Source organism: Pantoea vagans (assembly GCF_004792415.1).
Taxonomy (GTDB): Bacteria; Pseudomonadota; Gammaproteobacteria; order Enterobacterales; family Enterobacteriaceae; genus Pantoea; species Pantoea vagans.
Window position 1 is genome coordinate 2,464,628 of sequence record NZ_CP038853.1, and the last position, 57,671, is coordinate 2,522,298.

The following is a 57,671-nucleotide window of genomic DNA, read 5'->3' on the forward strand; positions in this document are numbered from 1 at the left end:
TTCGATACTCCCCTCCCTGCCCTTCACATCCACTGTACCGCGCACACTGGCGCCGCCATCATCTTTGAGCCATAGATAAGCGGGTATTGGCATAACAAACTCCTTTTTTATTAAGTACGCCATCATGCTACATCGGCATAAAAACCGGGAATAGATAAAGAATTCAATATCAGACTCTTCTAAAGGAACTGCTGAAAATGAATAGGAATTTGCAAGGCTTCCAGCATGTTAAAACTGAGTAATATTAAGTTCAGAACTCGCAAAAATAGTGACTTGCACCTTAACCATAAGGTGACAACGCTGCATATTATTGAAGGACATAAATAAGGCTGTCGCTATTAAATCGTGATGAGGTCAAATGAGAGTATTAATAACAGTTCATTTAATAATGAGCACTGACACGTTACGGAAGGGTATTAACACGGTGTGTTGTTTAACAGCTGAGGGGAACAACGTCAATGAATGTTAACTGACTTAACATGTACGATCAGCAGACACAAAAAAGCCCGCATAGCGTTTAACGCTATGCGGGCTTAAGCGAATTACATATTTTCGATGATCGCGTCACCAAACTCTGAACATTTCAGCAGTTTAGCGCCATCCATCAGGCGTTCGAAATCGTAAGTCACAGTTTTGTTAGCGATAGCGCCTTCAACACCTTTAACAATCAGGTCAGCCGCTTCGAACCACTCCAGATGACGCAGCATCATTTCTGCTGACAGAATCACTGAACCTGGGTTCACTTTATCCTGACCGGCATACTTAGGCGCAGTACCGTGGGTTGCTTCGAACAGTGCACATTCGTCACCGATGTTAGCGCCTGGTGCGATACCGATACCGCCAACCTGCGCCGCCAGGGCGTCAGAGATATAGTCACCGTTCAGGTTCATACAGGCGATAACGTCATATTCTGCCGGACGCAGCAGGATCTGTTGCAGGAACGCATCAGCAATCACATCTTTAACGATGATCTCTTTGCCTGTGTTCGGGTTTTTGAACTTCATCCACGGGCCGCCGTCGATCAGTTCGCCGCCGAACTCGTCTTTCACTAACTGGTATCCCCAGTCTTTGAAAGAGCCTTCGGTGAACTTCATGATGTTGCCTTTGTGAACCAGGGTCAGTGAATCACGATCGTTGGTGATGGTGTATTCCACTGCCGCGCGCACCAGACGTTTGGTACCCGCTTCTGAACACGGCTTAACGCCGATACCGCACTGCTCAGGGAAGCGAATTTTCTTCACGCCCATCTCTTCGCGCAGGAACTTGATCACTTTGTCCGCTTCGGCAGAGCCCGCTTTCCACTCGATACCCGCATAGATATCTTCGGAGTTTTCACGGAAGATCACCATGTCGGTCTCTTCAGGGCGTTTAACCGGGCTTGGCGTGCCTTTATAGTAACGTACCGGACGCAGGCAGACGTAGAGGTCAAGCTCCTGACGCAGTGCTACGTTCAGTGAACGAATACCGCCGCCGACCGGGGTGGTCAGTGGGCCTTTGATAGCCACGCGATACTCTTTGATTAAGTCGAGCGTTTCCTGTGGCAGCCAGACGTCCTGACCGTAGAGTTCAACTGACTTCTCACCGGTGTAAATCTCCATCCAGGAGATCTTACGCTCGCCGTTGTAGGCTTTCTTCACCGCCGCGTCGACGACTTTCAGCATCACCGGGGAAACATCAACACCGATACCGTCACCCTCAATGTAAGGAATGACCGGATTGTTTGGCACTGTAAGCTTGCCCTGATTCAGGGTGATTTTCTGACCTTCCGCCGGAACTACTACTTTGCTTTCCATTAACCTCTCCTGGGCGTTTGTTAATGATTTGTAAGATGCGCGTCAATACTACTTGAATATTTCCGTCACGCCAATCACCGCAATTTCACGTTATAATGCGCCGAATGTTTCTGACTGCAAAGCCCATGCGAAAAACAACTCAACGAATTCACCAGGATAAACGATTCAGCCGCCCGACGCGTGATGCGCGACGTGCCCCTGCCCGCCCTGCTGCTCCACGACGTGTCATTCTGTTTAACAAACCGTTCGACGTTTTGCCGCAATTCACCGATGAAGCGGGCCGCCGCACCCTGAAAGATTTTGTCAGCGTCGCAGACGTTTATGCCGCGGGCCGCCTTGACCGTGACAGCGAAGGCCTGATGGTACTGACCAACGACGGTGCTCTGCAGGCCGCGCTGACGCAGCCCGGCAAACGTACCGGCAAGGTCTATTATGTGCAGGTGGAAGGCGAGCCACAGGAGGCGGATCTTCAGCCTCTGCGGGATGGGGTTAATCTGAAAGATGGTATGACGCTGCCCGCTGGCGTGGAAAAAGTGGCAGAGCCTCAGTGGCTTTGGCCGCGTCAGCCGCCAATCCGCGAGCGCAAAAATATCCCGACGCAGTGGCTTAAAGTCACACTGTATGAAGGCCGCAATCGTCAGGTGCGCCGCATGACAGCCCATATTGGCTTTCCCACCTTACGATTAATTCGCTACGCCATGGGGAGCTATTCGCTCGACGATCTGGCTCCGGGTACATGGCGTGAAATCAGCGAGAGCCTCACCTGAAAACCGATTTTTTATAACCTCAGGTTAACAATTGCGGAGAAGTGATGTTTAAACCTCATGTTACTGTCGCCTGTCTGGTTCAGGCCGAAGGTGAATTGCTGGTGGTGGAAGAAACGATTAACGGTCGTGCCACCTGGAACCAGCCTGCCGGACATCTCGAAGCGGATGAAACGCTGCTGGAAGCTGCCGAACGCGAACTCTATGAAGAGACCGGCATTGCGGCGTCGATGCACTATTTCATCGGGATAAACCAGTGGATCGCGCCCGATAGTACGCCTTTTGTGCGTTTTCTGTTTGGTGTGGATCTGGCGGAAAAAGCGCCAACCCAGCCGCAGGACAGCGACATCGATTGCTGCTGGTGGCTGCCGCCAGCGCAGATTCTCACTGCATCTAACCTGCGTTCGCCACTGGTCGCGGAAAGTGTACGCCTCTGGCAACAGGGCACGCGCTATCCGCTACATCTGGTCAGCCCGTTCCAGTGGCCGTTTCACGAGGGTGCGCGCCTGCCTTCTGCATGATAGAATGCGCCGCCTGTTTTTTTATCGTAATGCGAGCGTGTCATGTCTGACAACAGCCAGAAAAAAGTGATCGTCGGTATGTCCGGCGGCGTCGATTCTTCCGTTTCCGCCTGGTTACTGCAGCAGCAGGGCTACCAGGTTGAAGGCCTGTTCATGAAGAACTGGGAGGAGGACGATGGCGAGGAGTATTGTACCGCCGCGGACGATCTGGCGGATGCGCAGGCTGTGTGCGACAAGCTCGGTATGAAGCTGCATAAAGTTAACTTTGCCGCAGAATACTGGGATAACGTCTTTGAGCATTTCCTCGAAGAGTACAAAGCGGGCCGCACGCCGAACCCCGATATCCTCTGCAATAAAGAGATCAAATTCAAAGCGTTCCTGGAGTTCGCAGCGGAAGACCTGGGCGCAGATTTCATCGCCACGGGTCACTACGTGCGCCGCAAGGACGTCGATGGTCAGAGCCAGCTGTTACGCGGACTGGATGGTAACAAAGACCAGAGCTACTTCCTCTATACCCTGAGCCACGAGCAGATTGCTCAGAGCCTGTTCCCGGTCGGCGAGCTGGAAAAACCGGAAGTGCGCCGCATTGCGGAACAGCTGGACCTGATCACCGCGAAGAAAAAAGACTCGACCGGCATCTGCTTTATCGGCGAGCGCAAATTCCGCGACTTCCTTGCGCGCTATCTCCCGGCTCAGCCTGGCGAAATAGAAACCACGGAAGGCCAGATCGTCGGTGAACATCAGGGGCTGATGTACCATACTCTGGGACAGCGTAAAGGTCTCGGTATCGGCGGCCTGAAAGAGAGCAAAGATGATCCCTGGTATGTGGTTGACAAAGATGTGGCGCGTAACCGTCTGATCGTCGCCCAGGGCGGCGATCATCCGCGTCTGATGTCCATTGGCCTGATTGCGCAGCAGCTGCACTGGGTTAATCGTCAGCCGATTACTGCCCCACTACGCTGCACTGTGAAAACCCGCTATCGTCAGACCGACATTCCCTGTGAGATTATTCCGCAGGGCGACGATCGGATTGAGGTGCGCTTTGACGAGCCGGTGGCTGCGGTCACGCCAGGTCAGTCTGCGGTCTTTTACCTTGGCGATGTCTGCCTCGGTGGCGGTATTATCGAACAGCGCCTGCCGTTAGTGGCGGAGTAATCGGGCTTAGCCCGCGTTGATGACGCGTAAACAGGAGTAACCGTGGCGAAAAATTATCAGGAAATCACGCTGGCGCTGGCGGGCATCTGTCAGTCCGCCCATCTGGTGCAGCAGCTGGCTCAGCAGGGTCACTGCCAGCCCGACGCGCTGACCGTGTCGCTGCGCAGCGTACTGGACCTGAATCCTGGCTCCACGCTGGCGGTGTTCGGTAACAATGAAGCCAACCTGCGCCTCGGACTTGAAACCCTGATGGCAGTGCTGAACAGCAGCAGTCGTCAGGGTGCAGGCGCTGAACTGACGCGTTACACCCTGAGCATGATGGTGCTGGAGCGCAAGCTCAGCACCAGTAAATCCGCCATGGCGACGCTGGCACAGCGCATTACGCAGCTGGATCGCCAGCTGGCACATTATGAACTGGAGTCAGACACCATCCTCAGCGCGATGGCTGGCATCTATGTGGATGTGATCAGCCCGCTTGGCCCGCGTATCCAGGTTACCGGTTCGCCTGCGGTGCTGCAGAATACGCAGTTGCAGAGTAAAGTGCGTGCCACTCTGTTAGCCGGTATCCGCGCTGCCGTATTGTGGCAGCAGGTCGGCGGTGGCCGACTGCAACTGATGTTCTCGCGCCAGCGTTTGCTGCGTGAAGCGAAAACCCTCTTATCCCGGCTGCCACTGACTTACTAAGTCGGTGCGGCAAAACACTGCTAAATGATTCAGGAGTTGCACTGATGGAATTATCCTCTCTGACCGCCGTCTCACCTGTCGATGGTCGTTACGGCGATAAAGTCAGCCCGCTGCGTGCGATTTTCAGCGAGTTCGGTCTGCTGAAATTCCGCGTTGAGGTTGAAGTTCGCTGGTTACAAAAACTGGCCGCGACCGCAGAGATCAAGGAAGTTCCTGCATTTGATGCCGACGCAAACGCTTTCCTTGATGCAATTGTCGCCGGTTTTTCAGAAAACGATGCCGCCCGCATCAAAACGATTGAGCGCACCACCAACCACGATGTGAAAGCGGTTGAGTATTTCCTGAAAGAGAAAGTGGCCGATCTCCCTGCCCTGCATGCCGTCTCTGAATTTATCCACTTCGCCTGCACCTCTGAAGATATCAACAATCTGTCGCACGCTCTGATGCTGGAAACGGCCCGCCGTAACGTGATCCTGCCTTACTGGGACCAGCTGATCAGCGCCGTGAAAGGTCTTGCCAGCGAATACCGCGACATTCCGCTGCTCTCCCGCACCCACGGCCAGCCGGCGACGCCGTCGACCATGGGTAAAGAGATGGCCAACGTCGCCTACCGTCTGGAGCGTCAGTTACGTCAGCTGAAGCAGATTGAAGTGCTGGGTAAAATCAATGGTGCAGTCGGTAACTACAATGCCCACATTGCCGCCTATCCCGAAGTGGACTGGCATGAACTCAGCGAAAACTTCGTTACTTCGCTGGGGATCACCTGGAACCCCTATACCACGCAGATTGAACCGCACGACTATATCGCCGAGATGTTCGACTGCATTGCCCGCTTTAACACCATCCTGATCGATTTCGATCGTGATATCTGGGGTTATGTGGCGCTGAACCATTTCAAACAGAAAACCATCGCGGGCGAGATCGGCTCCTCAACCATGCCGCACAAAGTGAACCCGATCGACTTCGAAAACTCCGAAGGCAATCTGGGCCTGGCGAACGCCGTGATGCAGCATCTGGCCAGCAAACTGCCGGTCTCACGCTGGCAGCGTGACCTGACCGACTCCACCGTGCTGCGTAACCTCGGCGTGGGCGTGGGTTATGCGCTGATCGCCTATCAGGCGACGCTGAAAGGTATCTCCAAGCTGGAAGTGAACCGCGATCGTCTGCTGGACGAGCTGGATCATAACTGGGAAGTGCTGGCAGAGCCGATCCAGACGGTGATGCGTCGTTACGGCATTGAGAAGCCGTATGAGAAGCTGAAAGAGCTGACGCGCGGCAAACGCGTGGATGCTGCCGGCATGCAGGCCTTTATCGACAGCCTGGCGCTGCCCGAAGAGGAAAAAGTGCGTCTGAAGCAGATGACGCCTGCAAACTACATTGGTCGCGCTATCCAGATGGTTGACGATCTGAAATAATGCCCGCCGCAGACCGGCCCAGTCCGGTCTGCGTTAACATCTTGTTTAATACATTTCGCGTATACTTTCTGCAGGTTGACTCAAACAGAGTGTAAGGAATTTCTATGCGTGTTCTGGTTGTTGAAGACAATGCCCTGCTGCGCCATCATCTCGCCGTCCAGTTACGTGACATGGGCCATCAGGTCGATGCCGCCGAAGACGCCAAAGAAGCCGACTATTTTCTCCGCGAACATCTGCCCGATATCGCGCTGGTGGATCTCGGCCTGCCGGATGAAGATGGCATGTCGCTGATTCGCCGCTGGCGCAGTGATGCCGTGCGTCAGCCGATTCTGGTGCTGACCGCCCGTGAGGGCTGGCAGGCGAAAGTCGAAGCGCTGGAAGCGGGTGCGGATGATTACGTCACCAAGCCGTTTCATATTGAAGAGGTCGCGGCACGCCTGCAGGCGCTGATGCGCCGCAACAGCGGTCATGCGTCGCAAATCATCGATATGGCCCCGTTTCAGGTCGATCTCTCACGCCGTGAGCTGACGGTAAATGAAGAGCCGGTGAAGCTCACCGCCTTTGAGTACACCATTGTCGAGACGCTTATCCGTAACGCCGGCAAAGTGGTCAGTAAAGACTCGCTGATGCTGCAGCTCTATCCTGACGCTGAACTGCGCGAAAGCCACACCATCGACGTTCTGATGGGGCGTCTGCGCAAAAAGATTCTGGCGTTGCACCCGACTGACGTTATCGCCACCGTACGTGGCCAGGGTTACCGCTTTGATCTCTGACCATGTCCTGGTTTAATCGTTACCGCCCTATTTCGCTGCGCGCCCGCTTTCTGCTGGCCTCCGCAGCGATAGTCCTGTTCCTCTCACTCTCTTACGGCATGGTCGCAGTCATTGGCTATGTGGTGAGTTTCGATAAAAATACCTACCGGGTGATGCGCGGCGAGAGCAATCTGTTCTTTACGCTGGCGCAGTGGCATGACAACAAGCTCACCATCGCGCAGCCGGAACGCATGACGCTGAACTTTCCGACGCTGGTCTTCATCTACGATGAGCACGGCAAGCTTCTGTGGCAGCAACGCGACGTGCCGGATATTCGCAAAAAGATCCGCCGCGAATGGCTGCTGAAGCCCGACTTCTACGAGATCGATACCAGCAATCGCACCAGCATGGTCGCGATGGGCAATAATCTCAATGCCAAGCAACGGCTTAATGACTGGGACACCGACAGTAACGACACCTTTACCCACTCGGTGGCCGTTAACCGTTACGATGCCACGACGAACCTGCCCGCGCTCACCATCGTGGTGGTCGACTCTATTCCGCAGGAGTTGCAGCACTCTGATGTGGTCTGGTCGTGGTTCAGCTATGTGCTGGCGGCTAACCTGATACTGATTATTCCGCTGCTGTGGCTGGCGGCGCACTGGAGTCTGCGGCCAATTGGTGCGCTGACACAGCAGGTGCGCGAACTGGAGACCAGTCAGCGTGAGAATCTGGCGGATAATCCGCCGCAGGAGTTGCGCAGTCTGGTGCGCAACCTCAATCTGCTGCTGACCAATGAACGGCAGCGCTACACCCGCTATCGCACCACCCTTTCGGATCTGACCCACAGCCTGAAAACGCCGCTGGCCGTGTTGCAGAGCACCCTGCGATCGCTGCGCAATGGCAAAGAGCTGACGGTGGAACAGGCGGAGCCGGTGATGCTGGAGCAGATCAGTCGTATTTCACAGCAGGTGGGATACTACCTGCATCGCGCCAGTATGCAGGCCGATCACAATCCGCTGCAGCGCGATCTCCATTCCGTTTCCGGTCTGCTCGACAGTCTCTGCTCGGCACTGAATAAAGTTTATCAGCGCAAAGGCGTGGCGATAACGCTGGATATCTCACCGGAGCTGACCTTTGTGGGCGACCAGAATGACTTTATGGAAGTGCTGGGTAACGTACTCGATAACGCCTGCAAGTACTGCCTGGAATTTATCGAAGTCAGTGCTTATCAGAGCGAAAAGGCGCTGCATCTCTATATCGACGACGATGGCCCGGGTATTCCTGAGAGCAAGCGCGATTTAGTATTTGTGCGGGGGCAGCGCGCCGATACGCTGCGTCCGGGCCAGGGATTAGGTCTGGCGGTGGTGCGCGATATTCTGGAACAGTATGAGGGTAACGTCATCGCCACCAGCAGTGCGCTTGGCGGAGCACGTATGGAAGTGGTTTTTCAGCGCCAGGAAGTCGAACATCGTCGTGAGTAGAAAACCGTCCGGGCTGTTATACTAGCTGGCATTTACAGCCCTAAGCGGAACCCTTGTATGGACTATCAGCTCGATATTAACTGGCCCGATTTTATTCAGCGCTACTGGCAGAAACGCCCGGTCGTGCTGAAGCGTGGTTTTAAAAACTTCGTTGATCCCCTTTCACCGGATGAACTGGCCGGACTGGCAATGGAAAACGAGGTGGACAGCCGCCTGGTCAGCCATCAGGACGGCAAATGGCAGGTCAGCCACGGCCCGTTTGAGAGCTATGATCACCTGGGAGAGAACAACTGGTCGCTGCTGGTCCAGGCGGTCAATCACTGGCATGAACCCTCTGCCGCGCTGATGCGCCCTTTCCGCTTCCTGCCTGACTGGCGTGTCGATGACCTGATGGTGTCGTTTGCCGTGCCTGGCGGCGGCGTCGGTCCCCATTTTGATCAGTATGATGTCTTCATTATTCAGGGTACGGGCCGCCGTCGCTGGCGCGTCGGTGAAAAAGTGGCGCTGAAGCAGCACTGCCCGCATCCGGACCTGCTGCAGGTTGAACCCTTCGATGCCATCATCGATGAAGAGCTGGAGCCGGGCGATATTCTCTACATTCCGCCAGGATTCCCGCATGAAGGCTACTCGCTGGAAAACGCCCTGAACTACTCCGTTGGTTTCCGCGCCCCCAGCGGTCGTGAGTTAATCAGCGGCTTCGCCGACTACGCCCTGGCCAATGAGCTGGGCAGCCTGCGCTTCAGCGATCCGGATGTACCTGCACGCGATTGCCCGTCACAGATCCTGCCGCAGGAGATTGAAGGCGTGCGCCAGCTGATGCTGGATGTGGTCAATCAGCCGGAGCAGTTTGAGCAGTGGTTCGGCGAATTCATTTCGCAGTCACGCCACGAACTCGACGTCGCGCCGCCGGAACCACCTTATCAGCCTGATGAAATTTATGATGCGCTGCAACAGGGCGATGCCCTGAGCCGGCTGGGTGGCCTGCGTGTCCTGACGATTGGTGATGCTGTTTATATCAATGGTGAGCGGGTTGAGTGTTCACGCCCCGATGTGATGGCGGTTCTGGCGAATCACTATCGCATCACGCTCGACGACTTGGGTGATGCGCTGGATGATCCGGCCGTGCTGGCGCAGATCGCCGGTCTGGTAAATGCTGGTTACTGGTACTTCGGCGAGGAATAACCCGCAGCGCGGAACCGTGCGCTGCGGCTGAAACAGGCTCTCTGGCTTTTACTGGCAGAGAGCCTTTTTTCATTTAATCCTTCTTCTGTGCTGCCAGTTCAGAAAGACGCACAATCACTTCCACTGATTTCGCCATGATATTCAGCGACGCGAACTCATGCTTGCCATGATAGTTATAGCCCCCGGTAAAAATGTTCGGGCAAGGCAACCCTTTCCACGACAGTGACGACCCATCGGTGCCGCCACGAATCGGTTTCACTACAGGTTCAATGCCGCAGTCACGCATCGCCTGCAAAGCCAGATCAATGATATGCGGGAACGGCTCGACTTTTTCACGCATGTTGCGATAGCTGTTGGTGATCTCAACCGTGACCGAACAATCCGGGTGCAGGGTTTTGTTGATCTCCGCGGCAATCTGCAGCAGCGTCTGTTTACGCTGTTCAAAACTCTCTGTTTCGAAGTCACGAATGATATAGAGCATCTCGGCGTGCTCGACGCTGCCTTTGATCTGGTGCAGATGGTAGAAGCCCTGATAGCCGTCGGTGTACTGCGGTTTTTCTTTGACCGGGACCGCGGCATGAAACTGGTTAGCCAGCTCCAGCGCATTGACCATCACGCCTTTGGCGGAGCCTGGATGCACGTTGTTACCGACGATTTTGACCGTAGCCGAGGCGGCATTGAAGTTCTCATACTCAAACTCGCCCAGGTCGCTGCCATCAATGGTGTAGGCCCAGTCGGCGGCAAACGCCTCCACATCAAAGTGAGAGGTGCCGCGACCGATCTCTTCATCGGGCGTGAAGGCGACGCGGATCGCACCGTGTGGCGTATCGCTGCCAGCCAGCTGCGCCATTGCCGTCATGATCTCGGCGATACCCGCTTTATCATCCGCGCCCAGCAGGGTTTTGCCATCGGTGGTAATCAGCGTATGCCCAATCAGCTTGTGCAGCACCGGGAACATCACCGGTGACAGAACCTCGTTGCCATTACCCAGCGCAATGTCGCCACCGCGATAATCTTCGATGATCTGCGGATTCACATGTTTCGCTGTGAAATCAGGCGACGTATCCATGTGGGAGATGAAACCGATAACTGGCGTCGGCCAGTCAACATTGGCGGGCAGCGTGCCCATGACGCAACAGTGATCGCTCAGGGTGACATCAACAAAACCCAGGGCCAGCAGCTCCTCCTGCAGCTGACGCGCCAGCGTCCACTGCCCTTCACTGCTGGGCACCTGGCGCGCCTGCGGCTTAGCCTGTGTCTCAACTGCCACATAACTTAAAAAGCGCTCAAGTAACTGTTCCATATCCCATCCTTTAAAAGTGCCGTCCGGTATTATTCACAGACCCGCCGGTCACAACGTTGCGTAAAATCATTCGCAGACAGGTTAGCGCTGTCAGTGACCTTTGTGAAAGTAATAAGCCCGAAAAAAACGCCTGATTACGTGATTGTTGCGGCAAACCTCGCAATGTTGTTAACAGCCGGTCAAATTGCCGCGGCCAGGCGGGCAAAACATGGCAATGCCTTATTTTTCAGGTATCATCCGCCCCTCTTTGCTGGCTGGCTGCGCTGAGCGGCTATGCTCTAACCTGTTCGACCTTAGACAGACTGAGACTAAAATGACGCAAACACGCGCACAGCAGGCGCTGGTTACGCTTTCTGGCATCAGTAAAGCTTTTGATGGTAAGACCATCATTGATGATTTTAACCTGACCATCCATCACGGTGAGTTCATCACTCTGCTCGGCCCGTCGGGCTGTGGCAAAACCACTATTCTGCGCCTGATTGCCGGGCTGGAAGCGGCAGATCGCGGCCGTATTTCGCTCGATGACCAGGACATTACTGATACGCCGGCCGAACACCGTCACGTCAATACCGTGTTTCAGAGCTATGCGCTATTCCCGCATATGACGGTATTTGAAAACGTCGCCTTTGGCCTGCGGATGCAGAAAACCCCGGCGGCGGAGATAACGACCAGAGTCAATGACGCGCTGGCAATGGTGCAGCTGGAAAGCTTTGCCGATCGCCGCCCGCATCAGCTCTCTGGCGGCCAGCAACAGCGTGTGGCGATTGCCCGCGCGGTAGTCAATCGTCCTGAAGTGCTGCTGCTGGACGAATCCCTCTCGGCGCTGGACTATAAGCTGCGCCGCCAGATGCAGAACGAGCTGAAAGCCCTGCAGCGTAAGCTCGGCATTACTTTTGTCTTTGTCACCCACGATCAGGAAGAGGCGCTGACCATGTCCGATCGCATCGTGGTCATGCGCGACGGCAAGGTCGTGCAGGACGGTACGCCACGCGAAATCTACGAAGAGCCCGAAAACCTGTTTGTTGCCCGCTTTATCGGCGAAATTAATGTCTTTGATGCTGAAGTGCTCGCCAGCGACCGCGCGCCAGACGTGCGTGCCCGGGTCGAGGGACGCGAGTGCGAGATCCACTGTACGTTTCCGGTCAGCGTGGGTGACCGGCTTCATGTGCTGCTGCGTCCGGAAGATCTGCGGGTGCAGGAGATCCACGGTGACAGCGCATCAGATGGCCTGATTGGCTATGTGCGCGAACGTAACTACAAAGGCATGACGCTGGAGTCTGCAGTAGAGCTGGAGAACGGTAAGCTGGTTACAGTCAGCGAGTTCTTCAATGAGGATGACCCGGATGTTGATCACTCGCTTAATCAGAAGATGGCCGTGAGCTGGGTGCCAGGATGGGAGGTGGTACTGCCCTATGAAGCGGATGCGTAATGGTTTTCAGAAGGGGGTTATCGCCCTGATTGTCGGCTGGCTGGCGCTGTTCGTCTTTGTGCCCAACCTGATGATTTTTGTCACCAGTTTTCTGACGCGCGATGATGCACATTTCGTCAGCGCGGTGTTGACCTTCAGTAATTACACCCGGCTGCTCGACCCGCTCTATGCGCAGGTGCTGCTGCACTCGCTGAACATGGCGCTGATTGCCACAATCGGCTGTCTGCTGCTCGGCTATCCCTTTGCATGGTGTCTGACAAAACTCACACCGCGCCTGCGTCCGATGATGCTGTTTCTGTTGATTGTGCCTTTCTGGACCAACTCGCTGATCCGTATTTACGGCCTGAAAATTTTCCTCAGCACCCGTGGCTGGCTGAATGATTTCCTGCTGTCACTGGGGCTGATCGACAAGCCGTTTCGCATCATGTATACCCCGGAAGCGGTGATCCTCGGGCTGATCTACATTCTGCTGCCGTTTATGGTGCTGCCGCTCTACTCCAGCCTGGAGAAGCTGGATAAACCGCTGCTGGAAGCGGCGCGCGACCTCGGTGCCGGTAAGCTGCAGACCTTTTTCCGTATCATTCTGCCGCTGACCATGCCGGGCATTATTGCCGGCTGTCTGCTGGTGTTGATCCCGGCGATGGGGCTGTTCTACGTCGCCGACCTGATGGGCGGCGCAAAGAATCTGCTGATTGGCAACGTCATCAAAAGTCAGTTCCTCAACTTCCGCGACTGGCCATTTGGCGCGGCCACCAGCATTGTGATGACGCTGTTGATGGGATTGCTGTTGCTGATTTACTGGCGCGCGGCGCGACTGCTGAATAACCGGGTGGATTTAGGATGATGGCACGCCTGTTACGCGGCAGTTTTATGGCGATTATTTACGCCTGGTTCTATATACCGATTGTTATTCTGATCGTGAATTCGTTTAACGCCTCCCGCTTTGGCATTAACTGGCAGGGTTTCACGACCCACTGGTACAGCCTGCTGCTGAACAATGACAGTCTGATTCAGGCGGCGCAGCACTCGCTAATCATGGGCGTGCTCTCAGCCAGCTGTGCCACACTGATCGGCGCACTTACCGCTGTCGCTCTCTTTCGCTATCGTTTTCGCGGCAAGCCCTTTGTCAGTGGCATGCTGTTCGTGGTGATGATGTCGCCGGACATTGTGATGGCTATCTCTCTGCTGGTGCTGTTTATGCTGCTGGGCATTTCGCTGGGCTTCTGGTCACTGCTTTTTTCCCACATTACATTTTGCCTGCCGTTTGTGGTGATTACCGTCTACTCACGCCTGAAAGGCTTTGATGTGCGCATGCTGGAGGCAGCCAAAGATCTGGGGGCCAGCGAAACCACCATTCTGCGCAAAATCATTCTGCCGCTGGCGATGCCAGCCGTCGCCGCCGGATGGTTACTGAGCTTTACCCTGTCGATGGATGATGTAGTGGTCTCTTCCTTTGTCACCGGTCCGACGTTTGAGATTTTACCGCTGAAGATCTACTCGATGGTAAAAGTTGGCGTCTCACCGGAAGTGAATGCGCTGGCCACTATTTTAATGCTGCTGTCATTGCTGCTGGTCGCGGCCAGTCAGTGGCTGCTGCGTGACAGAAATAAATAAGAGGATTGAGGATGAAAAAGAGATCTCACTGGCTGGCGGCAGGTGCATTGTTGCTGGGTATGAACGTGGCGCAGGCAGACAACAGTAATACCCTCTATTTCTACAACTGGACCGAATATGTGCCGCCGGGGCTGCTGGAGCAGTTCACGAAAGAGACCGGCATTAAAGTGATCTATTCGACCTATGAATCCAATGAGAGCATGTACGCCAAGCTGAAAACCTGGAAAGATGGCGCTTACGATCTGGTCGTGCCGTCAACCTACTTCGTGGCAAAAATGCGTAACGAAGGGATGCTGCAGAAGATCGACAAAAGCCAGCTCAGCAACTTCAGCAATCTCGATCCCGACCTGCTGAATAAACCCTTCGATCCTGACAATAACTATTCGATTCCCTATATCTGGGGCGCGACGGCAATCGGTGTCAATACCGATGAGATCGACGTGAAAAGCGTGACCCGCTGGGCCGATCTGTGGAAGCCGGAATATAAGCAAAGCCTGCTGCTGACCGACGACGCGCGCGAAGTGTTCCAGATGGCGCTGCGCAAGCTGGGATACTCCGGCAATACCCGCGATCCAGAGCAGATCAAAGCTGCTTATTCTGAGCTGAAAAAGCTGATGCCCAATGTGCTGGCCTTCAACTCTGATAATCCCGGTAATCCCTATATGGAAGGCGAAGTGAATCTGGGCATGCTCTGGAATGGCTCAGCGTATGTCGCACGTCAGGCGGGCACGCCGTTAGCGATCGTCTGGCCTGAAGAGGGCGGCATTTTCTGGATGGATAACCTCGCGATCCCGGCTAATGCGAAGAACAAGGCAGGCGCGCTGAAACTGATTAACTTCCTGCTGCGTCCTGACGTCGCGGCGAAAGTGGCGGAAACTATCGGCTATCCTACACCGAACCTCGCGGCAAAGGCGTTGCTGCCACCCGCCGTGGCGAACGATCCGTCACTCTACCCACCTGCTGACGTAATTAAGCACGGTGAATGGCAGGATGATGTGGGCGACGCCAGCCTTCAGTACGAAACCCTGTTCCAGCAGCTTAAAGCGGGCCGCTAAAATTGATAAAAGGGGCGGCATTAGCCGCCCCGCTTACTTATAGAATCCACGCAACAGCTTGTGGACAAACTCCGGCACCACTTCACTCGCCAGGCCGTAATGCCGTTCGGCAAACTCGTTACCCACCTGGCTCGGCTCCAGGTTCAGCTCAACGGTGTGCGCGCCCTGCAGTTTGGCCTCATGCACAAAGCCCGCGGCCGGATAAACATGGCCTGACGTACCGATCGCGATAAAGTAATCGGCCTGTTCCAGCGCCTGGTAAATCTGCTCCATACCCAGCGGCATCTCGCCAAACCAGACCACGTGCGGCCGCAGCACTGAGGGGAACTGGCAGCAGGTGCAGCGATCGTCCGGCGTGATATCGCCGGTCCACTCAATCACCTGACCGCTGGTGACACAGCGCACTTTTAACAGTTCACCGTGCATATGCAGCACCCGACTGTTACCTGCGCGCTCATGCAGGTTGTCGATGTTTTGCGTGACCAGCAGGAAATTATCGCCTAACACCTGCTCCAGCTCCGCCAGCGCCAGATGGGCGGCATTAGGCTGGATGTCGGCTTCCTGCAGCTGCTGACGACGCGCATTGTAGAAACGCTGCACCAGCGCGGGATCGCGCTGAAAGCCTTCGGGCGTGGCAACATCTTCAACGTGGTGCTCTTCCCACAGGCCATCAGCCGCGCGGAAGGTCCGGATGCCGGACTCCGCGGAAATGCCTGCGCCGGTCAGCACCACAACATGCGGCTGGGGATGGGCGGCCAGTTCGGCCTGACGATCGCGCTCAAAAATGCGCTGGCGAAAGCGCTGATGCACTTTTCTCCGGGTTTTCTTCAGGCGGGCAAGTCGTATGCGGCGACGTGGTGTACGCATAAAATCTCCTGGCGTAGCAGCTGCGGCGAGCCGCTCTAAACAGATTCCGGGTTAACATCACCCGATAGTAACGGTTGCTGAGGGCATGACCCAACAGCAAAGGTCTTAAACAGATGCGGCGCGAAATCACTCGCGCCGCATTTTTATCACTGACCGCTTAATACCCGAGCCGGGTCAATGCGGCTGGCGCGTCTGGCCGGATACCAGCTCGCCAGCAGGCTCAGCAGAATGGCGGTAATCAGTACTGAGAACACATCAATCCAGTGCAGTTCCGAGGGCAGGAAATCTATAAAGTAGATATCTCCTGCCAGCAGATGATGACCGGTGATTGACTCCAGCCCGCGCACCAGTGAGGTCAGATTCAGCGCCACCAGCACGCCAGCCACTACACCGCTGACGCTGCCCAGCAGGCCCGCCAGCAAACCGTACCAGATAAAGATGGCGCGGATCAGCCGGTCTTTCGCGCCGAGGGTACGCAGCACCGCGATATCGCTGCTCTTGTCCTTCACCGCCATCACCAGCGTGGAGACGATGTTAAAGCAGGCGACACCAATCACCAGCACCATCGCCAGATACATGATGGCGCGGATCATCTGAATGTCGCGGTACATATAGCCGTAGGTGCCAATCCAGCTCTTAATGTAGACGTAAGAACGGGTTGCTTCACCGGCATCGCGCACCAGTTTCACGGCCTGGAACGGGTCGGTCATCTTCAGCGCAATACCAGAGACGCTGTCACCCATATCCAGATAGTGCTGCGCATCGGCCAGCGGCACCAGCGCCAGACTGTGATCAAGCATGCCGCTGAGTTGCAGGATACCGCTGACCTGCAGCCGGATGCGTTTTGGCTGCAGCAGTTTGTTATCACCATCGTTGTTGGGGATCATGATGGTGATCCAGTCACCCTGCTTCACCTTCAGCGATTCAGCAATGCCGCCGCCCAGAATGATCTGTTGCTTACCGGCGGCAAAAGAGGACCAGGCGTTACCGGCGACAAACTGTGGCAGTGCGCTGAGGCGCGGCTCCTGGGCAGGATCAACGCCCTTCACCTGCAGCGCTTCCAGCCGGGCACCGCTCTCAATCAGGCCGGTGAAGTTGACATAGGGGGCTGCCGCCGCAATGCCGGGCACCTTTTCAATCGGCGCAATCATCGACTGCCAGTGCTGGAACGGCTGATTAACTGCCTCGATTTCACCGTGCGGCACCACCGCCAGAATGCGGTTATTCAGCTCACGCTCGAAACCGTTCATAGCACTGAGGCCGATAATCAGCACCGCCACGCCCAGCGCAATCCCGATGGTGGAGATCACCGAAATCAGCGAGACCATGCCGCCACGACGGCGTCCACGGCTGAAGCGCAGGCCCAGCAACAGGGATAACGACGAACCCATTACAGCACTCCTGCCAGAGTGAGCTGATCGCTTAACTGACCATCACGCATCTCCATCTGACGCGTCATGCGTTTTGCCAGCATCAGATCGTGCGTCACCACCAGAAAGGCGGTTCCCTGACGGACGTTCAGCTCGCCCAGCAGTTCAAAAATGGCGTCGGCGTTGCGCGCATCCAGGTTGCCGGTGGGCTCATCTGCCATCACCAGCCGTGGACGGTTGACCAGCGCACGGGCGATCGCCACGCGCTGACGCTCGCCGCCGGACAGTTCAGACGGCCGGTGCGCGGCACGATGGTCCAGCCCGACTGCGGCCAGCATCTCGCGGGCGCGTTCCTGCGCTTCCGCTTTCGCGATTTTGCCAATCAGCAGCGGCATCGCCACGTTCTCCAGCGCGCTGAAGTCCGGCAGCAGATGGTGGAACTGATAAATAAAGCCCAGCTCGCGGTTACGCAACTCGGCTTTGGCCGACGAGGACATGGCGTTCAGCGACTGACCATCAAACACCACATCGCCCGACGTCGGCGCATCCAGACCGCCCAGCAGATGCAGCAGCGTACTTTTACCGGAACCGGAGCTGCCGACAATTGCCGTCAGTTCACCGGGCTGGAGGCTGAAAGCCACATTGCGCAGCACATCGGTCTGCACGCTGCCTTCCTGATAGCGTTTGCACAGGTCGCGGCACTGCAACAAAGGAGTGTTACTCATAACGTAAAGCCTCAGCAGGTTGAACGGCGGCAGCGCGCCACGAAGGATAGAGCGTAGACAACAGCGCCACAATCATCGCGCTGAGGGCGATGGTGACCACCTGCCACACATTGATATCAACCGGCAACGCGGCGCCATCGAGGAACAGGCCAATCACCGGCATTAAATTATTAAGCTGGCTGGCGAGCAGCACACCGAGCAGCGTACCGAGCAGCGTGCCGATAATCCCGGCGCTGGCACCCTGCACCATAAACACCGCCACGATTTGCCGGCGCGTCAGGCCCTGGGTTTGCAGGATCGCCACTTCGCCCTGCTTCTCCATGATCAGCAGGCCTAATGAGGTGATGATGTTAAAGGCGGCCACAGCGATAATCAGGCTCAGCAGCAGGCCCATCATGTTCTTCTCCATGCGCACCGCCTGGAAGAGATCGCCTTTGCGCTCACGCCAGTCTTTCCAGACCAGACCCTGGGGCAGTGTCTGCTGGCTGAGGCTGTCAACCGACAACGGTTTATCCAGCCACAGCCGCCAGCCGGTAATGTTCCCGGCCGGATAGCGCATCACGCGCGACGCATCCTGAAGATTGACCAGAATCTGATAACCATCGACTTCGCTGTTGGCGGCATAAGTGCCTGCCACCGTAAACAGACGCTGGCTCGGCACACGTCCCATCGGCGTAAACTGGCTGACCGACGGCACCATCAGACGCAGTTGATCGCCGCGTTTTACGCCAAGCTGTGACGCCAGCTGTTCACCGAGGATCACATTATACTGCCCGGCCTGCAGCACGCTCTGCTGGGTGTTGACCAGGAACGGCGTCAGCGGATCCTTTTCATACGGCTCAATGCCCAGCATCACACCAACCGAGACGCTGTGCGGGCTTTGCAGCACCACACTGGCGGTGGTCAGCGGCGCGATGCGGCTGACACCCTGCAGATTCAGCGAGTCAGCGGGTTGCTGTTGGGGATTGAGACTGCCTTTGTCGCTGGTGATCAGCGCCTGAGGCATCAGGCCAAGAATATTGCCTTCGAGTTCACGCTCAAAACCATTCATCACCGATAACACGGTGACCATCGCCAGCACGCCGAGCGTAATGCCAATCGTTGAGAGCCAGGAGACAAAGCGACCGAAGCGATCCGATGCTCGTCCGCGCATGTAACGCAGACCGATAAATAGCGCGACAGGTTGATACATGGAATCCAGTAAGCCGTTGCCTGAAAATAGGTAGTGGGATGATAAAGGAGCGGCTCGCTTTATGAAACCTCTAACCCTCTGAGTCGGCAGCAAAGTTGCGTCAGGATACGTCACATTCACGACCAAAGCCGCAGAATAGACGATAAAGCCATCGCTTATTGGCTGATTATCCAGCGGCCTGGCGCGTAGACTACAATCTGTAACAGGATAAGAGGATATTTATCGCACAGCGATAGAGGTAGCGACCATGTTGAAATTTCCCAAAGGCAGCATCGTTAAACATCAATCCGGGGAAATCAGAGGCGAAATCATCAACGTCTTTGAGCAGGGAAGCGCACCAGCCGGCTACTACGTAAAGTGGGACGACGGCAACCTCAGCTATCATCCTGAGCAGGAGTTATCCTGGGCAAATATCGACCGCCCACGCATGTATTACACACAGCAATCCATAAAATAGAATGCCCGTTTAACCCCGTCGCTGCAGAGCGACGGCGGTTTTTTCTGATCCCGCTCCAGACTCGTCTATCCTCTCTCTATCCGCTGTATTACCGCCGACGCCCGGTAATGGCTGACCGATCCCCGTGTTCAGCGCGGCGCGGCAGGAAAATTGTGCCGCAAAGGTGATCCCCCTGACATAATATGGAATGATTACGTCCTGGAAAAATGGAGCAACCCCGAGATCCCATGCCCGAACAGACTCGTTATACCCTGCCCGTTAAATCCGGCGACCACTGCCAGCTCGGCCAGCTCATCGGCGCTGCGCATGCGGTAGAGTGTGCCAGCATTACCGAACGTCATGCTGGCCCGGTATTGATGATTACTCCTGATACCCAAACCGCCCTGCGTCTGCTGGATGAAATCCGTCAATTTACCGATCTGCCGGTGGTGCACCTCGCCGACTGGGAGACGCTGCCGTATGACAGCTTCTCGCCGCATCAGGATATTATCTCCGCGCGCCTCTCGACCCTCTATCAGCTGCCGGTGATGCAGAGCGGTATGCTGATCATGCCGGTCAACACCCTGATGCAGCGCGTCTGTCCGCACAGTTTCCTGCACGGTCATGCGCTGGTGATGAAGCAGGGACAAAAGCTGTCACGCGACCGGCTGCGCGATCAGCTTGAGCAGGCGGGTTATCGTCATGTTGATCAGGTCATGGAGCACGGCGAATACGCCACGCGCGGCGCCCTGCTCGACCTGTTCCCGATGGGCAGCGATCAGCCCTATCGCATCGACTTTTTCGATGATGAGATCGACAGCCTGCGCCTGTTCGACGTCGATAATCAGCGCACGCTGGAAGCGGTGGCAGAAATTAACCTGCTGCCTGCGCATGAATTTCCCAGCGACAAAGCCGCCATTGAGCTGTTCCGCAGCCGCTGGCGCGAAATTTTTGATGTGCGCCGCGAGTCGGAGCATATCTATCAGCAGGTCAGCAAGGGCACGCTGCCCGCGGGCATCGAATACTGGCAGCCGCTGTTCTTTGAGCAGCCGTTACCCAGCCTGTTCAGCTATCTGCCTGACAACACCCTGATTGTGAACTGCGGCGACCTCGAAGGCAGCGCCACCCGCTTCTGGCAGGATGCTGAGGCGCGCTATGAGAACCGCCGGGTGGATCCGATGCGTCCGCTGCTGGAGCCGGTCACCCTGTGGCTGCGTCCCGATGCGTTAATGGGTGAACTGAAAGCCTGGCCGCGCATCCAGATGACCAATGAGGTGCTGCCTGCCAAAGCTGCCAACACCAATCTCGGTTATACCCTGCTGCCAGACCTCACCGTTCAGGCGCAGGCGAAAGCGCCGCTCGATCATCTGCGGCAGTTTATTGAGACCTTCAGCGGCGCCGTGGTCTTCTCGGTAGAGAGTGAAGGCCGCCGCGAGAGCCTGCAGGAGCTGCTGGCACGGATTAAACTGCGTCCTCAGCCGGTGCACCGTTTTGATGAAACCGTCGACGATCGTTTCACGCTGATGATCGGGGCCAGCGAGCGCGGTTTTATCGATACCCAGGGCAACCGGGCGCTGATTTGCGAAAGCGATCTGCTGGGCGAACGCGTCAGCCGTCGCCGTCAGGATACCCGTCGCACCATTAACCCGGACATTCTGATCCGTAACCTGGCGGAGCTGCATCCCGGCCAGCCGGTGGTGCATTTGGAGCACGGCGTGGGCCGCTATATCGGCCTGACTACGCTGGAAGCAGGCGGCATTGAGGCCGAATACCTGATGCTCTCCTACGCCAACGACGCCAAACTCTATGTGCCGGTTTCATCGCTGCACCTGATCAGCCGCTATGCGGGCGGGGCTGACGATAATGCGCCACTGCATAAGCTGGGCAGCGATGCCTGGTCACGCGCGCGGCAGAAAGCGGCGGAGAAAGTACGCGATGTGGCGGCTGAGCTGCTGGACATCTATGCCCAGCGCGCCGCTAAAACCGGCTTTGCCTTTAAGCATGACCGCGAGCAGTATCAGCTGTTCTGCGAAAGTTTCCCGTTTGAGACCACACCCGATCAGGCACAGGCGATCAATGCCGTGCTGAGCGATATGTGTCAGCCGCTGGCGATGGATCGACTGGTGTGCGGCGACGTGGGCTTCGGTAAAACCGAAGTGGCGATGCGCGCCGCGTTTCTGGCGGTAGAAAACCACAAACAGGTGGCCGTACTGGTGCCAACCACCCTGCTGGCACAGCAGCACTACGATAACTTCCGCGATCGCTTCGCCAACTGGCCGGTCCGCATTGAGATGCTTTCCCGCTTCCGTACTGCCAAAGAGCAGGCACAGGTACTGGAACAGGCCAGCGAGGGCAAAATCGACATTTTAATCGGCACCCATAAGCTACTGATGAGCGATCTGAAATGGCACGATCTCGGCCTGTTGATTGTCGATGAAGAGCACCGGTTCGGGGTGCGTCATAAAGAGCGTATCAAGGCGATGCGTGCTGATGTAGATATCCTGACCCTGACCGCCACGCCGATCCCGCGCACCCTGAATATGGCGATGAGCGGCATGCGCGATCTCTCGATTATCGCTACCCCGCCTGCCCGCCGTTTAGCGGTGAAAACCTTTGTCCGTGAATATGACGATCTGGTGATCCGTGAAGCGATTCTGCGTGAAGTTCTGCGTGGCGGCCAGGTTTACTACCTCTACAACGATGTTGAAAATATTGAGAAAGCGGCGCAGCGTCTCAGCGATCTGGTGCCGGAAGCGCGGGTAGCGATTGGTCATGGACAGATGCGCGAGCGTGAGCTGGAGCGGGTGATGAACGATTTCCATCATCAGCGTTTCAACGTGCTGGTCTGTACCACCATCATCGAAACCGGGATCGACATTCCGACCGCGAACACCATCATTATTGAGCGGGCCGATCACTTTGGTCTGGCGCAGCTGCATCAGCTGCGTGGTCGCGTCGGTCGTTCGCATCATCAGGCTTACGCATGGCTGCTGACGCCGCATCCGAAGTCGATGACCACGGACGCGCATAAACGCCTGGAGGCGATCGCCTCACTCGAAGATCTGGGAGCCGGTTTTGCGCTGGCAACCCATGACCTGGAGATTCGTGGGGCGGGCGAACTGCTGGGTGATGAGCAGAGTGGACAGATGGAGACGCTGGGCTTCACGCTCTACATGGAGCTGCTGGAGAATGCTGTTGATGCGCTGAAAGCGGGTCGCGAGCCGTCACTGGAAGATCTCACCAGCAACCAGACCGAAGTGGAACTTCGCATGCCAGCGCTGCTGCCCGAGACCTTTATCCCGGATGTCAGCACCCGTCTTTCACTTTATAAGCGCATTGCCAGCGCGGAGGTTGAAGAGGAGTTGCAGGAGCTGAAGGTTGAGATGATCGACCGCTTCGGCCTGCTGCCTGACCCTGCGCGTAACCTGCTGGATGTGGCGATTATCCGTCTGAAAGCCCGTGCGGTCGGTCTGCGTAAGATTGAAGCCAGCGACAAAGGTGGCTATTTCGATTTTGCGCCGCAGAACAAGGTCGATCCGGCATGGCTGATTAGTCTGCTGCAGAAAGAGCCGCAGCAGTGGAAACTGGATGGGCCAACACGCCTGCGGTTTACCCGTGAGCTGTCGGAAAGAAAAATTCGTATGGATTGGGTGCAGGGCTTCGTTTCACAACTGGCTGAGCATCAGGCGTAACGCCCCTGCCCGCGCTTTGCTGAGCTAATCGGTAAAGTGCGGGGAAGTGGCGATAAAAAAGGCGCATCTTTGAGATGCGCCTTTTTCATTACGTCGTGCTGTGTGGCCGCGAGTGCGGCAAAGCTTTGCCCAATTACGCCTGGTCACCGTTAAGAATCAGCTGACCATTGCGATCCAGTGGAATACGCGTGCCAGGGTCATTTTCCATACGGATTTTGCCCTGCTGATCGCCTATTTTATAGGTGACGTCGTATCCCAGTTTTTTCTCTTGTTTGTCATACACTGTTTTACAGCGCTGTTCGGTTGTGGTGTAGGTATCACGATCCTGCAGTCCGCCCTGGACCTGATTACCCGCATACCCGCCCGCCAATGCACCTGCTACCGTCGCGACATCCTTACCACGACCGCCACCAAACTGGTGACCCAGCACTCCACCTGCCACTGCACCTAATACAGAGCCAGCAAGACGGTTTTCATCCTGTACGGCCCGACGGTGCGTCAGTGTGACATTACGGCACTCCTGACGTGGCTGTCTGATGCTCTCTTTGATTGGCGTTGCAGCCAGTACCTGAGCGTATTGAGGACCGCGATCAAACACGTTCATGCCTGCTACGGCGGCAACACCCAGTGCTGCTGCCACACCAATACCGATACCCGCTAACATTGATTTATTCACAGGAAGTTCCTCCTGAAAAGTGTTACCGCGCAATCCTGCTGTTAAAGCATCCTCGTTAACTGAGGTATAACCGGCGTGCGCGACGCGCCGTGTTTGTTGAGATGAAGTTTTACAGATGGACCGAAAATGCAACATCAGATAAATGGAGGAAATTGGTCACTTTGCTATCAGGGCCAGTTTTTAGGAGAGTTCTGAACAGCAAAAAACACTATGGCTCGCACCTTAAAACTCAAAAATAAAAAATTAAAAATCAATATGATAATAATACAACCCTGTTTTGCGACAGGGTTTGTTGTTATTTGCTCACAGGGAATGGCGAATACTGAAGTTCTGAAAGCGTAATCGTGGGTAACAAGGTTGTAAGAGTCATTAACCCCGGCCAGACGGCCAGGGTAATAAGATTCAGGAAAGCTTAGAAACGGTAGCCGACAGCAATGTTAAAGCCATTAATGGCAAAATCATCGTTATATTTCACGCGAGTGCCTTCATAGCCAACACTCAGAGAAAGGTTGCTAATCGGGTTAACCACAACACCTGCACCGTAAGCAAATGAGGCTTTGCTTTCACTATAAGATCCTGAATACTTCTCATACTGCGACTGGTAAGTGGCCTTGTCTTTCACTCTGGTGCGTGCAACGCCAATTAATCCATAAAAGCTGACATAGTCATTGATGCGGTACGCTGGACCCGCCATCAGGGAATAATATTTTGCGTCGAGTTTTTCATTATATCGTTCAACGTTGCCAGAATAGTTATTCTGTTCAGAATAACTATCATCGCCTTTCATGTAGCTGAATGAACCGATAACGCTGAGAGGAGAATCCCATTCATAGCGATACTGAACGTTCACGCCGCGAATGTTTTTGAAGTCTTCAATTTTACTTTGAGCATAACCAACTGAGACAGTGTGATGATCGGCCAGCGCATTATTTCCCGCGAGCAGACCGCCACACAGCAATACCATCATAGTCATTTTAGAAGTCATTTTATTAATTCCTTTTCATAATTTAACATTATTCCCCTGCGCTTAGCGCAGGACTTCGCTCCCTGAATCACCCATACCCGACGGACAGGTTTAACTTTTATCTATCCGCCTGTATCGGACAGGAATTTTTTTAATGCTCAGTGCCTTAATGTCAGACAGGCCGGATAGCAGCAGTTCATACCCGGATATCTTTAAAACAGGCTGGCCTGTAAGACGTGGATTTCTGATTCCATTTTTCATAATGGCATATCAGTTATTAAACTTAAGCAACGAATCTCTCCGTTTAAATCGAAAATGTCATTTATTTATTAATTAAAACTCAGGAAATAATTAGACCAAAAACAGCCAGAGGTATCAATACCGAATCACCACAAAAAATCAACTCTCAGAAATCTCACTCTATTCACATACTGAAAATGACATTTATTTATACAAGCTACTAACAAGCATTATCATCCTGCCTGAATGTTTCCTGGTTTATTCAGAAACAGAGTAACAAATCTTTTTAAAATGCCGCCGAATATAGAATAATTATCGGCAGAATTCCTCCTGCACTTATACAAACGTTTTGTCGTTAAACTGACTGCCCATGATCATCCCCACGCTCTGATGTCTGGTTTTATAGTCCGCATGGTTGTCTATGTTGCTAAAGCCCAGTCTGCCGGTGTCGGGCCGGTTTTTATCCGCGCTGGCGCTGGTACTGTCACTGCAGGTCTCGCTTTTCGACGACTGACTGCCGTTCGGGAGACTGATGGTGAGCGAGTTAGTCGAGCCTGTTGTCAGGTAATTAAGATCCGCGCTTAACGTCTGTGGAAGTTGTCGAAGACATAAAAAAGCCTCCTCAGAATTGAGGAGGCTATGCCTTTACCAGATGAAATGCGGTTACTTAGTGCAGCTTAAGCCGCGGGCGGATAACCCGGTTGATGCTGCCGACCAGCATCATCAGGCCGGTTTTGAAATAGCCATGCAGTGCGATCTGGTGCATACGATAAAGAGAGATGTAAACAAAGCGCGCAATGCGCCCTTCCACCATCATCGAACCGCGCATCAGGTTACCCATCAGGCTGCCGACCGTACTGAAGCGGGAGAGCGACACCAGCGAGCCATGATCTTTATAGACATAGGCTTTCAGCGGTTTGCCCTGGCGCTGCGCCAGGATATTGTCCATTGCGCGTGAGGCCATCTGGTGCGCTGACTGGGCACGAGGCGGCACAAAGCCGCCGCCCGGCAATGCGCAGGAGGCGCAGTCGCCAATAGCGTAGATGTCATCATCCAGCGTAGTCTGCAGCGTCTCTTTCACCACCAGCTGATTGATGCGGTTGGTTTCCAGTCCGCCAATCTCTTTCAGGAAGTCCGGCGCTTTGATGCCCGCCGCCCAGACCATCAGATCGGCTTCAATAAACTCACCGCCTTTGGTATTCAGGCCATTCTGCTCAGCGCTGGTAACCATGGTCTGCGTCAGAACGCGCACGCCCAGTTTGGTCAGCTCCTGATGCGCCGCAGCTGAGATGCGCGGTGGCAGTGCAGGCAGAATACGTTCGCCCGCTTCGACCAGCGTTACGTTCAGCGCTTCGCGTCCCAGTCCTTTGAAACCGTAACTGTGCAGCTGTTTGACCGCATTGTGCAGCTCCGCTGACAGCTCAACGCCCGTTGCGCCGCCGCCCACGATGGCGATGTTAACTTTCTCGACCTTGCCTTCGCTGGCAGAGAATTTCAGGAACAGGTTGAGCATTTCGTTGTGGAAACGGCGTGCCTGATGCGGGTTGTCCAGGAAGATGCAGTGATCTTTGACGCCCGGCGTGCCGAAATCATTTGAGGTACTGCCCAGCGCCATCACCAGCTGGTCGTATGCCACTTCACGCTGTGGCACCAGCACTTCGCCCTGTGCGTTCAGCACTTCGGCCAGACGGATCACTTTGCGGCTGCGATCGATGTCGGTAAGCGAACCCAGCTGGAACTCGAAACCGTGATTGCGGGCATGAGCAAGATAGCTCAGCGCATCAATGCCTTCATCCATCGAACCGGTAGCAACCTCGTGCAGCAACGGCTTCCACAGATGGCTGTGGTTACGATCTACCAGGATAATCTCGGCCTTCTTTTTACGACCCAGTTTATGACCCAACTGCGTCGCCATTTCCAGGCCGCCCGCTCCCCCTCCGACAATAACAATTCTCTTAACAGACGTAGTCAACAAAGACCCCCTCAAATTGTGAACCAAAAGTTAACCAAAGGTTAAATTAAACCTTAAGAAACATAGGGTTGGCGAAGTTAAAATCGCTATCTGCTCGCAGAATAGCATGGCGGGAAGAGGAGAACATAAGAATATTGATATACATCAAAGCGGGGAAATAAAACTCAGATAATTACGTAATGAAAACAGGCACCTTGCGGTGCCCGCCCTGCTTAACCTAATGTTTTGAAAGCTTTTATCCGCTGAAGATGTGGGGATATGTTTTTGAATTTATGCCCTTCTGTCTCGTCCCAGACTATTTCATAGAAGGGATGCAGCTGCCCGGCGGTGCGCTGGCTGTCCAGCGCCTCATCCTGACGGGAGAGAAAGGTCAGACAGCGGTCACGATTGCGTTCGCGAAAATCGCTGACGCATTTGGTGGCGATGTCCTGATACTCTTCTGGCCGGTCAATCTTCCCTTCCATGTTCTCCTGCGGAAAAAGGTTGGGATTGAAGATTGCCTGCCGGATACCACACAGAAAACCGATGCGCTCTGACCAGAAGCCGCCCAGCCCGACGCCGCAAATCAGCGGACGATCGTCGTCGGACAGCGTCAGCATTTTATCGGTCTCTTTCAGCAGAAACTGCATGTCATGTTTAGGATGGAGGGTGCTGTAACTGAGCAACCTGACATCAGGATCGATAAATTGCAGTTGCAGCACCTTTTCGTGATTGCCCGGACTACTGGAATCAAAACCGTGCAGATAGATGATCATGATAATCCTCAGGTTAGTGATAGCGCCGGGCAGTCACTGCTTACCACGACGCTTTGTGAGCCAGCCAGCGTTCCTGAAGTGCACTCAGTTGCTGGGCATTGTTTTTCCAGCGATGCGTTGCCTGCAGCTCATCGCGGGTGAACCTGCCCTGATGATACAGCTGCGTAACCCGCTCTGACCCGACCGGGATCAGGTTATCCAGCACGCTAATGGCACCCTGACGCTGATTGCAGACCAGAATCATGTCACAACCGGCAGAAAGGGATTGCTGCGCGCGCTCAGGATAGCTGCCCATCACGGCGGCGCCCTCCATTGAGAGATCGTCGGAGAAAATCACACCGTCGAAGCCCAGCTGCTCACGCAGCACGGTTTTGAGCCAGTAGGGCGAACCACTGGCTGGCAGCGGATCAACGTCGGTGTAGATGACATGTGCAGGCATAATCGCATCCAGTGCCTGCTCGGTAATCAGCTTGCTGAAAATCGCCATGTCGTGCTCACGCAGCGTCTTTTCATCGCGCGGATCGCGTGGCGTCTCTTTATGCGAATCAGCGCTGACCGCGCCATGTCCCGGGAAGTGTTTGCCGGTCGTTTTCATGCCTGCCTCATGCATCCCCGCAATAAAGCGGCGGGCAACAGCAAGCGCGATGGCCGGATCGGCATGGAAAGAACGATCGCCAATCGCAGCACTGATATGACCAATGTCGAGCACCGGCGCGAAGCTGATATCGATATCCATGGCAATCATCTCGGCCGCCATCTGCCAGCCCGCCTGCTGCGCCATTTCACCGGCGGTTTCTGCATCGTGAAGGGCCGCAAAAGATTGCATGGCGGGTAGTTGGGTAAAGCCGTCACGGAAACGCTGCACGCGGCCGCCCTCCTGATCCACCGCAATCACCAGCCGGGCGTGAGAGGCCGCGCGGATCTGCCGCACCAGCTCTGCCAGCTGGGCCGGGTCGTGATAGTTTCGGGCAAATAAAATTAATCCGCCTACCAGCGGATGCTTAAGGATCTCGCGCTCTTCGCCATCCAGTTCATAGCCCTCAACGTCGAGCATCAGCGGGCCGGGTAAATGTGATCTCATAACCTGAATCCTGTAGCGTTACGCACCTGCATAACGCGATTAAATCTGTTCCCAGCTCTGTCGGGCCAGCTGGTGTAATGTGTCGTCGTCACCCTGACCGGCACGCAGCTGGTACCAGCTGGCCATCAGCAGACGCAGCCACGGCTGCCAGCGTCTGACCTGCTGCACCAGCACCGGAAGCGGCAGCTGCATCGCTGCGGCGTACTCTGCCAGCCAGTCGGTCTGATGCTGCGGATCGCTGGCACAGACGGCCGCCAGCTCCAGCGCCACATCGCCATCAGCGGCATATTCCCAGTCGATCAGACGCAGGCCCTCCGGGCCCTGTATGATATTTCCGGCATGCAGATCCATGTGCAGCGGTGCCAGCCTTAATGGCTGAGGTTCACCCTGCTGCGTCAGATGTCTGAGCGCCCGCAGCCAGCGGTGATGCCGCTGTGGCGCGAGCTGCCAGTAGCGCCATAACAGCGGCAACAACTGCAGGCGATAGCCGGTTAACGGCTGCTGATGCAGCTGCCGCAGCAGTGCCACAATTTGCGGACGCTGCTGGCTGAAGCGTTGTTCATCCAGCGCGTCGCCTGCGCACCAGGTCAGCACAATGCCCTGACGATGACCAGCAACGGGCTGCGGTGCCAGTCCGCTGGCTCGCATTTTTCGTAACAACCGGAATTCGCGCTGCCGATCCACAAACGGAATAGCTGGCTGTGGCGCCGCCCGTGCAATGAAGGTACCGCGCGAGCTGACAATCTTCTGGCTGTGTCCGGTCAGACCGGCCAGCGGGATAGTTGATACCTTTCCTGGCTCGCCGGCCGCCTGCTGAATTATCCGCTGAAAGACGGGATTAATTCTGTGCAATGCCGTTGCCGGACCAGATGATCTCGCCGGTCTGAACCAGCATCAGCTGCATCTGCAGAGTTGGCGCTTTAACATCGCCGCGTGCATTACTGTAAAGCACATACTGGGCATTAACGTTGCGTGCCAGACCAATCGCTTTGCTGCGCGAGTTCAGGCTGTCATCCGGCGATAATCCCAGCGTCTGCTTGGCCTGCGCCAGCTGATCGGCAGAAACCAGCGTGAATTTGCCGTTGTTGTTAAGCGCATTCTGAATAGCTGCTGTTGCTTTCTCGCTTTGCAGCGCGCCATTGGTGCTGTTTTTGATGCGGTCGACCAGCAACACGCTACCCGGCTCGGCGCTGGCGGCCTGCAACATCTGCGCCACCAGCGGCTGTACGCTGGCATCCCAGTTGATCGTGACCAGCTTCGGTGGCTGTGGCACTGGTTGAGGCTGCGGTTGCGGCACCGGCTCAGGTTGCGGAACAGGCTGCACCGGCTCGGCTGGCTGGGTCGGTTCAACCGTGGCGGGCTGCTGCTGTTTCACTACACAACCGGTCAGAATGAGCGCCATCAGGAGCGCTCCGGTACGATTAACACTGCGTATCACGTAGAAAATCCTTAAAGATAGAGATAAAGACGAACCTTGCTGGCAGTCAGGTTACCCAGCTGCGAGGTGGCGACAATACTGCCCTGCGCCGGAACGGTAACGGTCTGCGCCGGTTCCTGCGGGGTGATTTCCAGACCTTTGTCGTCATACCAGTAATAACGATAGTGCACAACGACCGGTGTTTCGCGCTGATTATAGAGCACGCTGGTGGCACGTTTCAGTCCATCGTTCTCATCCAGCGTCGGTTCATCGGTAATGATCCCTGCTGACAGCACAGAAGACTCCATCACCAGCGACTGTGAGGTATTGATCATCGGTTTTTCACTGCTGCAGGCCGTCAGGCAGAGCAGGATCGGCAGGCCAGTCAGCCAGGATCGCATAGCTTTTTTCCGTTATCAGGTCAGTCTGAGAGCATCGGGCCCAGCGGTTCGCCGCCCAGCAGATGCATATGGATGTGATAGACCTCCTGACCACCATGTTGATTGCAATTCACAATCAGCCGATAACCATTCTGATCGATCCCTTCCTGACGGGCGATTTTCGCTGCGGTGGTAAACATACGTCCCAGCGCATGCTCATGGGCCGCTTCCGCCTCGTTGACCGTTGGGATCAGCACATTTGGCACGATTAAAATATGGGTCGGTGCTTTAGGCGAAATGTCGCGGAAAGCCGTAACCAGTTCATCCTGATAAACCACATCAGCGGGGATTTCGCGGCGGATAATTTTACTAAAAATGGTTTCTTCAGCCATGGTGCAATTCCTTGAGCCTGAGTCGTAATCAATCAGTATGCGGGAGAAATTTGTTTTCTTTCAACCTCAGTACCACTTTTCTTGCATTGTTCGCCTGCCTTTGCAGCAGCTCCTCTCCTCTGTCACCTGAACAGCATTCCTGATGCTCGCAAGCTGCCTGCCATACCAGTAAAATGAAACGCTGTTTTATAAATTAGAATTTCGCCACCCTTTTCTTTATATGGCTGCCACTTCAGCCCAGGCGTTAGCCAAATTGCGAAGGTTTAGCCGCCCGGTCAGCTCTACTTTGCTAACCAGTCCGGGTGAGAAGTCCGGCGTCACCAGGGATATACCGCCATATAACATCAAGGAGCATTAGCCATGCGCTCACGTAAAATTGGTCTTGGCCACTATCTGGCCTATGGTTCCGGAGATTTTCTCGGAGCAGGCACCACGGCGCTCACAGCCGCCTGGTTGCTCTATTTTTATACCACCTTCTGTGGATTAACCCCGATTCAGGCCACCTTAATCTTTGCTACCGCTCGCGTGCTGGATGCCGTGGTCAGCCCGCTCATGGGCTTTATTACCGACAACTTTGGCTCAACCTGGCTGGGCAAACGCTTTGGCCGCCGCAAATTCTTTATCCTGTTAGGCATACCCTGTGTATTCAGTTATAGCCTGATGTGGGTCAGCGACATGAGCTTCTGGTGGTATCTCTGCACTTACCTGCTGTTTGATATCGTCTACACCATGATCCTGGTGCCTTATGAAACGCTGGTCCCGGAAATGACTGACGATTTCAAACAGAAAACCCGGTTCTCCGGCGCGCGTATTGGTCTGGCGCAGCTCTCAGCCATTCTGGCCGCATTTTTACCCGGCATTTTACTGGGTATGCTGGGCAAAGATAATCCCGACTCCTTTTTCTACGCCAGCCTGGTGTTCTCGGTAATCTGCGCACTGGTGCTGACGCTGGTGTGGTGCTTTACCTGGGAACGTCACCCGGATGATTTCTCTGCCGAGTCGCGGCGTGCTGAGCAGGAAAAACAGCAGCTAACGCTGATGCAGAATCTTAAACGGCTCTATGTTGAGCTGGCCTCAACTTTACGTATTCGCATCTTCCGCCAGCACCTTGGCATGTACCTCGGCGGCTATATCGCCCAGGATGTGTTTAATGCCGTCTTTACCTGGTATGTGGTGTTTGTGCTGATGCAGAGTGCTCAGGTTGCCTCCAGCCTGATGGGCACCATGGCAGTACTGCAGTTTATTGCTGTGATGGCGATGATCCCGCTCTGTATCCGCATGGGGCCTGCACCTGCCTACCGTCTGGTGGCCATCCTGTTTGGCCTGGCGTCGCTCTCCTATGCCGGATTGTGGTATGCCGGCATGAACGACAATATGTCGCTGCTGTTAGTGATCTCTGCTCTGGCTGGTCTGGGACGTGGCGGCATTAACTATGTGCCATGGAACACCTACACCTATATCGCGGATGTCGATGAGGCTATCACCGGTCAGCGCCGTGAAGGCATTTTTGCCGGCATTATGACCCTGACGCGTAAAGCGTCGCAGGCGGGTGCCGTCATGCTGGTCGGTATCGTGCTGCAACTCTCTGGTTTTATCTCTGGTCAGGCAACCCAGGTACCCGGCGTCAGCCACACTATCCTGGCGATCCTGAGTATCGGTACAGTGGCCGTTCTGGCCTGCGGCTTTATCGTGTCACTGCGCTTTAAACTTAATCTGCAGACCCATACTGTCCTGCGCCAGGAAACGCTGAAAATGCGTGAAGCGGACCGCATCGTGCCGGAAAGCATCACCCCGGAAGCACGCGGGATAGTTGAAACACTGGCTGGCATGCCTTACGAAAATCTGTGGGGCAACAACAACATTGGCTTCCTTAACCGGAATAAGCCAGCGCCGGAAAAATTGTCCGCGCACCCCTCTTTACACCCTTCTATAAACTCGACCTTAAAACGACAGGAATAAACCATGACTGTATTTCCCGTTAAACACAGCAAATTATTGTGCCAACCTGAGCATCTGCTGCCACGCAGCGAACTGGTACAGCTGATTCAAAAGCTGACACAAAATCTGGTTAACATCACCGATGAGACAGGCGAATTTTTATTGCGGCTGGACGATGGCCGGGTGATTGATACCAAAGGCTGGGCGGGTTGGGAATGGACACATGGCATCGGTCTGTATGGCATGTTGCACTACTATCAGCAAACCGGCGACCAACAGACGCTGGCGATCATTGATGAATGGTTCACTGAGCGTCTGGCGGAAGGAACGCCGACCAAAAATGTGAATACCGTTTGTCCTTTTCTGACGCTGGCTTACCGTTATGAAGAGACCGGTAACCCGGCCTGGGTGCCGGTGCTTGAGCGCTGGGCTGAGTGGGTCATGTATGAGATGCCGCGCACCGAACAGGGCGGCCTGCAGCACATCGTCTATAACAATGAAAATACCCAGCAGCTCTGGGACGATACGCTGATGATGAGCGTCATGGCGCTGGCCAAAATCGGCCAGTTGCTGAAACGCGATGAGTGGGTGGAAGAAGCGAGCTATCAGTTTCTGCTGCACACCCAGTATCTGATGGATCGTGAAACCGGCTTATGGTTCCACGGCTGGAATTTCGACGGTCGCCATAACTTTGCTGATGCACGCTGGGCGCGTGGCAACAGCTGGGTGACGATTGTGATTCCTGACTTCCTGGAGATGATGAACTGGCCTGAGCATCACGCTACCCGCCGCTTCCTGCAGCAGGTTCTGGAGTCCCAGGTCAAAGCGCTTAAGGCCTGTCAGCACAGCAGCGGCTTATGGCACACTCTGCTTGATGACCCGAACAGCTACCCGGAAGCCTCTGCCACAGCAGGATTTGCCTATGGTATTCTGAAAGGAGTTCGCAAGCGCTATCTCCCCGCGGAGTATCTGGAGGTAGCAGAAAAAGCGCTGCGCGGCGTGATTGCGAATATCGATGACGATGGAGAGCTGAAACAGGTTTCCTTTGGAACCGCGATGGGCAGTGACCTGGACTACTACCGCACTGTTCCTCTCACCTCAATGCCCTACGGTCAGGCGATGGCCCTGCTCTGCCTGACTGAGTACTTGCGCGTTTACCTGTAACACGCGCCCAAAAAAAGCCCCGCTTAGCGGGGCTTTTTCATTTCTCTTAATCATTACATGCTGCGGATGTAATCATCCATATCGGTTTTCAGGTTATCGGATTTAGTCCCGAAAATTGCCTGCACACCGGAACCGGCAACCACCACGCCACGGGCGCCGAGGTTTTTCAGTTCAGTCTGATCCACTTTAGCCACATCAGCGACGCTGACGCGTAAACGGGTGATACAGGCATCCAGGTTAGTGATGTTCTCTTTACCACCAAACGCCGCCACCAGTTTGCCCGCCATCTCTGTACCGGTCGCGGTAGATTGCTCGCTGCTGCTGCTCTCTTCACGGCCAGGCGTTTTCAGATCCAGTTTGGCGATCAGCACGCGGAACACGGTGTAGTAAATCAGGCCGTAGATGATACCGATAATCGGGAACAGCCAGATTTTGCTGCTGTTGCCGCTCAGCACGATAAAGTCGATAAGACCGTGTGAGAAGCTGGTGCCATCACGCATACCGAGCAGGATACAGATTGGGAATGCCAGACCTGCCAGCAGCGCATGGATCACATACAGGATCGGCGCGACGAACATGAACGAGAATTCAATCGGTTCGGTGATACCGGTCAGGAATGCGGTCAGCGCAGCGGAGATCATAATACCGCCCACTTTAGCGCGATTTTCAGGCTTCGCTGAATGCCAGATAGCAATCGCTGCCGCTGGCAGACCGTACATTTTGAACAGGAAGCCGCCAGAGAGTTTACCTGCGGTCGGGTCACCCGCCATATAGCGTGGGATATCACCGTGGAACACCTGACCTGCCGCATTGGTGTATTCACCAATCTGCATCTGGAAAGGAACGTTCCAGATGTGATGCAGACCAAACGGCACCAGTGCGCGTTCGATTACGCCATAAATACCAAAGGCGACAACCGGGTTCTGATAGGCCGCCCACTGCGAGAATTCCTGAATCGCGGAACCAATCGGTGGCCAGATAAAGGAGAGCAGCACGCCGAGAATGATAGCGGCCAGACCGGAAATAATCGGCACAAAACGTTTACCGGCAAAGAAGCCCAGATATTCCGGCAGTTTAATGCGATAGAAGCGGTTGAACATATAGGCGGCGATGGAACCCGCGATAATACCGCCCAGTACCCCGGTGTCGGCGAGGTGTTTAGCCTCGATCTCTGCCGCAGGCATATGCAGCACCAGCGGCGCAACCACCGCCATGGTTTTCACCATGATGCCATAGGCAACAACCGCTGCCAGCGCCGAAACGCCATCGTTATTGGTAAAGCCCAGCGCCACACCGATAGCAAAAATCAGCGGCATGTTGGCGAACACCGATCCACCCGCTTCCGCCATTACATGCGAAACCACTGCAGGTAACCAGCTGAAATTGGCTGAACCGACCCCTAACAAAATACCGGCAATCGGCAGAACCGATACCGGCAGCATCAGCGATTTACCGACCTTTTGAAGGTTGGCAAAAGCATTTTTGAACATAGCGTGAAGCTCCTGAGTATGAGTGCATATTTGCGCAGTGCGCGTGGCAAAGAGGGAGGATTCTTTGCCGGGCTGGCGGTGACCGCCTTTTGATTTATTACGAAGGGTAAAATAAATCCCCTTTTGTTACTTTGATGGCTATCACGTTTCGACAATCACAGGGGCGCACTTTACGAAATTTCTCACTGACGCGCATCGTTAATTGACGATAAAAAGCTGACCCTGTCTGAAAAAACAGGGTCATACAGGCAGGTTACAGATTAATTACAGAGGCTGAAATAAAAGCCGGTCAGGCACTGAGCTGGCTCATCGGGATATGGAACAGCGTGGAGAAGTTTTGTGTGGTGGCGGCGGCCAGCGTTTCCACATCGACACCTTTCAGTACCGCCAGGTAATCGGCAACATCGCGCGTATAAGCAGGCTGATTCTCTTTGCCACGATACGGCACCGGCGCCAGATAAGGTGAATCCGTTTCGACCAGCATCCGGTCCAGCGGCACATAACGCGCTGCTTCGCGTAGCTGTTCTGCATTGCGGAACGTGACGATACCGGAAAAGGAGATATAAAAGCCCATATCGAGCAGCTTAGCGGCGGTGGGCTGATCCTCAGTGAAACAGTGCAGCACGCCGCCACAGCGTTCTACCTGCTCTTCACGCAGAATCGCCAGCGTATCTTCGCGCGCATCACGGGTGTGAACGATGATCGGCTTATTCAGCGCGATCCCGGTGCGGATATGTTCCCGGAACGAGCGCTGCTGCTGATCTTTGGTCTCAGGCTGATAGTGATAATCCAGCCCGGTTTCGCCGAGTGCTACCACCTGAGGATCGGCAGAGAGCCGGCGAAACTCCTCAACGTCATAGGCCTCTTCCTGATTCAGCGGATGCACGCCGCAGGAGAGTGCAATATTTTTTCGATCGCCGACCAGACTCTTCAGGGTATGGAAACCCGGCAGCGTTGTGGCGATGGCCAGCATAAATTTCACATCACGCGCCGCCGCTTTAGCGATCACATCATCAAGGTCACGATGGTTCTTTTCATAATCCAGGCCATCAAGATGGCAATGGGAATCCACAATAAACATAATTACTCTCAGATAAGTTTAGCCGACCAGTGCAGGCTTCTGTTTGTCCGCCCAGCTCAGAAGCTGATCGGTCAGCAATAATTCGCGATTCACTGACGCCACATGCAGTAACTGCTCGCGACAGCGCATCCATGCCAGGGTACTGCTGTTAAGTGCGCTGGCTGAAAAGTATCCGGCCAGCAACTGCACCACATCCTGGCGGTCTATATTACTCAGCCACTGACCTGCATTTTGCTGCCATTTCATCGCATCCAGCAGTAAAGAGAGCAGCCAGCCGATACGTGCTGCCGCATCGTCAGCACTCAGCGCAGGCAGCAGTTGCAGGATGTCCTGCTGCAATGCCGCAGGCAGCGCATCGCAAAGCTTTTGTCGCGCCTGCCACGGCCCATTTTCCAGCAGGCTCAGCGCCGCGCCCGGCGCACCTGCGCTCAGGCGTAGCGCCGCCAGCAGCATCTGTTCATCGTGCGAGGACTGCTTCTTCAGCCAGAGCAGGCTTTGTCCTTCATCGGGCGGCGTCAGATGCAGCGTCATGCAGCGACTGCGCAGCGTGGCCAGCAGACGTGACGGATCGCGGCTGCTGAGGAAGAACCAGCTGTTGGCTGGCGGCTCTTCCAGTGTTTTCAGTAAGGCGTTAGCGGCCGCTTCCGAAAGCTGTGCAGCATCCGGCAGCCAGACCACTTTCGCGCCGCCCTGCTGGCCAAAGTGATACATTTTTTCTGTCACCTGCCGCACCGCATCGATGCCCAGGATACTTTTGCCCTTCTCCGCCTCTAACCGATACCAGTCAGGGTGAGTATTAGCCTGCATCAGCTGGCAACCGTGGCACGCTCCGCAACTTTTCAGCCCATCCGGCTGCTGGCACATCAGCCAGCGGCTCATCCCCCAGACCAGCGCGTCATCGCCCATGCCAGCCATCGCCTGGATCAACAGCGCATGATGCGCGCGATTTTCCTGATGCTGGCCAATCACCTGGCGATAAGGCTGATTCAGCCACGGATACCAGTTCATCACGCCTGCTCCGCGAGCCAGCTCTCCAGCGCCACCTGAAGTGACGCTGTCACCTCGGTCAGCGACTGAGTGGCATCGATAGTCAGGATAGTGGGATCTTCTGCAGCAAGGGCCAGATAGCGTGTACGGGTGCGTTCAAAGAAGCGCAGCGACTCCTGCTCAATACGATCCAGCTCACCGCGCGCACGGGCGCGCTGCAGACCGATCTCAGGTGTAACATCAAGATAGAGCGTCAAATCGGGACGGAAATCGCCTAAGACCGCATCGCGCAGCGTCTGCATCAGTCCGCTGTCAAGACCACGGCCGCCACCCTGATAAGCCTGTGAGGAGAGATCGTGACGATCGCCGATTACCCAGGCACCGCGAGCCAGCGCCGGTTTGATGACGGTTTCCACCAGCTGAACCCGCGCGGCATAGAGCATCAGCAGTTCGGCTTTATCCGTCACCTGCTCACCTTCAATACCCTGCTTAACCAAAACCCGAAGCTGTTCTGCCAGCGGCGTACCGCCAGGCTCACGGGTAAAGACCAGATCACTGATACCACGGGCATGCAGCGTAGCGACAATGGCGTCGCGCGCGGTGGTTTTTCCGGCGCCTTCCAGGCCTTCGATGACGATAAACTTACTGTTCATTTTTTTCCTTTAGCGTCTGCCGGTAGACCTGCACCGCCTTGTTATGGCTGGCGAGGTTGGTGGTAAACGTATGTCCGCCCTTGCCGTCTGCAACAAAGTAGAGATAGTTAGTTTTCTCGGGATGGGCCGCTGCCTGCAGTGAGGCTTTGCCCGGCATCGCAATCGGTCCAGGCGGCAGGCCATTAATAATATAGGTATTGTACGCGCTGGCCGTCTCAAGATCTTTGCGGGTCAGCGTACCGTTGTAGCTGTCACCCATGCCATAGATCACCGTGGGATCGGTCTGCAAGCGCATACCTGTGCGCAGGCGATTGATAAACACCGAGGCCACGCGCGCGCGCTCTTCGCTGACGCCGGTCTCTTTCTCGATGATCGAGGCCATGGTCACCAGATCCTGTGGCGTTCTGTAAGGCAGATTATCCGCCCGTCCCTGCCACACCTCATCAATGGTTTTCTTCATCCGATCATGCGCGCGCTGCAGCAGCGCCATATCAGTCGTGTTGGCGGTGTAGAGATACGTGTCCGGAAAGAAGTTGCCCTCCAGTTGTTCAGGCTCCACGTTGAGTGCGCTGGCAAGGGTGGCGAACTGATCATCTTTCAGAGTGTGGCGGATATAAGGCGCTTTACGCAGCTCGCTGAGCCACTCTTTCAGCCGCTGCCCTTCCACGAACCGCACCGGGAACTGCGCCTCTTTTCCGCTGGCCAGCAACTGTAACAGCGAGCGCACGGTCATGGTCGGCTCAAGACGATAGGTACCCGCCTTGAAGGTCGCCAGTTCCGGCTCCAGACGCAGCAGCGCACCAAACCAGATACTGTGCGGAATGATGTTTTTCTCTTCCAGCTGCGCCTGGAGTGCGACCCGGCCTGTACCGGCTGGCAATGTGTAGATGGTTTCCTGCTTAATGGTCAACGGGGTGGCCGCAAACTGCTTAACCTGCCAGTAACTCAGCACAGCCGCGAGACCCACAATCGCCAGCAGGCTGACGAGAATTTTTTTGCTTCGAATCATGATGCATCCATTATCTTTTTACAGCCTGCGTGCAACTGATTAAACAGCGAGCGCTCAGTAAACTGTACGGCTTCTATCTGTCGGACCGGCAGAACCGGCATCAGCGCGTTACATATCACCACTTCATCAGCGCCCAGCAGCTGCGCCGGTTCGCTTTTTATCACCTGACAAGCCTGACCTGCTGCTGCAAGTTGCGCCATCAGACTTCGCCGCATAATGCCGTCCACGCCTGACGCGGATACATCGGGCGTAAAAATTTGTCTGCCCTGCCGCCAGAATAAATTGGCCGCACAGCATTCCACCACCCAACCTTCAGTGTCAAGCACCAGCGCCTCGTCAGCGTCTGTCTGGTCAAGATGAGCCCGAATCATCACCTGCTCCAGGCGATTAAGGTGCTTGATACCCGCAAACTGTGGGTTGCGCGCCAGACGAACCGGACTCAGCCGGAGTGAAGCACCCCGCTGCTGTAACCCGGCGTAGTGTTGCGGCCAGGGCGCTAATGAGACGATGCGCGTGGGTTCACCACAGCCCAGGCGGCTATAACCCCGTCCGCCGCTGCCCGCACTGATAATGACTTTCAGCACTGCCTGCGCCTGCTCCTGCGCGGCCTGTCTCATCTCAGCCTCCAGTCGATCCCAGTCGACGCCGCCGATCCATAACCGCTCGCAGCCCGCTTTAAGGCGCTGCATATGGCTCTCCAGCAGCAGGATTTTACCCTGAAGGACGGCGGCGGTAGTAAAGCAGCCATCGCCGAACTGCATGCCACGGTCGCTGGCAGCCAGCGTCGAGTGTTTGACTCCGTTAATCCACATCGTTCTCTCCTGAGCGTGAGACGTGATTTCAGCGCATTCTGCAGGATAAAAAAAGGCCCGCATTGCGGGCCTTTTTAGCAATCTGCAACGATTACACTTTACGGAAGATCAACGAACCGTTGGTTCCGCCGAAACCGAAGGAGTTACACAGCGTGTACTCCAGTCCAGGAACCTGACGCGCGGTGTGCGGCACGAAGTCGAGATCGCAGCCCTCATCCGGATTGTCCAGGTTAATGGTCGGTGGAACGGCCTGGTCGCGCAGTGCCAGAATCGAGTAAATCGATTCAACAGCGCCTGCGGCACCCAGTAAGTGTCCGGTCATTGATTTGGTTGAGCTGACCATGACGCTGCTGGCTGCTGCCCCAAAGACCGATTTCACCGCCTGCGCTTCCGCTTTATCACCGGCTGGCGTGGAGGTGCCGTGTGCGTTGACATAGCCGATCTGCTCTGGCGAAAGCTGAGCATCACGCAGCGCATTGATCATGGCCGCCGCTGCACCCGAACCATCTTCTGGTGGTGAAGTCATGTGGTAGGCATCGCTGCTCATACCAAAACCTACGATTTCTGCGTAGATTTTCGCACCACGTTTCTTCGCATGTTCGTACTCTTCGAGCACCACAATGCCAGCGCCATCACCCAGCACAAAACCGTCACGATCTTTATCCCACGGGCGGCTGGCCGCTTGCGGGTTGTCGTTACGGGTTGAGAGGGCGCGTGCTGCACCAAAACCACCGACGCCTAATGGCGTGCTGGCTTTCTCTGTGCCACCCGCCAGCATCACGTCAGCATCGTTATAGGCGATGATACGTGCGGCATGACCGATGTTATGCACACCAGAGGTACAGGCTGTCGCGATAGAGATGCTTGGACCTTTCAGGCCATACATGATGCTGAGATGACCCGCCACCATGTTAACGATGGTTGAAGGCACAAAGAATGGGCTGATTTTACGCGGGCCGCCGTTGACCAGCGAGGTATGATTCTCTTCAATCAGACCTAAGCCACCGATGCCGGAGCCAATTGCTGCGCCCATACGGCTTGCATTTTCTTCGGTAATAACCAGACCACTGTCCTGCATGGCCTGCATACCGGCCACAATGCCGTACTGGATGAAGGCATCCATCTTGCGCTGATCTTTGCGCGAGATGTAGTCATCACAATTAAAATCTCTTACCAGACCTGCAAAACGGGTTGCATAAGCACTGGTATCAAAATGGTCGATCAGGGTAATGCCGCTCTGACCGGCAAGGAGAGCACTCCAGGTAGACTCTACGGTATTGCCGACAGGAGACAACATGCCAAGACCAGTCACAACTACACGACGCTTAGACACGTTCGTCCTCCAGGGAGGGGAAATAGGGAACTATGTGGGACAAACAAAAAAATCAGGCGGTCGAGCGACCGCCTGAAGATATTCATTAGCCTTTATGGCTATTGATGTAGTCGATCGCTGCCTGAACGGTAGTGATTTTCTCAGCTTCTTCGTCTGGAATCTCAGTATCAAACTCTTCTTCCAGAGCCATCACCAGCTCAACGGTATCAAGAGAATCGGCACCCAGGTCTTCTACGAAAGATGCAGAGTTGGTGACTTCTTCCTCTTTCACACCCAGCTGCTCACTGATGATTTTCTTAACGCGTTGTTCGATATCGCTCATACTATTTAATTTCCTATCAAAACTCGCTTACGCGATGGTTTTCGTAGTGTATAAAATGGTGAGAAAGATGCAACAAAATCCCGGCTGGTCGAACCACGATTTTGCGTTATTTTGCGGTTTTAACCGCAAATAAAGCAAATGATTTCGTGATTTATCAGACCATGTACATTCCGCCATTGACGTGCAGCGTTTCACCTGTGATGTAGGCTGCTTCGTCAGAGGCTAAAAATGCAACAGCATTGGCGATTTCCTGAGCATCGCCTAAGCGACCCGCAGGGACTTCCGCCAAAATACCGGAACGTTGATCTTCGTTCAGTGCCCGCGTCATGTCAGTCTCAATAAAGCCTGGAGCCACGACGTTGACGGTAATGCCACGTGACGCGATTTCGCGCGCCAGTGATTTGCTAAAGCCAATCAAACCCGCTTTTGCTGCTGCGTAGTTTGCCTGGCCCGCGTTACCCATGGTGCCAACAACGGAACCAATGGTGATGATACGGCCCACACGCTTTTTCATCATGGCACGCAGGACCGCCTTAGAAAGGCGGAATACCGATGTGAGGTTAGTATCCAGGATATCCTGCCACTCATCGTCCTTCATGCGCATGAGAAGATTATCACGCGTAATGCCTGCATTATTGACTAAAATATCCACTTCGCCAAATTCAGCGCGAATATTCTCTAAAACGCTGTTAATTGAATCAGCGTCAGTCACGTTCAGTAACAGGCCTTTACCCTTGTCGCCAAGGTAAGCACTGATGGCGTCGGCGCCACTCTGGCTGGTTGCAGTTCCTACCACTTTAGCACCACGTGCCGCCAGGGTTTCTGCAATCGCACGACCAATGCCGCGACTCGCGCCGGTAACCAGCGCAACTTTACCTTCAAAGCTCATGATTTTCCTCTTATTCCTTACCGAGTGCAGCTGCCAGGGATGCCGTATCGTTCACGGCAGCCGCTGTCAGGGTATCGACAATACGTTTGGTCAGACCGGTCAGGACTTTACCTGGACCCATCTCCAGCAGCTGTGTCACGCCCTGTGCCGCCATCGCTTCCACGCTCTCGGTCCAGCGAACCGGGCTGTAGAGCTGACGAACCAGCGCATGACGGATAGCCGCAGCGTCAGTTTCCGCTTTCACATCGACGTTATTGATCACCGGCACCGCTGGTGCAGTAAACGTAATGCTCTCCAGCGCAACCGCCAGTTTATCGGCAGCAGGCTTCATCAGTGCACAGTGAGAAGGCACGCTGACCGGCAGTGGCAGGGCACGCTTAGCGCCCGCAGCTTTACAGGCAGCGCCTGCACGCTCAACGGCTTCTTTGTTACCCGCAATAACCACCTGGCCTGGCGAGTTGAAGTTAACTGGTGAAACAACCTGGCCCTGCGCGCTCTCTTCACAGGCTTTGCGAATAGCCGCGTCATCCAGGCCAATAATCGCCTGCATTGCGCCGGTGCCTTCTGGCACCGCTTCCTGCATCAGTTTGCCACGCAGTTCTACCAGCTTCACTGCGTCCGCAAAGTTAAGCACACCCGCACAAACCAGCGCCGAATATTCGCCCAGGCTGTGCCCTGCCATCAGGACAGGCTGTTCACCGCCCTGCTGCTGCCAGACGCGGTAGATGGCCACAGAGGCAGCTAACAGTGCAGGCTGAGTCTGCCAGGTTTTGTTCAGCTCTTCAGCCGGACCCTGACTCACTAACTGCCACAGGTCATAACCCAGCGCGTCAGAGGCTTCACGGAAGGTCTCTTCTACCAGCGGATAGGTTGCTGCTAATTCAGTCAGCATGCCCACGGTCTGTGAACCCTGACCTGGAAAAACAAATGCAAATTGCGTCATCTTCTGTTCCTGTCAATCAAAAGCGAACCAGCGCAGAACCCCAGGTGAATCCACCACCAAAGGCTTCCAGCAGAATAAGGTGTCCGGGTTTGATGCGGCCATCACGAACCGCTTCATCCAGTGCACTTGGCACCGATGCAGCAGAGGTATTGCCATGGCGATCCAGTGTGACGACCACTTTGTCCATGGTCATACCAAGTTTTTTCGCGGTAGCGCTGATAATGCGCAGGTTCGCCTGATGCGGCACCAGCCAGTCCAGCATTTCACGATCGAGATTATTGGCCTGCAGCGTTTCATCAACGATGTGGGCCAGTTCGGTGACGGCGACCTTGAAGACTTCGTTACCTGCCATGGTGACATAGGCAGGCTGATCCTGATGGGCGCGATCCTGATAAGGCAGCGTCAGAAGCTGCGCATAGCGACCATCAGCATGAAGATGGGTAGAGATAATCCCCTGCTCTTCACTCTGGCCCAGCACGACCGCACCCGCGCCATCACCAAACAGGATGATGGTGCCGCGATCTTCCGGATCCAGCGCGCGCGCCAGGACATCAGCGCCGATAACCAGAGCATGCTTAACCGCGCCATTTTTGATGTATTGATCGGCTACGCTCAGTGCATAGGTGAAACCCGCACAGGCGGCAGCAAGGTCAAATGCCGCGCAATCTTTGATTTCCAGCATTTGCTGGATCATGCAGGCGGAGCTGGGGAAAGCATGGCTGGACGAGGTTGTGGCGACAATAATCAGCCCAACATCGTTCGCCTCAATGCCTGCCATTTCAAGCGCGCGTTGCGCCGCGCTGAATCCCATGGTGGCGACGGTTTCGTCAGGCGCAGCAATGCGACGCTCACGGATGCCGGTACGGGTAACAATCCACTCGTCCGACGTCTCCACCATTTTTTCCAGATCGGCATTGGTGCGAACCTGGCTGGGCAGATAACTGCCCGTACCGATAATTTTGGTATACATCTAGGCTTTGTCACTCCTGGCTAATACAGCATCAAGGCGCGCAGCAATTCGCTCGGGAATTTGCTGCCTCACCGCCTGCTCTGCCTGTTCTATCGCCACGGCGAAGGCGTGTTGATTTGCTGCGCCGTGACTCTTGATCACTGTTCCGCGCAATCCTAACAGACAAGCGCCATTGTACTGGTCAGGGTTGAGTTGCCCGAAGCGCTTCGCCAGACGTTTCTGGATTAAGCGTCCCAGCAACTGAAGCCACCATGACCGTTTTTTACCTTCCCCTGATGACTTCAGCAGAGAAAGAAACATTCTTACCACGCCTTCCATCGTCTTCAGCGTGACGTTTCCGACAAAACCGTCACAGACCATCACATCCGTTTTGCCGGTGAGCAGCTCGTTACCTTCGAGGTAACCAATATAGTTGATTTGCGGTGATTCTCGCAGCACTACTGCGGCATCGCGGATGGTTTCCAGCCCTTTGGTCTCTTCATGACCAATGTTGAGCAACGCGACACGGGGCCGTGGAATACCAAGCACATGCTCAGCCATCACCGACCCCATCACAGCAAACTGCACCAGCATCGCACTGTCTGAGCCCACATTCGCACCCAGATCCAGCACTACGGTTTTACCCTGTTGCTGATGCGGTAAAACGGACATCAGCGCCGGACGCTTAATTCCATCCAGCGGTTTTAATAAGAGTGTCGACAGCCCCATCAGCGCACCGGTATTGCCGGCGCTGATGCAGGCCTCTGCACGTCCCTCTTTCACCATCTCCAGTGCCACGCGCATTGAACTGCCGCGACTGTTACGGATGGCCTGAGCGGGCCGCGCATCACTTGCAATAACCGATTCGGCAGGGATCACCTGCAAACGCCCCGTCAGGGAGGAATCCGCTTTGGCAAGCAATGGCGTGAGAGTGTCGGGATGTCCGACCAGAAGAAGGAATAGTTCCGAATGAGAGGCCAGTGCCTGCAATGCTGCAGGCACTGTCACGCAGGGACCGAAGTCCCCGCCCATGGCATCAATCGCCAGGGTCAAACGTGTCAAGGTATCGCCTTGCTAAGCAAGAAACTTACTTAACGATAACCTTGCGACCGCGGTAGTAACCGTCCGCAGTGATGTGGTGACGCAGATGAGTTTCGCCAGAAACTTTATCTACTGACAGAGCAGCAGTGGTCAGCGCATCGTGTGAACGACGCATACCACGCTTAGAACGGGTGGGTTTATTCTGTTGTACGGCCATGGACCTTACTCCTATTACTTACGCTTTAAACTGGCTAATACGGCAAATGGATTTGGTTTCTCCGCCTCTGCAGGCAGTTTGCCAAAGACCATGTCCGCCTCGGACACTTCACAGTGTTCAGAATCGTGCACCGGAACGACCGGCAGCGCGAGAATCAGTTCATCCTCGACAACCGCCAGCAGATCGATCTCACCAAACTCGTTGACATCGACCGGCTCGTACGCTTCCGGTAATGCCTCGGCCTGCTCTTCAGAAGAGACAGGGCTGAAGCAATAACTCACTTTTACGTGATGGGGAAAGGTCTGGTTGCAGCGCTGACAACGTAACGTCACCTGTACTTCAGCAGTACCCGTCAGTACCGCCAGACGTTGGTTATCAACCGCAAACGACATGGCACAATCCACATCACTGTCCACACTAACGACCGACTCGGCCACACGCTCCACCTGAACAGATGTGTAGACACCCTGATAATCAAGGCGCTTCTGAGCGGTGCGGACAGGGTCCAGCGTTAGGGGTAATTTTACCTTTTGCATAGGGCGCGCATATTAACTTTGTAATGTCATAGAGTCAAAGAAAAAGGCCGTTAAACAGCATCTTTCAACCACTATTCGCATCCAGTGCGGCGCACAGTTTAAAATGACTGTCACCAATTCGCTATCACTATTGAAAAAAAATGACGCCATCGATTCTTTTAGCTTCAACCTCGCCCTTCCGGCAGGCATTACTGCGCAAGCTGGGCCTGCCTTTTATTACCGCTGCGCCTGAGGTGGATGAGTCACCGCAGCCCGGTGAAAATGCCGAAGCGCTGGTGATTCGTCTTGCCGTGGCGAAAGCGCAGGCGCTGGCTGGAACCTATCCCCGCCACTGGATAATCGGCTCAGATCAGGTCTGCGTGCTGGATGGCGCGATCGCCGGTAAACCTCACACGGCTGAGAATGCGCGGGCGCAACTGCGTGCCGCCAGCGGTAAGGCGATAACCTTTTATACCGGACTGGCGCTGTTTCATCCGGCCAGTGGCAGGCTGCTGCAGTGTTGCGAACCCTTCGTGGTGCATTTCCGCACCTTGACCGACGCTGAAATCGCCGGGTATGTGGAAAAGGAGCAGCCGCTGCAGTGTGCAGGCAGTTTTAAAAGTGAAGGTCTGGGAATTTGTCTGTTTGACCGGATGGAGGGGCGCGATCCTAATACGCTGGTCGGGCTGCCGCTGATTGCACTCAACGGGATGTTGCAGCAGGCCGGCATCAATCCTTTAACGGAGTGATGCCGGAGAGCGATTACGCCTTAAGCTGACGCAGTTTATTCAGGCACTGCTTCAGGCCCTCATCCAGTGGCGCTTCGACACGCATGACTTCGCCAGTGCCGGGATGGGTAAAGGTCAGTGCCGCCGCGTGCAGGAACAGGCGTTTCAGACCGGTTGATGCCAGCTGGCTGTCAAAGTCACGTTCGCCATAGCGATCGTCGAAGGCGATGGGATGACCAGCATGCAGCGTATGTACACGAATCTGGTGGGTGCGTCCGGTGACCGGACTGGCTTTCACCAGTGTGGCAAACTCAAACCGCTCTTCCACTTTAAAGCGGGTTTCAGAGGCTTTACCTTCGCTGCTGACGCGTACGACACGCTCACCGCTCTGGAGAATATTTTTCAGCAGAGGAGCCTGAACGACCTTCAGATGCGAGGGCCAGTTGCCGCGTACCAGGGCCAGATAATCTTTCTGCATCCCCTTTTCACGCAGTTGCTCGTGCAGGGAACGCAGCGCCGAGCGTTTTTTTGCGACCAGCAGAATGCCCGAGGTGTCACGATCCAGGCGATGCACCAGTTCCAGGAAGCGCGCTTCCGGGCGCAGCGCACGCAGCCCTTCAATCACCCCGAAACTGAGTCCGCTGCCGCCATGCACGGCCGTGCCAGAGGGCTTGTTCATCACCAGCAGCGACTCATCCTCAAAGAGGATAGCGTCCGCCAGCGAAGCGACCTTCGCCAGCTTAGGTGATACGGCGTCTTCATCGCGTTCCGCGACCCGGACCGGCGGAATGCGAACCTCATCCCCCTCCTCCAGTTTGTACTCTGGCTTGACGCGCTTTTTATTCACCCGCACCTCGCCCTTGCGTACGATGCGATAAATCATGCTCTTTGGCACACCCTTGAGCTGGGTGCGCAAAAAGTTATCAATACGTTGTCCGGCATTTTCAGCCGTGATGGCGACAAAATGTACGCCGGGATTCTCTGTTTTCATGGCGGCGATTCTAAATAGTGTCCCCTGATAGCGCCACCCCTTTTTCTGTGCTTAACTCTGGGGTTGATGTGATGGCAGGCCGCTTCTCTGCTGGCTTTTTCAGCAAACCGCTGCTTTGTCCGACACATTAGCAAGTTAAATGTAAAGAAACTTCACAAGCTGGCTAAAGTCGCCTTGCTATATGAAGGTTAGCAATGGAATAATGCCTGAGTTTCTTAACTGAAGCATTTCAGAGCAGAAACCGAGCGAAATTGTCATTTTGCCGGATTGAGCAGACACGCAGCAATGGCGTAAGACGTAATGCGAAATCAGGCACTTAGCGGGCTGCGGGTTGCGGCCTGGACAACAGTATGGGATGCACGGGTTTTCATTATTCTCTCAGGCATTTCCACTATCTGGTGCTGTTTTCCCTTATGAAAAACAGGCCACCGACGTTATTTGCGCCCCTCGCGCGGTCGACAGCCGTGAGGTTGACGACATTGCACTAAGTCACGGGGCCATCGGTTGATACTCGTCCAGGGTAACTATGCCCGCAGCTGTAATCACTCATGAAAGAATAACGAGTAAGTCACGATGAAAAGAATGTTAATAAACGCAACTCAGCAGGAGGAGTTGCGCGTTGCCCTGGTTGACGGTCAGCGTCTGTACGATCTGGATATCGAAAGTCCTGGACACGAACAGAAAAAAGCCAACATCTACAAAGGTAAAATCACTCGAATTGAACCCAGCCTTGAAGCTGCGTTTGTCGATTATGGCGCAGAGCGTCACGGTTTCCTCCCGTTAAAAGAAATTTCCCGCGAATATTTCCCCTCCAGCTACAACGCACATGGTCGTCCGAATATTAAAGACGTGCTGCGTGAAGGCCAGGAAGTCATTGTTCAGATCGATAAAGAAGAACGCGGCAACAAAGGCGCTGCGCTGACAACCTTTATCTCTCTGGCGGGCAGCTACCTGGTACTGATGCCGAATAACCCACGTGCAGGCGGTATCTCTCGCCGCATCGAAGGTGACGATCGTACCGAACTGAAAGAAGCCCTGTCAGCGCTGGATCTGCCGGAAGGCATGGGCCTGATTGTGCGCACTGCCGGCGTTGGCAAATCTGCCGAGTCGCTGCAGTGGGACTTAAGCTTCCGTCTCAAGCACTGGGAAGCGATTAAGAAAGCCGCTGAAAACCGCCCTGCTCCGTTCCTGATCCATCAGGAAAGTAACGTGATTGTGCGCGCCTTCCGCGACTATCTGCGTCAGGACATCGGTGAAATCCTTATCGATAACCCGAAAGTGCTGGAACTCGCGCGTCAGCATATCGCGGCGCTGGGTCGTCCGGACTTCAGCAGCAAAATTAAGCTCTACACCGGTGAAATCCCGCTGTTCAGCCACTATCAGATCGAATCGCAAATCGAATCCGCCTTCCAGCGTGAAGTCCGCCTGCCTTCCGGTGGTTCGATTGTGATCGACAGTACCGAAGCGCTGACCGCTATCGATATCAACTCAGCTCGCGCCACGCGTGGCGGTGACATCGAAGAGACGGCCTTCAACACCAACCTTGAAGCGGCCGATGAGATTGCCCGTCAGCTGCGCCTGCGTGACCTGGGCGGCCTGATCGTTATCGATTACATCGATATGACGCCGGTACGCCATCAGCGCGCCGTTGAGAACCGTCTGCGTGAAGCTGTCCGTCAGGACCGCGCCCGCATTCAGATCAGCCACATTTCACGTTTCGGCCTGCTGGAGATGTCCCGTCAGCGTCTGAGCCCGTCATTAGGTGAATCCAGTCATCACGTCTGCCCACGCTGTAGTGGCACCGGCACCATCCGTGATAACGAGTCACTGGCGCTGTCCATTCTGCGTCTGATTGAAGAAGAAGCGCTGAAAGACAATACCAAAGAAGTTCACGCCATTGTTCCGGTTCAGGTTGCTTCTTACCTGCTGAATGAAAAACGTGAAGCGGTTAACGCGATCGAAAAACGCCAGGGTGGCGTGCGGGCAATCATCGTTCCTGATGACAAGATGCAGACCCCGCACTACTCCGTGCTGCGCGTGCGCAAAGGCGAAGAGACACAGACCCTGAGCTACCATCTGCCGAAGCTGCATGAAGCCGAAATGGCGATGCCGTCAGAAGAGGAACATGCTGAGCGCCGTCGTCCTGAGCAGCCTGCTCTGGCCGCCTTTGTGATGCCTGATGCGCCTCCTGCGCCGGTAGAAGTTGAGCCTGAAGTGAAACGCACTGAAGCTCAGCCAGCAGCAAAATCAGCCCCGGCTGTTGCTGCACCAGCGACCGTCAGCACCGGTTTCTTCGGACGTCTGTTTGGTGGCCTGAAAAAAATGTTCGCTGGCGAAGAAGCGCCTGCTGCTGCACCAGTGGCCACTGAGGTTGCTGAACCGCAGAAAGCGACCGAAGAGCAGGAAAGCAACAGTGGCCGTGGCGAGCGCCGCAGCAACAATAACAACCGTCGTAACAACAATCGCCGTGAACGTACGCCGCGTAACGGTGACAATGCACAGTCCCGTGAAGGCCGTGAACCACGCGAAAGTCGCGAGCCGCGTGAAAGCCGTGAACCGCGCGAAAGTCGTGAGCCACGTGAAAGCCGCGAGCCGCGCGATGGCAACGACAACCGTCGCAACAAGCGTCAGTCTCAGACGGGTGAAGTGCGCGAAGAGCGTCCGGCACTGAGCGAAGAAGCGCGTCAGCAGCGTGATGAGCAGCAGCAACAGCGCCGTGAGCAGCGTGCTGAGCGTCAGCGTCATCGTCAGGAAGAGAAACGTGCCGGTGAAGAAGCGGCCAAAGCGGCTGAGCAGCCAGCCGTCGTTGCTGAAGCCCTGGACGTCACTGAGGCGCAGGATGATGAACGCGTTCAGGTTATGCCGCGTCGTAAGCCGCGTCAGCTGAAACAGAAGGTGCGTGTGGATGATAACCGTCCGCCTATGCCAGCCGAAGCCAGCGACATCGCCCAGCCTGCTGAAGTGCGTCAGTCACAGCCAGCTGACGTTGCTCAGACACAGCCTGATTTCCAGGCTTCGCAGAGTGACGAGCAGGATGACAACGACAGCCGTGATAACGCCAATATGCCGCGTCGTTCACGTCGTTCGCCACGTCATCTGCGCGTCAGCGGACAGCGTCGTCGTCGTTACCGTGATGAGCGTTATCCGACGCAGTCAGCTATGCCTCTGGCCGCTGCCGCTGCTTCACCTGAAATGGCATCCGGCAAAGTCTGGATTCGCTATCCGGTGAGCCAGGCCAGCGAAGAGCAGGTTCAGAATGTAACGCATGAGACGCCAGCTTATAACAGTGAAGAGACCGCAGACGCGACCCCAGCGCTGCCGGTTGCTGCCGCCGTTGAATCGGTTGCTCAGGACGCACCAGTGCAACAGGCCGAGCCGCAGGCAGAAACGCCGGTGGCGATCGTCAACACTGACGATACCCGTGCTATCGACGCCCCGGTTGACGAGCAGCCTTCTGTTGTTCCGGCTGCTGATGAAGCTAAAGCGGAAGCTGTAGCGGCTGAAGCCGCGCCTGCTGAGCCCGTCGCTGAAACGCCCGTGTCACAGCCTGCTGAACCGGTCACCGATACAGCGGTGGTAACGCCAGCTGCTGAGGTTTCACAGCCTGCCGACGTTGCACAGCCTGCCGACGTTGCTGAGCAGTCAGCTACTGATGTCAGCGAAGCGATTGCAGCAGAGGTGGAAGAAGTGCTGAACGCGCCGGTTGCTGCTAACGCTGAAATCGCGCCAGTCAGTGAACCTCATGCGCCGGTTGCCGCGCGTGATGTCGCGCCTGAAGCACCCGTTGAGGCGACTGAACCTGCTACATCAGCGCCGGCTGCTAAAGCGGTGCCGAATGACGGTACGCGCTGGAAGCACTATGCCTCTGCGCCGATGACCAAAGCGCCTGCGCCGGTCTGGCAGTCAGAACCGGCTCCGCACAGTGACTGGGTCCGTGCGCCGTATGAGTTCGACGGCCGCGGCTCTGCGGGTGGTCATAGCGCCACCCATCAGGCCACTGCCCCGGCGACAAAGCCGTAACGCATAAGCTGTTGTGAACTGAACCCCGGCCTGAAAGCCGGGGTTTTTTTATGGCATCAATTCAGTCCACAGGCAGAAAAAGAATTACTACCACCTCGCTTACGTCGTCAGTTATCAGTAAAGACGGCGTCAGTCATTTTGGCCGTAACAAAGTGCGGGGAAGCATCAGGCATGCATGGCTGCGGGGTAGTGTGAAATGAGGAAGCAGGAAAGCTATACAGGCAGACTTTATGACAAATCGCCCTGCCACCAGCTGAATCACAGGCAAAAAAATCCCACTCTCCTTTAGCAGGAGAGTGGGAAAAAGTAAGCGCATCCGGTTAAAGTACGCTCAAAATTTCAGGTCAGACTACGAATTCATCTGGAACAGAGACATCTTGGACATATCAGTAAAGGTCTTATAAGAGGCCTGAAGTGCTGTCTGCTGCATGGTATAGCTGGAAGCCGCTTCCGTTAAATCCACGTTAACCAGGTCACTCATCTGCGAGCTGTAAATCACTTTACGGTCATCGCCCTGCGCATTCAGCGTATCAATTTCACCAAGCTGAGTACCAATCTCAGAAACCACGGTTGAGACATTATTCAGCGCGTTGCCCAGTCCGCGGTTGGTTTTATCCATTGCATCCTGGAATGTCTGCTTAGTCGCGGCATCAGCATCATCCTGCGGGACTTTCAGTGCTGCAATGGCGCTATCCAGCATTTTAAACAGATTGGTTTCGCTGGCGCTGCCATCCGGCTCTTTGGTGGCATTGCCGGTGATTGACATGAAGATGCTGTCACCTGTATGCGCCACGGTCATAGTACGACTGGTATCAACCTTCTGGGTGATTGCATCGGTGCCGCCTGCATAACTGACACCCGTGCCCGCCTTATCAACAAAAGGCGCGCTGTCGGTTTTATAGCCGGAAAAAATGTAGCGGCCATTGGCATCTTTGCTGTTGGCCAGGTTCAGCAACTGGGCGCGAACACCCTCCAGCTGAGTAGCAATCGAACCACGATCGTCGTCGCTCAGCGTACCGGTTGAACCATTGACGATTAGCCCCTGCGCCGCAATGATGCCATTGGTTACGCCTTTCAGCGTATTGTCTTCCAGTGACAGCCCCTGTTCAGCGAAGGTGCGCGCGAGCGCATACTGTTCACCCTGCTGCTGAGTCTGAGTCAGCACCACAGCACGTGACGCGGCAATCGGGTCATCCGAGGGATTCGTTACACGGCGACCGCTGGAAAGCTGCTCGCCCACTTTCAGCCAGGAGGCCTGTGAGTCAGTGATGCCGCGCACCTGCTGCTCAAAAATCATATTTGTACTGATTCGCATGTTATCTCCTGCCCTTAGCGAATATTGATCAATGCGTTAAACACGGTGCTGGCAGTCTGGAGCACCTGCGCATTGGCCATGTAATATTGCTGATACTTGGTCAGATTGGCGTACTCTTCATCAAGGTTGACGCCAGAGACCGACTGCTGGCGTTCGGTCAGCTGACTGACCACACTTTTCTGAGTCGTACTGGTCGTTTCCAGCGAGCTGGTTTTGTTACCCACGGTGCTGACGATAGCCGCATAGGCCTGCGACAGCGTGGCATTACCGCCGACCAGCTTTACATCCTGCAGATTCAGCAGTTTCTGCGCATTGCGGTTATCACTTTCACCGCCAACCGCGCTTGCAGCAGCCACCTGAGATTCACTGGTGATTGCCACGGACATGTCGTTAATCACATTCTGCACCGGCTTCACCAGGAAGCTGTCTTTGGCGGCAGGTGCAGGTGAGGCACCCACAGTCAGTTTCAGGCCATCAAAACTCAGCGTGGTGTTGCCACTGGCATCAGTACTCTGCGTGATGGCGGCTGCGGTACCGTCAGAGGCACGCGTGGCGCTCCAGTTTGTGCCGTCAAAGCTGACGTTATAGTTAGTGGCTTTCAGCGCGCTGGTATCGGTCCACTCTGCGGTAACCGAGGCAGCGGTACTGTTTTTACTGTTGCTCACCATAGTTGGACTGCCGATATTAAAGAAATCGACGCCCTGGTCGCCGTTGCTGTCAAAGCCCTGCTTGTGGACATCGTTAAAGCTGGTAGTAAACGCCGCCGCTAACTGACCCAGCTGATTCTGTGCCAGATCCAGATCCTGAGTACGGAACGCCAGCAGACCGCCCAGCGAACCCGTGGTGATCAGCTTTTCCGGGATCTCAACATTGCCCGCCTGCTTATCGACATAGCCAATCGTGGTGCGCGTCGGATCGCTACTGGAGTTCATCGCCACCAGATCGTGAGATTTGTTGCCGTTCACCAGCGTCAGGCCGTTGGCCATAGATACGGTGTAATTGCCATCCTGCTGCGATACCGTCACGCCAACGACTTTATTCAGGTCATTGACCAGCTGATCACGCTTATCAAGCAGATCGTTAGGCGCAGCACCGTTGCCATTAGTCAGCTTACCAATCTGCTGGTTAAGATCGGCAATCTGGCTGGTGATCGTGTTGACCTGTTTAACACTGGAACTGACATCGGAATTGACGCTGTTCTGCATATTGTTCAGGTATTGCGCTGAGGTCTGGAACTGGTTCACCAGACCCTGCGCATTGCTGAGCATCGACTGACGCGCTGACGGATCGTTGGCGTTGCTGACGACGTTCTGCAGGTTGGTAAAGAAGCCCTGCAGCGAGGTTGACAGGCTGGTCGTCGCGGTCGACAGCAGATCGTCAATGTTAGAAATCTGCGTATGCTGAGTATCGACCGCACTGTAGCTCGCGCTGGCACCCCGCAGCTGTGTGGCAATGAATGAATCATATTCACGTTGTACACCGGTGATGTTCACGCCGTTACCATAATAGCTATTACCCTGAAGGGTACTGTTCGCCTGCGCCAGTACCGTGGTCTGACGTGAATAGCCCGCCACGGTGTAGTTAGAAATGTTGTTACTGGTGGTGCTCAGAGCGGCCTGCGCGGCACTCAATCCGCTCATCGCGGAGTTAATTATGCTGGACATCTCGGTTCCTTACGTTCCCCGTCAACCGGGCTGGCAGACATCAAAGTGGGCGCCAGCAGGCGAAAACGCTTCTGGCTATAGGGATGTTATCGGCTTGCTTAAGTGAAACTTGAGGCGAAATAATCAGAACAGGTCGCCAATATCCTGGCTGTACGCTTTGACGACTTTGTCGCCCATGCTTTTGAATTGCTGAATCATTCCCACCAGCTTTTGCGCATATTTCGGGTCGGTGGCATAGCCTGCCGCCTGTAACGCCTGCGCGCCCTGCTCTGCGCTTGAGGCGTTGGTCACCGCCGCATAGCGAGGGTTTTTGGTCAGCAGTTTGACGTAGTCGGTCAGCGCCTCGAAATAGGAGTTGTACACCCTGAAGCTGGCACGGACTTTCTTCGCTGCACCCTGCTCATATTCGGTGGTCATGATATCGGTGGTCTCACCTTTCCAGTCACCGCTGGCTTTAATCCCGAACACGTTATAGCTCGGCTTGCCGTCGCGGGTCAGGATCTGTCGCTGGCCCCAGCCCGACTCCAGCGCCGCCTGCGCCAGAATCAGGTGATGCGGAATACCACTCTGCTGACTGGCCGCCTGCGCTGGCTGCGTCAGCTGAGCGATAAACTCACGGCTGTCGCTCGGCAGCCCCGTCGGTGACGCGACCGGCGGCAGTCGTGGCATCGCCTTACGCACCATCTGCTCCAGCTGCTGGGCGGGCAGTGGTGTGGCCCCGCTGGTGCTGAGAATAAAGCTGTTATCCAGCTTCATCGGCACCGTACCGGCTTTTTCATCCGGCGCGGTGGCGGGCTGCATCTGTTTGACGATGGTTTCCGCCAGGCCGAGGCCACGCTTGCCCATCTCCTGTGCAATCTGCTGGTCATACATAGAGGTAAAGAGTTTGGTCTGCTCGTTGCCCATAATGCCGTCTTGCGGCAACGCATCGCGCATACTCTTCAGCATCATCTGTACAAACATCCCTTCAACCTGACGTGCAACCTGCAACGCATGTCCTTTCGGATCGTTGCTCGCCTGGCGTTTAAGATCATTCAGGGAGCGGCTGTCGAAAGCCGGACTCGTGACAGATTGCATATCAGCCATCAGATAATTTCCAGTTTGGCACGCAGACAGCCGGCACTCTGCATCGACTGCAGAATCGACATCAGTTCGATAGGTGATGCACCCAGCGCATTCAGCGCACGCACTACGTTGTTCAGGTTAGCGCTGGCATTGACGCGCTGCAGCGCACCGCCGGTCTGGCGCAGATCGATCTGGGTCTGCGTCGTCGCCACGGTCTGACCACCGGCCAGCGGTGTATCAGGCTGACTGACGTTCTGCTGCTGATTAACCGTCACTGACAGGTTGCCCTGCGCTACCGCACACTGATTCAGCGTAACTTCGCGGTTCATGACTACCGAGCCGGTACGGGAGTTGATGATCACTTTGGCATCTTCAACCGGAATCGAGACATCAATGTTCTGGATCTCAGCCAGCAGACGCACCTGCGCACCATTATTGGGTGACACGCGGATCTGCACGGTACGGGCATCCAGCGGCTGCGCTGCGCCATAACCGCCACGAGCGTTGATCGCATCAGCAATACGCTGCGCCATCGAGAAATCTTCAGTATTAAGCTGCAGGTTAAGGGTGTTCTGCGAGCCAAAGTTGCTCTGCAGTTCACGTTCAACCGTTGCACCGCCGGTGATGCGGCCACCGTTCAGCTGGTTGACCTGAACGCTGCTGCCGCCCGCAGAGGCACCCGCACCACCGACCAGGATGTTGCCCTGCGCCAGCGCATAGACCTGGTTATCGACCCCTTTCATCGGCGTCATTAACAGCGTGCCGCCGCGCAGGCTTTTGGCGTTACCCAGCGATGAGACCACCACATCCAGGTTCTGTCCCTGACGGGCAAACGACGGCAGCTTAGCGGTCACCATAACGGCTGCCACGTTTTTCAGCTGCATGTTGGTACCCGCGGGCACAGTGATGCCAAGCTGTGACAGCATGTTGCTCACTGTCTGGGTAGTAAATGGCGTCTGCGTGGTCTGGTCACCGGTGCCATCCAGACCCACCACCAGGCCGTAGCCCAGCAGCTGGTTATCACGTACGCCCTGTACCGTAGTTAAATCACGAATCAAATCGGCTTTGGCCAGCAGGCTGACGCCCAGCAGCAGCGCCAGCCCGGCGCGTAACAGCGTTAACTTTTTCATTGAAACCTCTTACATCGGCGAGATGTTCAGGAAGAAACGCTGGAACCAGCCCATGGTCTGCGCCTCATTGATGTAACCATTTCCGACGTACTCAATACGTGCATC

Annotated in this window: 54 protein-coding genes (2 of these 54 running past the window's edge); 18 read left to right on the top strand and 36 right to left on the bottom strand. The window is 55.3% G+C overall.

All coding sequences use genetic code 11. From position 1 onward, the window contains the following. Both EGO56_RS11525 and icd read right to left on the bottom strand, forming a co-directional pair. On the bottom strand, positions 1 to 93 hold the start of the coding sequence (locus EGO56_RS11525) for an Hcp family type VI secretion system effector (RefSeq protein WP_135909209.1). It extends 393 nt beyond the left edge of the window; 93 of the gene's 486 nt are visible here — the first part of the coding sequence; it begins with the start codon at positions 91 to 93; its stop codon lies beyond the left edge, outside the window. Between the two features lie 449 nt (positions 94 to 542). Next, positions 543 to 1,793: an NADP-dependent isocitrate dehydrogenase gene (gene icd, locus EGO56_RS11530; RefSeq protein WP_013357495.1), complete on the bottom strand. Its 1,251-nt coding sequence runs from the start codon at positions 1,791 to 1,793 to the stop codon at positions 543 to 545. Positions 1,794 to 1,897: 104 nt separating this feature from the next. Between icd and rluE the strand changes: the two genes are divergently transcribed. The 8 genes from rluE (at position 1,898) to EGO56_RS11570 (ending at position 9,750) form a co-directional block, all read left to right on the top strand. Next, complete coding sequence (gene rluE, locus EGO56_RS11535; RefSeq protein ID WP_135909211.1) at positions 1,898 to 2,560, top strand: 23S rRNA pseudouridine(2457) synthase RluE; 663 nt, start codon at positions 1,898 to 1,900, stop codon at positions 2,558 to 2,560. Between the two features lie 44 nt (positions 2,561 to 2,604). Next, positions 2,605 to 3,078 (top strand): NUDIX domain-containing protein, encoded by a 474-nt coding sequence (locus tag EGO56_RS11540; RefSeq protein WP_003849831.1) that lies wholly within the window; start codon positions 2,605 to 2,607, stop codon positions 3,076 to 3,078. A gap of 42 nt (positions 3,079 to 3,120) precedes the next feature. Further along, positions 3,121 to 4,233, top strand: coding sequence for a tRNA 2-thiouridine(34) synthase MnmA (gene mnmA, locus EGO56_RS11545; protein ID WP_135909213.1), 1,113 nt, complete (start codon positions 3,121 to 3,123; stop codon positions 4,231 to 4,233). A gap of 42 nt (positions 4,234 to 4,275) precedes the next feature. After that, the gene (gene hflD / locus EGO56_RS11550; protein WP_135909215.1) at positions 4,276 to 4,917 is read left to right on the top strand and encodes a high frequency lysogenization protein HflD; all 642 of its coding nucleotides are present in this window, start codon (positions 4,276 to 4,278) and stop codon (positions 4,915 to 4,917) included. Positions 4,918 to 4,961: 44 nt separating this feature from the next. After that, complete coding sequence (purB, locus tag EGO56_RS11555; protein WP_135909217.1) at positions 4,962 to 6,332, top strand: adenylosuccinate lyase; 1,371 nt, start codon at positions 4,962 to 4,964, stop codon at positions 6,330 to 6,332. A gap of 104 nt (positions 6,333 to 6,436) precedes the next feature. Beyond that, positions 6,437 to 7,105 carry a two-component system response regulator PhoP gene (gene phoP, locus EGO56_RS11560; protein WP_003849836.1) on the top strand — a complete coding sequence of 223 codons (669 nt, stop codon included), beginning with the start codon at positions 6,437 to 6,439 and terminating at the stop codon, positions 7,103 to 7,105. A 2-nt stretch (positions 7,106 to 7,107) separates the two neighbouring features. Then, positions 7,108 to 8,568 carry a two-component system sensor histidine kinase PhoQ gene (gene phoQ, locus EGO56_RS11565; RefSeq protein ID WP_110331722.1) on the top strand — a complete coding sequence of 487 codons (1,461 nt, stop codon included), beginning with the start codon at positions 7,108 to 7,110 and terminating at the stop codon, positions 8,566 to 8,568. A gap of 57 nt (positions 8,569 to 8,625) precedes the next feature. After that, on the top strand, positions 8,626 to 9,750 hold the full coding sequence (locus EGO56_RS11570) for a ribosomal protein uL16 3-hydroxylase (RefSeq protein ID WP_013357489.1): 1,125 nt from the start codon (positions 8,626 to 8,628) through the stop codon (positions 9,748 to 9,750). A gap of 73 nt (positions 9,751 to 9,823) precedes the next feature. On the opposite strand, the gene pepT is transcribed toward EGO56_RS11570, so the two are convergent. Then, the gene (gene pepT / locus EGO56_RS11575; RefSeq protein ID WP_135909219.1) at positions 9,824 to 11,053 is read right to left on the bottom strand and encodes a peptidase T; all 1,230 of its coding nucleotides are present in this window, start codon (positions 11,051 to 11,053) and stop codon (positions 9,824 to 9,826) included. Between the two features lie 313 nt (positions 11,054 to 11,366). On the opposite strand from pepT, the gene potA reads away from it, so the two are divergent. Genes potA through potD form a run of 4 tightly spaced genes read left to right on the top strand, consistent with a single transcriptional unit; the run spans position 11,367 to position 15,151 of the window. Next, complete coding sequence (potA, locus tag EGO56_RS11580; protein ID WP_041456759.1) at positions 11,367 to 12,482, top strand: spermidine/putrescine ABC transporter ATP-binding protein PotA; 1,116 nt, start codon at positions 11,367 to 11,369, stop codon at positions 12,480 to 12,482. Beyond that, positions 12,475 to 13,326: a spermidine/putrescine ABC transporter permease PotB gene (gene potB / locus EGO56_RS11585; protein WP_135910571.1), complete on the top strand. Its 852-nt coding sequence runs from the start codon at positions 12,475 to 12,477 to the stop codon at positions 13,324 to 13,326. Before potA ends, potB begins: the two co-directional genes overlap by 8 nt. Next, on the top strand, positions 13,323 to 14,096 hold the full coding sequence (potC, locus tag EGO56_RS11590; protein WP_135909221.1) for a spermidine/putrescine ABC transporter permease PotC: 774 nt from the start codon (positions 13,323 to 13,325) through the stop codon (positions 14,094 to 14,096). Before potB ends, potC begins: the two co-directional genes overlap by 4 nt. 11 nt (positions 14,097 to 14,107) lie before the next feature. Further along, the gene (potD, locus tag EGO56_RS11595; RefSeq protein WP_135909223.1) at positions 14,108 to 15,151 is read left to right on the top strand and encodes a spermidine/putrescine ABC transporter substrate-binding protein PotD; all 1,044 of its coding nucleotides are present in this window, start codon (positions 14,108 to 14,110) and stop codon (positions 15,149 to 15,151) included. A 33-nt stretch (positions 15,152 to 15,184) separates the two neighbouring features. Here the strand turns inward: potD and cobB are convergent, their stop codons facing one another. From cobB to lolC, 4 genes are all read right to left on the bottom strand, one after another. Then, positions 15,185 to 16,018 carry a Sir2 family NAD+-dependent deacetylase gene (cobB, locus tag EGO56_RS11600; RefSeq protein WP_135909225.1) on the bottom strand — a complete coding sequence of 278 codons (834 nt, stop codon included), beginning with the start codon at positions 16,016 to 16,018 and terminating at the stop codon, positions 15,185 to 15,187. A 146-nt stretch (positions 16,019 to 16,164) separates the two neighbouring features. Beyond that, positions 16,165 to 17,409: a lipoprotein-releasing ABC transporter permease subunit LolE gene (gene lolE / locus EGO56_RS11605; protein ID WP_033782665.1), complete on the bottom strand. Its 1,245-nt coding sequence runs from the start codon at positions 17,407 to 17,409 to the stop codon at positions 16,165 to 16,167. Beyond that, the gene (gene lolD, locus EGO56_RS11610) at positions 17,409 to 18,113 is read right to left on the bottom strand and encodes a lipoprotein-releasing ABC transporter ATP-binding protein LolD (protein ID WP_135909227.1); all 705 of its coding nucleotides are present in this window, start codon (positions 18,111 to 18,113) and stop codon (positions 17,409 to 17,411) included. The genes lolE and lolD overlap by 1 nt, the downstream gene beginning before the upstream one ends. Next, positions 18,106 to 19,305, bottom strand: coding sequence for a lipoprotein-releasing ABC transporter permease subunit LolC (lolC, locus tag EGO56_RS11615; RefSeq protein ID WP_135909229.1), 1,200 nt, complete (start codon positions 19,303 to 19,305; stop codon positions 18,106 to 18,108). The genes lolD and lolC overlap by 8 nt, the downstream gene beginning before the upstream one ends. A 247-nt stretch (positions 19,306 to 19,552) precedes the next feature. Between lolC and EGO56_RS11620 the strand changes: the two genes are divergently transcribed. Continuing rightward, positions 19,553 to 19,762: a hypothetical protein gene (locus EGO56_RS11620; protein WP_013357479.1), complete on the top strand. Its 210-nt coding sequence runs from the start codon at positions 19,553 to 19,555 to the stop codon at positions 19,760 to 19,762. 227 nt (positions 19,763 to 19,989) lie between these two features. After that, complete coding sequence (gene mfd, locus EGO56_RS11625) at positions 19,990 to 23,433, top strand: transcription-repair coupling factor (protein ID WP_135909231.1); 3,444 nt, start codon at positions 19,990 to 19,992, stop codon at positions 23,431 to 23,433. 133 nt (positions 23,434 to 23,566) lie between these two features. Here the strand turns inward: mfd and EGO56_RS11630 are convergent, their stop codons facing one another. From EGO56_RS11630 to hinT, 9 genes are all read right to left on the bottom strand, one after another. Next, positions 23,567 to 24,109 (bottom strand): glycine zipper 2TM domain-containing protein, encoded by a 543-nt coding sequence (locus tag EGO56_RS11630; RefSeq protein ID WP_033732285.1) that lies wholly within the window; start codon positions 24,107 to 24,109, stop codon positions 23,567 to 23,569. Positions 24,110 to 24,521: 412 nt separating this feature from the next. Then, positions 24,522 to 25,094 (bottom strand): Ail/Lom family outer membrane beta-barrel protein, encoded by a 573-nt coding sequence (locus tag EGO56_RS11635; protein ID WP_135909233.1) that lies wholly within the window; start codon positions 25,092 to 25,094, stop codon positions 24,522 to 24,524. Between the two features lie 886 nt (positions 25,095 to 25,980). Further along, positions 25,981 to 27,285, bottom strand: coding sequence for an NAD(P)/FAD-dependent oxidoreductase (locus EGO56_RS11640; protein ID WP_135909235.1), 1,305 nt, complete (start codon positions 27,283 to 27,285; stop codon positions 25,981 to 25,983). 212 nt (positions 27,286 to 27,497) lie between these two features. Beyond that, on the bottom strand, positions 27,498 to 28,040 hold the full coding sequence (gene ycfP / locus EGO56_RS11645; RefSeq protein WP_013357470.1) for an alpha/beta hydrolase YcfP: 543 nt from the start codon (positions 28,038 to 28,040) through the stop codon (positions 27,498 to 27,500). Positions 28,041 to 28,080: 40 nt separating this feature from the next. Further along, positions 28,081 to 29,121, bottom strand: a complete 1,041-nt coding sequence (nagZ, locus tag EGO56_RS11650; protein ID WP_013357469.1) for a beta-N-acetylhexosaminidase — start codon at positions 29,119 to 29,121, stop codon at positions 28,081 to 28,083. Between the two features lie 39 nt (positions 29,122 to 29,160). After that, positions 29,161 to 29,943, bottom strand: coding sequence for a thiamine kinase (gene thiK / locus EGO56_RS11655; protein ID WP_135910572.1), 783 nt, complete (start codon positions 29,941 to 29,943; stop codon positions 29,161 to 29,163). 16 nt (positions 29,944 to 29,959) lie between these two features. After that, positions 29,960 to 30,559 (bottom strand): penicillin-binding protein activator LpoB, encoded by a 600-nt coding sequence (lpoB, locus tag EGO56_RS11660; RefSeq protein ID WP_135909237.1) that lies wholly within the window; start codon positions 30,557 to 30,559, stop codon positions 29,960 to 29,962. 11 nt (positions 30,560 to 30,570) lie between these two features. After that, entirely contained in the window at positions 30,571 to 30,939 is a 369-nt protein-coding gene (locus EGO56_RS11665; protein WP_033732268.1) for a YcfL family putative periplasmic lipoprotein, read from the bottom strand. A gap of 20 nt (positions 30,940 to 30,959) precedes the next feature. Further along, the gene (hinT, locus tag EGO56_RS11670) at positions 30,960 to 31,310 is read right to left on the bottom strand and encodes a purine nucleoside phosphoramidase (protein ID WP_013357465.1); all 351 of its coding nucleotides are present in this window, start codon (positions 31,308 to 31,310) and stop codon (positions 30,960 to 30,962) included. Positions 31,311 to 31,670: 360 nt separating this feature from the next. Between hinT and EGO56_RS11675 the strand changes: the two genes are divergently transcribed. Both EGO56_RS11675 and bglB read left to right on the top strand, forming a co-directional pair. Next, on the top strand, positions 31,671 to 33,269 hold the full coding sequence (locus EGO56_RS11675; RefSeq protein ID WP_135909239.1) for an MFS transporter: 1,599 nt from the start codon (positions 31,671 to 31,673) through the stop codon (positions 33,267 to 33,269). Positions 33,270 to 33,272: 3 nt separating this feature from the next. Next, complete coding sequence (gene bglB, locus EGO56_RS11680) at positions 33,273 to 34,412, top strand: beta-galactosidase BglB (RefSeq protein ID WP_135909241.1); 1,140 nt, start codon at positions 33,273 to 33,275, stop codon at positions 34,410 to 34,412. A gap of 53 nt (positions 34,413 to 34,465) precedes the next feature. On the opposite strand, the gene ptsG is transcribed toward bglB, so the two are convergent. The 14 genes from ptsG to yceD form a co-directional block, all read right to left on the bottom strand. Next, the gene (gene ptsG, locus EGO56_RS11685; protein WP_110331702.1) at positions 34,466 to 35,902 is read right to left on the bottom strand and encodes a PTS glucose transporter subunit IIBC; all 1,437 of its coding nucleotides are present in this window, start codon (positions 35,900 to 35,902) and stop codon (positions 34,466 to 34,468) included. A gap of 289 nt (positions 35,903 to 36,191) precedes the next feature. Then, positions 36,192 to 36,983 carry a metal-dependent hydrolase gene (locus EGO56_RS11690; RefSeq protein ID WP_135909243.1) on the bottom strand — a complete coding sequence of 264 codons (792 nt, stop codon included), beginning with the start codon at positions 36,981 to 36,983 and terminating at the stop codon, positions 36,192 to 36,194. Between the two features lie 18 nt (positions 36,984 to 37,001). Continuing rightward, the gene (holB, locus tag EGO56_RS11695; protein ID WP_135909245.1) at positions 37,002 to 37,991 is read right to left on the bottom strand and encodes a DNA polymerase III subunit delta'; all 990 of its coding nucleotides are present in this window, start codon (positions 37,989 to 37,991) and stop codon (positions 37,002 to 37,004) included. Then, the gene (tmk, locus tag EGO56_RS11700; RefSeq protein ID WP_135909247.1) at positions 37,991 to 38,623 is read right to left on the bottom strand and encodes a dTMP kinase; all 633 of its coding nucleotides are present in this window, start codon (positions 38,621 to 38,623) and stop codon (positions 37,991 to 37,993) included. Before tmk ends, holB begins: the two co-directional genes overlap by 1 nt. Continuing rightward, positions 38,613 to 39,632: a cell division protein YceG gene (gene yceG, locus EGO56_RS11705; RefSeq protein ID WP_135909249.1), complete on the bottom strand. Its 1,020-nt coding sequence runs from the start codon at positions 39,630 to 39,632 to the stop codon at positions 38,613 to 38,615. The genes tmk and yceG overlap by 11 nt, the downstream gene beginning before the upstream one ends. Next, entirely contained in the window at positions 39,629 to 40,444 is an 816-nt protein-coding gene (gene pabC / locus EGO56_RS11710) for an aminodeoxychorismate lyase (protein WP_135909251.1), read from the bottom strand. Before pabC ends, yceG begins: the two co-directional genes overlap by 4 nt. Before the next feature lie 91 nt (positions 40,445 to 40,535). Next, a complete protein-coding gene (gene fabF / locus EGO56_RS11715; protein WP_135909253.1) occupies positions 40,536 to 41,777 on the bottom strand; it encodes a beta-ketoacyl-ACP synthase II in 1,242 nt (413 codons plus the stop codon). Between the two features lie 85 nt (positions 41,778 to 41,862). Next, positions 41,863 to 42,099: an acyl carrier protein gene (gene acpP / locus EGO56_RS11720; protein WP_003849865.1), complete on the bottom strand. Its 237-nt coding sequence runs from the start codon at positions 42,097 to 42,099 to the stop codon at positions 41,863 to 41,865. Between the two features lie 154 nt (positions 42,100 to 42,253). Continuing rightward, positions 42,254 to 42,988, bottom strand: a complete 735-nt coding sequence (gene fabG / locus EGO56_RS11725) for a 3-oxoacyl-ACP reductase FabG (RefSeq protein WP_013357455.1) — start codon at positions 42,986 to 42,988, stop codon at positions 42,254 to 42,256. A gap of 10 nt (positions 42,989 to 42,998) precedes the next feature. After that, the gene (fabD, locus tag EGO56_RS11730; RefSeq protein WP_135909255.1) at positions 42,999 to 43,931 is read right to left on the bottom strand and encodes an ACP S-malonyltransferase; all 933 of its coding nucleotides are present in this window, start codon (positions 43,929 to 43,931) and stop codon (positions 42,999 to 43,001) included. A gap of 16 nt (positions 43,932 to 43,947) precedes the next feature. Next, positions 43,948 to 44,901: a beta-ketoacyl-ACP synthase III gene (locus tag EGO56_RS11735; RefSeq protein WP_031376570.1), complete on the bottom strand. Its 954-nt coding sequence runs from the start codon at positions 44,899 to 44,901 to the stop codon at positions 43,948 to 43,950. Then, a complete protein-coding gene (gene plsX / locus EGO56_RS11740) occupies positions 44,902 to 45,942 on the bottom strand; it encodes a phosphate acyltransferase PlsX (RefSeq protein ID WP_013357452.1) in 1,041 nt (346 codons plus the stop codon). Positions 45,943 to 45,967: 25 nt separating this feature from the next. Beyond that, positions 45,968 to 46,138 (bottom strand): 50S ribosomal protein L32, encoded by a 171-nt coding sequence (gene rpmF / locus EGO56_RS11745; RefSeq protein WP_003849870.1) that lies wholly within the window; start codon positions 46,136 to 46,138, stop codon positions 45,968 to 45,970. A gap of 14 nt (positions 46,139 to 46,152) precedes the next feature. After that, complete coding sequence (gene yceD, locus EGO56_RS11750; protein ID WP_008925931.1) at positions 46,153 to 46,674, bottom strand: 23S rRNA accumulation protein YceD; 522 nt, start codon at positions 46,672 to 46,674, stop codon at positions 46,153 to 46,155. A 140-nt stretch (positions 46,675 to 46,814) separates the two neighbouring features. On the opposite strand from yceD, the gene EGO56_RS11755 reads away from it, so the two are divergent. After that, positions 46,815 to 47,402, top strand: a complete 588-nt coding sequence (locus EGO56_RS11755; RefSeq protein ID WP_135909257.1) for a Maf family protein — start codon at positions 46,815 to 46,817, stop codon at positions 47,400 to 47,402. 13 nt (positions 47,403 to 47,415) lie between these two features. On the opposite strand, the gene rluC is transcribed toward EGO56_RS11755, so the two are convergent. Continuing rightward, positions 47,416 to 48,372 (bottom strand): 23S rRNA pseudouridine(955/2504/2580) synthase RluC, encoded by a 957-nt coding sequence (gene rluC / locus EGO56_RS11760; protein WP_033732248.1) that lies wholly within the window; start codon positions 48,370 to 48,372, stop codon positions 47,416 to 47,418. Positions 48,373 to 48,945: 573 nt separating this feature from the next. On the opposite strand from rluC, the gene rne reads away from it, so the two are divergent. After that, a complete protein-coding gene (rne, locus tag EGO56_RS11770; RefSeq protein WP_135909259.1) occupies positions 48,946 to 52,392 on the top strand; it encodes a ribonuclease E in 3,447 nt (1,148 codons plus the stop codon). Positions 52,393 to 52,741: 349 nt separating this feature from the next. On the opposite strand, the gene flgL is transcribed toward rne, so the two are convergent. From flgL to EGO56_RS11795, 5 genes are all read right to left on the bottom strand, one after another. After that, on the bottom strand, positions 52,742 to 53,707 hold the full coding sequence (flgL, locus tag EGO56_RS11775) for a flagellar hook-associated protein FlgL (RefSeq protein ID WP_135909261.1): 966 nt from the start codon (positions 53,705 to 53,707) through the stop codon (positions 52,742 to 52,744). Between the two features lie 14 nt (positions 53,708 to 53,721). Continuing rightward, on the bottom strand, positions 53,722 to 55,371 hold the full coding sequence (flgK, locus tag EGO56_RS11780) for a flagellar hook-associated protein FlgK (protein ID WP_135909263.1): 1,650 nt from the start codon (positions 55,369 to 55,371) through the stop codon (positions 53,722 to 53,724). A gap of 123 nt (positions 55,372 to 55,494) precedes the next feature. Further along, positions 55,495 to 56,457, bottom strand: coding sequence for a flagellar assembly peptidoglycan hydrolase FlgJ (gene flgJ / locus EGO56_RS11785; protein ID WP_033732244.1), 963 nt, complete (start codon positions 56,455 to 56,457; stop codon positions 55,495 to 55,497). Next, a complete protein-coding gene (locus tag EGO56_RS11790; RefSeq protein ID WP_033732243.1) occupies positions 56,457 to 57,566 on the bottom strand; it encodes a flagellar basal body P-ring protein FlgI in 1,110 nt (369 codons plus the stop codon). Before EGO56_RS11790 ends, flgJ begins: the two co-directional genes overlap by 1 nt. A 9-nt stretch (positions 57,567 to 57,575) precedes the next feature. Further along, positions 57,576 to 57,671, bottom strand: partial view of a flagellar basal body L-ring protein FlgH gene (locus EGO56_RS11795; protein WP_033732242.1) — the end only. The gene runs 615 nt beyond the window's last position; 96 of the gene's 711 nt are visible here — the last part of the coding sequence; its start codon lies off the right edge, out of view; its stop codon occupies positions 57,576 to 57,578.

Coding starts and splice junctions, on each gene's coding strand:
- bglB (WP_135909241.1), top strand. CDS start 33,273: ATGACTGTATTTCCCGTTAAACACAGCAAATTATTGTGCCAACCTGAG.
- flgK (WP_135909263.1), bottom strand. CDS start 55,371: ATGTCCAGCATAATTAACTCCGCGATGAGCGGATTGAGTGCCGCGCAG.
- EGO56_RS11735 (WP_031376570.1), bottom strand. CDS start 44,901: ATGTATACCAAAATTATCGGTACGGGCAGTTATCTGCCCAGCCAGGTT.
- potA (WP_041456759.1), top strand. CDS start 11,367: ATGACGCAAACACGCGCACAGCAGGCGCTGGTTACGCTTTCTGGCATC.
- lolC (WP_135909229.1), bottom strand. CDS start 19,305: ATGTATCAACCTGTCGCGCTATTTATCGGTCTGCGTTACATGCGCGGA.
- EGO56_RS11755 (WP_135909257.1), top strand. CDS start 46,815: ATGACGCCATCGATTCTTTTAGCTTCAACCTCGCCCTTCCGGCAGGCA.
- nagZ (WP_013357469.1), bottom strand. CDS start 29,121: ATGAGATCACATTTACCCGGCCCGCTGATGCTCGACGTTGAGGGCTAT.
- rpmF (WP_003849870.1), bottom strand. CDS start 46,138: ATGGCCGTACAACAGAATAAACCCACCCGTTCTAAGCGTGGTATGCGT.
- potD (WP_135909223.1), top strand. CDS start 14,108: ATGAAAAAGAGATCTCACTGGCTGGCGGCAGGTGCATTGTTGCTGGGT.
- EGO56_RS11675 (WP_135909239.1), top strand. CDS start 31,671: ATGCGCTCACGTAAAATTGGTCTTGGCCACTATCTGGCCTATGGTTCC.
- hinT (WP_013357465.1), bottom strand. CDS start 31,310: ATGGCTGAAGAAACCATTTTTAGTAAAATTATCCGCCGCGAAATCCCC.
- rne (WP_135909259.1), top strand. CDS start 48,946: ATGAAAAGAATGTTAATAAACGCAACTCAGCAGGAGGAGTTGCGCGTT.
- rluC (WP_033732248.1), bottom strand. CDS start 48,372: ATGAAAACAGAGAATCCCGGCGTACATTTTGTCGCCATCACGGCTGAA.
- EGO56_RS11540 (WP_003849831.1), top strand. CDS start 2,605: ATGTTTAAACCTCATGTTACTGTCGCCTGTCTGGTTCAGGCCGAAGGT.
- potB (WP_135910571.1), top strand. CDS start 12,475: ATGCGTAATGGTTTTCAGAAGGGGGTTATCGCCCTGATTGTCGGCTGG.
- fabD (WP_135909255.1), bottom strand. CDS start 43,931: ATGACGCAATTTGCATTTGTTTTTCCAGGTCAGGGTTCACAGACCGTG.
- ptsG (WP_110331702.1), bottom strand. CDS start 35,902: ATGTTCAAAAATGCTTTTGCCAACCTTCAAAAGGTCGGTAAATCGCTG.
- EGO56_RS11690 (WP_135909243.1), bottom strand. CDS start 36,983: ATGTTTATTGTGGATTCCCATTGCCATCTTGATGGCCTGGATTATGAA.
- EGO56_RS11665 (WP_033732268.1), bottom strand. CDS start 30,939: ATGCGATCCTGGCTGACTGGCCTGCCGATCCTGCTCTGCCTGACGGCC.
- holB (WP_135909245.1), bottom strand. CDS start 37,991: ATGAACTGGTATCCGTGGCTGAATCAGCCTTATCGCCAGGTGATTGGC.
- lolE (WP_033782665.1), bottom strand. CDS start 17,409: ATGGGTTCGTCGTTATCCCTGTTGCTGGGCCTGCGCTTCAGCCGTGGA.
- lolD (WP_135909227.1), bottom strand. CDS start 18,113: ATGAGTAACACTCCTTTGTTGCAGTGCCGCGACCTGTGCAAACGCTAT.
- phoP (WP_003849836.1), top strand. CDS start 6,437: ATGCGTGTTCTGGTTGTTGAAGACAATGCCCTGCTGCGCCATCATCTC.
- mfd (WP_135909231.1), top strand. CDS start 19,990: ATGCCCGAACAGACTCGTTATACCCTGCCCGTTAAATCCGGCGACCAC.
- rluE (WP_135909211.1), top strand. CDS start 1,898: ATGTTTCTGACTGCAAAGCCCATGCGAAAAACAACTCAACGAATTCAC.
- mnmA (WP_135909213.1), top strand. CDS start 3,121: ATGTCTGACAACAGCCAGAAAAAAGTGATCGTCGGTATGTCCGGCGGC.
- EGO56_RS11635 (WP_135909233.1), bottom strand. CDS start 25,094: ATGACTTCTAAAATGACTATGATGGTATTGCTGTGTGGCGGTCTGCTC.
- yceD (WP_008925931.1), bottom strand. CDS start 46,674: ATGCAAAAGGTAAAATTACCCCTAACGCTGGACCCTGTCCGCACCGCT.
- pepT (WP_135909219.1), bottom strand. CDS start 11,053: ATGGAACAGTTACTTGAGCGCTTTTTAAGTTATGTGGCAGTTGAGACA.
- phoQ (WP_110331722.1), top strand. CDS start 7,108: ATGTCCTGGTTTAATCGTTACCGCCCTATTTCGCTGCGCGCCCGCTTT.
- flgL (WP_135909261.1), bottom strand. CDS start 53,707: ATGCGAATCAGTACAAATATGATTTTTGAGCAGCAGGTGCGCGGCATC.
- flgJ (WP_033732244.1), bottom strand. CDS start 56,457: ATGGCTGATATGCAATCTGTCACGAGTCCGGCTTTCGACAGCCGCTCC.
- acpP (WP_003849865.1), bottom strand. CDS start 42,099: ATGAGCGATATCGAACAACGCGTTAAGAAAATCATCAGTGAGCAGCTG.
- EGO56_RS11790 (WP_033732243.1), bottom strand. CDS start 57,566: ATGAAAAAGTTAACGCTGTTACGCGCCGGGCTGGCGCTGCTGCTGGGC.
- ycfP (WP_013357470.1), bottom strand. CDS start 28,040: ATGATCATCTATCTGCACGGTTTTGATTCCAGTAGTCCGGGCAATCAC.
- icd (WP_013357495.1), bottom strand. CDS start 1,793: ATGGAAAGCAAAGTAGTAGTTCCGGCGGAAGGTCAGAAAATCACCCTG.
- EGO56_RS11620 (WP_013357479.1), top strand. CDS start 19,553: ATGTTGAAATTTCCCAAAGGCAGCATCGTTAAACATCAATCCGGGGAA.
- fabG (WP_013357455.1), bottom strand. CDS start 42,988: ATGAGCTTTGAAGGTAAAGTTGCGCTGGTTACCGGCGCGAGTCGCGGC.
- cobB (WP_135909225.1), bottom strand. CDS start 16,018: ATGCGTACACCACGTCGCCGCATACGACTTGCCCGCCTGAAGAAAACC.
- pabC (WP_135909251.1), bottom strand. CDS start 40,444: ATGTGGATTAACGGAGTCAAACACTCGACGCTGGCTGCCAGCGACCGT.
- yceG (WP_135909249.1), bottom strand. CDS start 39,632: ATGATTCGAAGCAAAAAAATTCTCGTCAGCCTGCTGGCGATTGTGGGT.
- potC (WP_135909221.1), top strand. CDS start 13,323: ATGATGGCACGCCTGTTACGCGGCAGTTTTATGGCGATTATTTACGCC.
- EGO56_RS11570 (WP_013357489.1), top strand. CDS start 8,626: ATGGACTATCAGCTCGATATTAACTGGCCCGATTTTATTCAGCGCTAC.
- tmk (WP_135909247.1), bottom strand. CDS start 38,623: ATGAACAGTAAGTTTATCGTCATCGAAGGCCTGGAAGGCGCCGGAAAA.
- purB (WP_135909217.1), top strand. CDS start 4,962: ATGGAATTATCCTCTCTGACCGCCGTCTCACCTGTCGATGGTCGTTAC.